At 39.2% G+C, this 57,671-nt stretch carries 58 protein-coding genes, 1 other RNA gene and 1 pseudogene (2 of these 60 running past the window's edge); 30 read left to right on the forward strand and 30 right to left on the reverse strand.

Annotation, left to right across the window (positions count from 1 at the left end):
- Nucleotides 1–664, forward strand: partial view of a DUF3822 family protein gene (locus ACOQO1_RS00945; RefSeq protein WP_420600994.1) — the 3' portion only. The gene continues 176 nt to the left of window position 1, outside the view; the window shows 664 of its 840 coding nt (coding positions 177–840); its start codon lies off the left edge, out of view; its stop codon occupies nucleotides 662–664.
- Nucleotides 664–1,179: pseudogene (locus ACOQO1_RS00950) on the forward strand (RsmD family RNA methyltransferase); the annotation flags it as partial. The gene ACOQO1_RS00945 and the pseudogene ACOQO1_RS00950, both read left to right, overlap by 1 nt.
- A gap of 14 nt (nucleotides 1,180–1,193) precedes the next feature.
- On the opposite strand, the gene rnpB reads toward ACOQO1_RS00950, so the two are convergent.
- Nucleotides 1,194–1,497: RNase P RNA component class A (gene rnpB, locus ACOQO1_RS00955), an RNA gene on the reverse strand.
- A gap of 108 nt (nucleotides 1,498–1,605) precedes the next feature.
- Between rnpB and ACOQO1_RS00960 the strand changes: the two genes are divergently transcribed.
- Both ACOQO1_RS00960 and ACOQO1_RS00965 read left to right on the forward strand, forming a co-directional pair.
- The gene (locus tag ACOQO1_RS00960; protein WP_420600995.1) at nucleotides 1,606–3,345 is read left to right on the forward strand and encodes a DNA polymerase III subunit gamma/tau; all 1,740 of its coding nucleotides are present in this window, start codon (nucleotides 1,606–1,608) and stop codon (nucleotides 3,343–3,345) included.
- A 54-nt stretch (nucleotides 3,346–3,399) separates the two neighbouring features.
- Nucleotides 3,400–3,981, forward strand: a complete 582-nt coding sequence (locus tag ACOQO1_RS00965; RefSeq protein WP_420600996.1) for a tRNA-(ms[2]io[6]A)-hydroxylase — start codon at nucleotides 3,400–3,402, stop codon at nucleotides 3,979–3,981.
- Nucleotides 3,982–3,985: 4 nt separating this feature from the next.
- Here ACOQO1_RS00965 and ACOQO1_RS00970 read toward each other — a convergent pair whose 3' ends face one another.
- From ACOQO1_RS00970 to rpsA, 9 genes are all read right to left on the reverse strand, one after another.
- Entirely contained in the window at nucleotides 3,986–4,867 is an 882-nt protein-coding gene (locus ACOQO1_RS00970; protein WP_420600997.1) for a Ppx/GppA phosphatase family protein, read from the reverse strand.
- Nucleotides 4,868–4,879: 12 nt separating this feature from the next.
- On the reverse strand, nucleotides 4,880–6,961 hold the full coding sequence (gene ppk1, locus ACOQO1_RS00975; RefSeq protein ID WP_420600998.1) for a polyphosphate kinase 1: 2,082 nt from the start codon (nucleotides 6,959–6,961) through the stop codon (nucleotides 4,880–4,882).
- Nucleotides 6,958–7,449 (reverse strand): SixA phosphatase family protein, encoded by a 492-nt coding sequence (locus ACOQO1_RS00980; RefSeq protein ID WP_420600999.1) that lies wholly within the window; start codon nucleotides 7,447–7,449, stop codon nucleotides 6,958–6,960. Before ACOQO1_RS00980 ends, ppk1 begins: the two co-directional genes overlap by 4 nt.
- 25 nt (nucleotides 7,450–7,474) lie before the next feature.
- A complete protein-coding gene (gene pdxH / locus ACOQO1_RS00985; RefSeq protein WP_420601000.1) occupies nucleotides 7,475–8,122 on the reverse strand; it encodes a pyridoxamine 5'-phosphate oxidase in 648 nt (215 codons plus the stop codon).
- Between the two features lie 86 nt (nucleotides 8,123–8,208).
- Nucleotides 8,209–9,114: a ribonuclease Z gene (locus ACOQO1_RS00990; RefSeq protein WP_420601001.1), complete on the reverse strand. Its 906-nt coding sequence runs from the start codon at nucleotides 9,112–9,114 to the stop codon at nucleotides 8,209–8,211.
- 111 nt (nucleotides 9,115–9,225) lie between these two features.
- Nucleotides 9,226–9,558: a ribonuclease Z gene (locus ACOQO1_RS00995; RefSeq protein WP_420601002.1), complete on the reverse strand. Its 333-nt coding sequence runs from the start codon at nucleotides 9,556–9,558 to the stop codon at nucleotides 9,226–9,228.
- A gap of 1 nt (nucleotide 9,559) precedes the next feature.
- Nucleotides 9,560–10,486: an aspartate carbamoyltransferase catalytic subunit gene (locus ACOQO1_RS01000; RefSeq protein WP_420601003.1), complete on the reverse strand. Its 927-nt coding sequence runs from the start codon at nucleotides 10,484–10,486 to the stop codon at nucleotides 9,560–9,562.
- Nucleotides 10,487–10,492: 6 nt separating this feature from the next.
- Nucleotides 10,493–11,032, reverse strand: a complete 540-nt coding sequence (gene pyrR / locus ACOQO1_RS01005; RefSeq protein WP_420601004.1) for a bifunctional pyr operon transcriptional regulator/uracil phosphoribosyltransferase PyrR — start codon at nucleotides 11,030–11,032, stop codon at nucleotides 10,493–10,495.
- Between the two features lie 116 nt (nucleotides 11,033–11,148).
- On the reverse strand, nucleotides 11,149–12,987 hold the full coding sequence (rpsA, locus tag ACOQO1_RS01010; protein WP_420601005.1) for a 30S ribosomal protein S1: 1,839 nt from the start codon (nucleotides 12,985–12,987) through the stop codon (nucleotides 11,149–11,151).
- A gap of 260 nt (nucleotides 12,988–13,247) precedes the next feature.
- Between rpsA and ACOQO1_RS01015 the strand changes: the two genes are divergently transcribed.
- Together ACOQO1_RS01015 and ACOQO1_RS01020 are read left to right on the forward strand one after the other, a co-directional pair.
- Nucleotides 13,248–13,628 carry a LysM peptidoglycan-binding domain-containing protein gene (locus tag ACOQO1_RS01015; RefSeq protein WP_420601006.1) on the forward strand — a complete coding sequence of 127 codons (381 nt, stop codon included), beginning with the start codon at nucleotides 13,248–13,250 and terminating at the stop codon, nucleotides 13,626–13,628.
- A 303-nt stretch (nucleotides 13,629–13,931) separates the two neighbouring features.
- Nucleotides 13,932–14,201 carry a hypothetical protein gene (locus ACOQO1_RS01020; RefSeq protein WP_420601007.1) on the forward strand — a complete coding sequence of 90 codons (270 nt, stop codon included), beginning with the start codon at nucleotides 13,932–13,934 and terminating at the stop codon, nucleotides 14,199–14,201.
- A 42-nt stretch (nucleotides 14,202–14,243) separates the two neighbouring features.
- On the opposite strand, the gene cmk is transcribed toward ACOQO1_RS01020, so the two are convergent.
- Nucleotides 14,244–14,936 carry a (d)CMP kinase gene (cmk, locus tag ACOQO1_RS01025; RefSeq protein ID WP_420601008.1) on the reverse strand — a complete coding sequence of 231 codons (693 nt, stop codon included), beginning with the start codon at nucleotides 14,934–14,936 and terminating at the stop codon, nucleotides 14,244–14,246.
- A gap of 292 nt (nucleotides 14,937–15,228) precedes the next feature.
- On the opposite strand from cmk, the gene ACOQO1_RS01030 reads away from it, so the two are divergent.
- Entirely contained in the window at nucleotides 15,229–15,762 is a 534-nt protein-coding gene (locus ACOQO1_RS01030; protein WP_420601009.1) for a hypothetical protein, read from the forward strand.
- Nucleotides 15,763–15,947: 185 nt separating this feature from the next.
- On the opposite strand, the gene lon is transcribed toward ACOQO1_RS01030, so the two are convergent.
- Nucleotides 15,948–18,398, reverse strand: coding sequence for an endopeptidase La (gene lon, locus ACOQO1_RS01035; protein ID WP_420601010.1), 2,451 nt, complete (start codon nucleotides 18,396–18,398; stop codon nucleotides 15,948–15,950).
- 216 nt (nucleotides 18,399–18,614) lie between these two features.
- On the opposite strand from lon, the gene ACOQO1_RS01040 reads away from it, so the two are divergent.
- From ACOQO1_RS01040 to ACOQO1_RS01055, 4 genes are read left to right on the forward strand one after another with little or no spacing between them, the layout of a single operon-like run.
- On the forward strand, nucleotides 18,615–19,178 hold the full coding sequence (locus ACOQO1_RS01040) for an RNA polymerase sigma factor (protein ID WP_420601011.1): 564 nt from the start codon (nucleotides 18,615–18,617) through the stop codon (nucleotides 19,176–19,178).
- Nucleotides 19,175–19,735: a hypothetical protein gene (locus tag ACOQO1_RS01045; protein ID WP_420601012.1), complete on the forward strand. Its 561-nt coding sequence runs from the start codon at nucleotides 19,175–19,177 to the stop codon at nucleotides 19,733–19,735. Before ACOQO1_RS01040 ends, ACOQO1_RS01045 begins: the two co-directional genes overlap by 4 nt.
- Nucleotides 19,716–20,807, forward strand: a complete 1,092-nt coding sequence (locus ACOQO1_RS01050) for a hypothetical protein (protein WP_420601273.1) — start codon at nucleotides 19,716–19,718, stop codon at nucleotides 20,805–20,807. Before ACOQO1_RS01045 ends, ACOQO1_RS01050 begins: the two co-directional genes overlap by 20 nt.
- A 35-nt stretch (nucleotides 20,808–20,842) precedes the next feature.
- Complete coding sequence (locus tag ACOQO1_RS01055) at nucleotides 20,843–21,568, forward strand: head GIN domain-containing protein (RefSeq protein WP_420601013.1); 726 nt, start codon at nucleotides 20,843–20,845, stop codon at nucleotides 21,566–21,568.
- Between the two features lie 92 nt (nucleotides 21,569–21,660).
- Here the strand turns inward: ACOQO1_RS01055 and ACOQO1_RS01060 are convergent, their stop codons facing one another.
- The 4 genes from ACOQO1_RS01060 to glgB all read right to left on the reverse strand — a co-directional run bounded on the left by ACOQO1_RS01060 (nucleotide 21,661) and on the right by glgB (nucleotide 28,322).
- Complete coding sequence (locus tag ACOQO1_RS01060) at nucleotides 21,661–22,986, reverse strand: MFS transporter (protein ID WP_420601014.1); 1,326 nt, start codon at nucleotides 22,984–22,986, stop codon at nucleotides 21,661–21,663.
- 99 nt (nucleotides 22,987–23,085) lie between these two features.
- Complete coding sequence (locus ACOQO1_RS01065) at nucleotides 23,086–23,895, reverse strand: M48 family metallopeptidase (RefSeq protein WP_420601015.1); 810 nt, start codon at nucleotides 23,893–23,895, stop codon at nucleotides 23,086–23,088.
- A gap of 38 nt (nucleotides 23,896–23,933) precedes the next feature.
- Entirely contained in the window at nucleotides 23,934–26,333 is a 2,400-nt protein-coding gene (locus ACOQO1_RS01070; RefSeq protein WP_420601016.1) for a glycoside hydrolase family 31 protein, read from the reverse strand.
- Nucleotides 26,334–26,426: 93 nt separating this feature from the next.
- Nucleotides 26,427–28,322 (reverse strand): 1,4-alpha-glucan branching protein GlgB, encoded by a 1,896-nt coding sequence (gene glgB / locus ACOQO1_RS01075; protein ID WP_420601017.1) that lies wholly within the window; start codon nucleotides 28,320–28,322, stop codon nucleotides 26,427–26,429.
- 159 nt (nucleotides 28,323–28,481) lie between these two features.
- On the opposite strand from glgB, the gene ACOQO1_RS01080 reads away from it, so the two are divergent.
- From ACOQO1_RS01080 to ACOQO1_RS01110, 7 genes are all read left to right on the forward strand, one after another.
- Nucleotides 28,482–29,060: a collagen-like protein gene (locus tag ACOQO1_RS01080; protein WP_420601018.1), complete on the forward strand. Its 579-nt coding sequence runs from the start codon at nucleotides 28,482–28,484 to the stop codon at nucleotides 29,058–29,060.
- A 122-nt stretch (nucleotides 29,061–29,182) separates the two neighbouring features.
- Nucleotides 29,183–29,680 carry a peptide-methionine (R)-S-oxide reductase MsrB gene (gene msrB, locus ACOQO1_RS01085; protein ID WP_420601019.1) on the forward strand — a complete coding sequence of 166 codons (498 nt, stop codon included), beginning with the start codon at nucleotides 29,183–29,185 and terminating at the stop codon, nucleotides 29,678–29,680.
- 13 nt (nucleotides 29,681–29,693) lie between these two features.
- A complete protein-coding gene (gene msrB, locus ACOQO1_RS01090; protein ID WP_420601020.1) occupies nucleotides 29,694–30,101 on the forward strand; it encodes a peptide-methionine (R)-S-oxide reductase MsrB in 408 nt (135 codons plus the stop codon).
- Nucleotides 30,098–30,637, forward strand: a complete 540-nt coding sequence (locus ACOQO1_RS01095; protein ID WP_420601021.1) for a DUF1572 family protein — start codon at nucleotides 30,098–30,100, stop codon at nucleotides 30,635–30,637. Before msrB (ACOQO1_RS01090) ends, ACOQO1_RS01095 begins: the two co-directional genes overlap by 4 nt.
- Before the next feature lie 71 nt (nucleotides 30,638–30,708).
- On the forward strand, nucleotides 30,709–32,100 hold the full coding sequence (lpdA, locus tag ACOQO1_RS01100; protein ID WP_420601022.1) for a dihydrolipoyl dehydrogenase: 1,392 nt from the start codon (nucleotides 30,709–30,711) through the stop codon (nucleotides 32,098–32,100).
- An 8-nt stretch (nucleotides 32,101–32,108) separates the two neighbouring features.
- Entirely contained in the window at nucleotides 32,109–32,390 is a 282-nt protein-coding gene (locus tag ACOQO1_RS01105) for a DUF3817 domain-containing protein (protein ID WP_420601023.1), read from the forward strand.
- On the forward strand, nucleotides 32,383–33,030 hold the full coding sequence (locus tag ACOQO1_RS01110) for a hypothetical protein (RefSeq protein ID WP_420601024.1): 648 nt from the start codon (nucleotides 32,383–32,385) through the stop codon (nucleotides 33,028–33,030). The genes ACOQO1_RS01105 and ACOQO1_RS01110 overlap by 8 nt, the downstream gene beginning before the upstream one ends.
- A 10-nt stretch (nucleotides 33,031–33,040) precedes the next feature.
- On the opposite strand, the gene aroQ is transcribed toward ACOQO1_RS01110, so the two are convergent.
- From aroQ to ACOQO1_RS01130, 4 genes are all read right to left on the reverse strand, one after another.
- Nucleotides 33,041–33,454 (reverse strand): type II 3-dehydroquinate dehydratase, encoded by a 414-nt coding sequence (gene aroQ, locus ACOQO1_RS01115; protein WP_420601025.1) that lies wholly within the window; start codon nucleotides 33,452–33,454, stop codon nucleotides 33,041–33,043.
- Nucleotides 33,455–33,535: 81 nt separating this feature from the next.
- Nucleotides 33,536–34,045: an outer membrane beta-barrel protein gene (locus tag ACOQO1_RS01120; RefSeq protein WP_420601026.1), complete on the reverse strand. Its 510-nt coding sequence runs from the start codon at nucleotides 34,043–34,045 to the stop codon at nucleotides 33,536–33,538.
- Nucleotides 34,046–34,256: 211 nt separating this feature from the next.
- Entirely contained in the window at nucleotides 34,257–34,772 is a 516-nt protein-coding gene (locus ACOQO1_RS01125) for a hypothetical protein (RefSeq protein WP_420601027.1), read from the reverse strand.
- Between the two features lie 120 nt (nucleotides 34,773–34,892).
- The gene (locus ACOQO1_RS01130) at nucleotides 34,893–35,393 is read right to left on the reverse strand and encodes a DUF3575 domain-containing protein (protein WP_420601028.1); all 501 of its coding nucleotides are present in this window, start codon (nucleotides 35,391–35,393) and stop codon (nucleotides 34,893–34,895) included.
- A gap of 138 nt (nucleotides 35,394–35,531) precedes the next feature.
- Here ACOQO1_RS01130 and xerD point away from each other — a divergent pair, with 138 nt between their 5' ends.
- Complete coding sequence (gene xerD, locus ACOQO1_RS01135; protein ID WP_420601029.1) at nucleotides 35,532–36,428, forward strand: site-specific tyrosine recombinase XerD; 897 nt, start codon at nucleotides 35,532–35,534, stop codon at nucleotides 36,426–36,428.
- 7 nt (nucleotides 36,429–36,435) lie between these two features.
- Here the strand turns inward: xerD and ACOQO1_RS01140 are convergent, their stop codons facing one another.
- Nucleotides 36,436–36,951 (reverse strand): hypothetical protein, encoded by a 516-nt coding sequence (locus ACOQO1_RS01140; protein WP_420601030.1) that lies wholly within the window; start codon nucleotides 36,949–36,951, stop codon nucleotides 36,436–36,438.
- A gap of 89 nt (nucleotides 36,952–37,040) precedes the next feature.
- On the reverse strand, nucleotides 37,041–38,348 hold the full coding sequence (locus ACOQO1_RS01145; protein WP_420601274.1) for an NAD(P)/FAD-dependent oxidoreductase: 1,308 nt from the start codon (nucleotides 38,346–38,348) through the stop codon (nucleotides 37,041–37,043).
- Between the two features lie 100 nt (nucleotides 38,349–38,448).
- Here ACOQO1_RS01145 and ACOQO1_RS01150 point away from each other — a divergent pair, with 100 nt between their 5' ends.
- The 3 genes from ACOQO1_RS01150 to ACOQO1_RS01160 all read left to right on the forward strand — a co-directional run bounded on the left by ACOQO1_RS01150 (nucleotide 38,449) and on the right by ACOQO1_RS01160 (nucleotide 41,090).
- On the forward strand, nucleotides 38,449–39,876 hold the full coding sequence (locus ACOQO1_RS01150) for an amidohydrolase (RefSeq protein ID WP_420601031.1): 1,428 nt from the start codon (nucleotides 38,449–38,451) through the stop codon (nucleotides 39,874–39,876).
- Nucleotides 39,877–39,947: 71 nt separating this feature from the next.
- Complete coding sequence (locus ACOQO1_RS01155; protein WP_420601032.1) at nucleotides 39,948–40,442, forward strand: RNA polymerase sigma factor; 495 nt, start codon at nucleotides 39,948–39,950, stop codon at nucleotides 40,440–40,442.
- 3 nt (nucleotides 40,443–40,445) lie between these two features.
- Entirely contained in the window at nucleotides 40,446–41,090 is a 645-nt protein-coding gene (locus tag ACOQO1_RS01160; protein WP_420601033.1) for a hypothetical protein, read from the forward strand.
- On the opposite strand, the gene ACOQO1_RS01165 is transcribed toward ACOQO1_RS01160, so the two are convergent.
- Together ACOQO1_RS01165 and ACOQO1_RS01170 are read right to left on the reverse strand one after the other, a co-directional pair.
- Nucleotides 41,087–41,899 (reverse strand): lysophospholipid acyltransferase family protein, encoded by an 813-nt coding sequence (locus ACOQO1_RS01165; protein ID WP_420601034.1) that lies wholly within the window; start codon nucleotides 41,897–41,899, stop codon nucleotides 41,087–41,089. The genes ACOQO1_RS01160 and ACOQO1_RS01165 overlap by 4 nt on opposite strands.
- 36 nt (nucleotides 41,900–41,935) lie before the next feature.
- The gene (locus tag ACOQO1_RS01170) at nucleotides 41,936–42,577 is read right to left on the reverse strand and encodes an NUDIX hydrolase (RefSeq protein ID WP_420601035.1); all 642 of its coding nucleotides are present in this window, start codon (nucleotides 42,575–42,577) and stop codon (nucleotides 41,936–41,938) included.
- On the opposite strand from ACOQO1_RS01170, the gene ACOQO1_RS01175 reads away from it, so the two are divergent.
- Complete coding sequence (locus tag ACOQO1_RS01175) at nucleotides 42,576–43,292, forward strand: peptidylprolyl isomerase (protein ID WP_420601036.1); 717 nt, start codon at nucleotides 42,576–42,578, stop codon at nucleotides 43,290–43,292. The genes ACOQO1_RS01170 and ACOQO1_RS01175 overlap by 2 nt on opposite strands.
- Here the strand turns inward: ACOQO1_RS01175 and ACOQO1_RS01180 are convergent, their stop codons facing one another.
- Nucleotides 43,293–43,904 (reverse strand): trimeric intracellular cation channel family protein, encoded by a 612-nt coding sequence (locus ACOQO1_RS01180; RefSeq protein WP_420601275.1) that lies wholly within the window; start codon nucleotides 43,902–43,904, stop codon nucleotides 43,293–43,295. It lies immediately after the preceding gene.
- A 2-nt stretch (nucleotides 43,905–43,906) separates the two neighbouring features.
- On the reverse strand, nucleotides 43,907–44,632 hold the full coding sequence (locus ACOQO1_RS01185) for an RDD family protein (RefSeq protein WP_420601037.1): 726 nt from the start codon (nucleotides 44,630–44,632) through the stop codon (nucleotides 43,907–43,909).
- 34 nt (nucleotides 44,633–44,666) lie between these two features.
- Here ACOQO1_RS01185 and ACOQO1_RS01190 point away from each other — a divergent pair, with 34 nt between their 5' ends.
- From ACOQO1_RS01190 to ACOQO1_RS01215, 6 genes are read left to right on the forward strand one after another with little or no spacing between them, the layout of a single operon-like run.
- On the forward strand, nucleotides 44,667–45,635 hold the full coding sequence (locus ACOQO1_RS01190) for a stage II sporulation protein M (protein WP_420601038.1): 969 nt from the start codon (nucleotides 44,667–44,669) through the stop codon (nucleotides 45,633–45,635).
- On the forward strand, nucleotides 45,616–46,554 hold the full coding sequence (locus ACOQO1_RS01195) for a hypothetical protein (protein WP_420601039.1): 939 nt from the start codon (nucleotides 45,616–45,618) through the stop codon (nucleotides 46,552–46,554). The genes ACOQO1_RS01190 and ACOQO1_RS01195 overlap by 20 nt, the downstream gene beginning before the upstream one ends.
- Entirely contained in the window at nucleotides 46,554–47,270 is a 717-nt protein-coding gene (locus tag ACOQO1_RS01200) for a hypothetical protein (RefSeq protein WP_420601040.1), read from the forward strand. Before ACOQO1_RS01195 ends, ACOQO1_RS01200 begins: the two co-directional genes overlap by 1 nt.
- Nucleotides 47,271–47,275: 5 nt before the next feature.
- Nucleotides 47,276–48,487, forward strand: a complete 1,212-nt coding sequence (locus tag ACOQO1_RS01205) for a DUF4350 domain-containing protein (protein ID WP_420601041.1) — start codon at nucleotides 47,276–47,278, stop codon at nucleotides 48,485–48,487.
- 3 nt (nucleotides 48,488–48,490) lie between these two features.
- Nucleotides 48,491–49,489: an AAA family ATPase gene (locus tag ACOQO1_RS01210; protein ID WP_420601042.1), complete on the forward strand. Its 999-nt coding sequence runs from the start codon at nucleotides 48,491–48,493 to the stop codon at nucleotides 49,487–49,489.
- Between the two features lie 9 nt (nucleotides 49,490–49,498).
- Nucleotides 49,499–50,833 carry a DUF58 domain-containing protein gene (locus ACOQO1_RS01215; RefSeq protein ID WP_420601043.1) on the forward strand — a complete coding sequence of 445 codons (1,335 nt, stop codon included), beginning with the start codon at nucleotides 49,499–49,501 and terminating at the stop codon, nucleotides 50,831–50,833.
- On the opposite strand, the gene ACOQO1_RS01220 is transcribed toward ACOQO1_RS01215, so the two are convergent.
- The 3 genes from ACOQO1_RS01220 to mnmA are packed head-to-tail and all read right to left on the reverse strand — an operon-like array spanning nucleotide 50,811 to nucleotide 53,464.
- Nucleotides 50,811–51,293, reverse strand: a complete 483-nt coding sequence (locus ACOQO1_RS01220) for a hypothetical protein (protein WP_420601044.1) — start codon at nucleotides 51,291–51,293, stop codon at nucleotides 50,811–50,813. The genes ACOQO1_RS01215 and ACOQO1_RS01220 overlap by 23 nt on opposite strands.
- A gap of 34 nt (nucleotides 51,294–51,327) precedes the next feature.
- On the reverse strand, nucleotides 51,328–52,272 hold the full coding sequence (locus ACOQO1_RS01225) for an NAD(P)H-dependent flavin oxidoreductase (protein ID WP_420601045.1): 945 nt from the start codon (nucleotides 52,270–52,272) through the stop codon (nucleotides 51,328–51,330).
- 1 nt (nucleotide 52,273) lies between these two features.
- The gene (mnmA, locus tag ACOQO1_RS01230) at nucleotides 52,274–53,464 is read right to left on the reverse strand and encodes a tRNA 2-thiouridine(34) synthase MnmA (RefSeq protein WP_420601046.1); all 1,191 of its coding nucleotides are present in this window, start codon (nucleotides 53,462–53,464) and stop codon (nucleotides 52,274–52,276) included.
- Nucleotides 53,465–53,863: 399 nt separating this feature from the next.
- Here mnmA and ACOQO1_RS01235 point away from each other — a divergent pair, with 399 nt between their 5' ends.
- Nucleotides 53,864–55,744 carry a fasciclin domain-containing protein gene (locus tag ACOQO1_RS01235; RefSeq protein WP_420601047.1) on the forward strand — a complete coding sequence of 627 codons (1,881 nt, stop codon included), beginning with the start codon at nucleotides 53,864–53,866 and terminating at the stop codon, nucleotides 55,742–55,744.
- A gap of 276 nt (nucleotides 55,745–56,020) precedes the next feature.
- On the opposite strand, the gene yidC is transcribed toward ACOQO1_RS01235, so the two are convergent.
- Nucleotides 56,021–57,671 carry the 3' portion of a membrane protein insertase YidC gene (yidC, locus tag ACOQO1_RS01240; protein WP_420601048.1) on the reverse strand. It continues 233 nt past the right edge of the window, so 1,651 of the gene's 1,884 nt are visible here — the last part of the coding sequence; its start codon lies beyond the right edge, outside the window; it ends in the stop codon at nucleotides 56,021–56,023.

A 57,671-nucleotide genomic window follows, 5' to 3' on the forward strand; every position in this document is an offset into this window, starting at 1 on the left:
ATTGCTTAAAGAGCTTAAGTCGGTTTTAAACAAGGGCAATATAGAGGCCGGCGAATACTCAGAGATAGTTGTTATCCACAAAAACAATATGTTTAGTCTGGTGCCCAAAGCACTTTTTCATAAGGAGGAACTAGCCAATTACTTAAAATTCAATACCAAGATAATGGCCAATGATCTCATTGCTTATGATGAGATTGCACATCATGATATGATCAATGTTTATGTACCTTTCACCAACGTAAACAATTATATCTTTGACCTCTTTGGCGAGTTTGAATTTAAACACAACGGAACAGTTTTAATAGCATCCCTTGTTAACCAGAACAGAGCCTCGATAGAGCCAACCTGTTTCGTACAGCTATCTGAACGTGAAATGGAATTGGTAGTCATTTCAGATAAAAAATTCCGTTTTTACAACCATTTTGAATACAAGACCAAGGAAGATTTTCTGTATTACTTGCTCTTCAGTCTGGAACAACTGCAAATAGATTTGGAAAAGGTACATTTAAAACTATTTGGCCTTGTTGAAGAAGATGACCCAATCTATACATTGTGTTACCAGTACATAAAACATGTTTCAGTTTTTGTGCCCAATAGCGCTTCCCTCCCTACAGAACAAACTGACAACAAAGCAATAGATTTTACCGTGTTAAGCTCTTTGTAATGCGCATCATCTCCGGAAAATATAAGGGTAGACGGCTCTTTGCACCCAAAAAGCTTCCCGTAAGGCCAACAACGGATATGGCCAAGGAAGGACTCTTCAATATCTTGAACAATCGTTTTTATTTTGATGGTTTAAAGGTGATTGACCTTTTTGCCGGTACTGGCAATATAAGTTTTGAGTTTGCCTCAAGGGGAGCAGGAGAAATCATTGCCGTAGACAGCTTTGCTGGTTGCACCCAATACGTTTCCAAAACTTCAAAGGAGCTCGATTTCCCCATAACACCCATTAAATCTGATGTTTTTAAATTTTTGGAACGAACTAAAGAACAGGCCAACATTATTTTTGCTGATCCCCCATACAATTTTGATACTACCCGATTCCTCTCAATTGCAGATTTGGTTTTTGAAAAGGAATTATTACTGGAAGACGGAGTTTTGATTATAGAGCATTCCGATCAAACAGATCTTTCCAATAACTCCTATTTTGTGGAAAATAGAAAGTACGGAGGTAGTGTATTTAGTTTTTTTGAAAAAAAGGCAGGCCATAAGCCGGATTCTGTCTAGCCCTATCATTTATCTAGGCTTTTGGTTGCCAAAAAGCTCCAACCGCCTACCCTCCAATTTGGACGTGCCGCCCTCAAACATTGGTTTACATGACGTTTCACCGCATAGAGTTTACCTGATTTCACTACAGCCTAACTGTACTTGCTTTCTGTTGCACTGGTCCTCGTCTTTCAACGGACGGATGTTATCCGCTATACTGCACTATGGTGTCCGGACTTTCCTCTTCAACTCCAAATAATTTAGAGTTGCAGCGATAAGGTGGCCTGCCAACGGCAAAGGTAAACCAATTGTTAATAAAAAGTAGCTTACAAAGTAAAGCTTAAGCGGCTTTGCGGTTTCCTATTTTTATATTTGTAGTAATGCAAATTAGTTGCTGATTTGGAACCCTTTATAGTATCGGCTAGAAAATATCGCCCCCAAACATTCAAGGATGTTGTTGGTCAGGAGGCTATTACCAATACATTGCTTAATGCCATCGACCATGACCATCTGGCACAGGCTCTTTTGTTTTGTGGCCCAAGAGGCGTTGGTAAAACTACTTGTGCCCGAATCTTGGCAAAAAAAATAAATCAAGATGGCACTGAAAGGGAAGATGAGGATTTTGCATTTAACATCTTTGAGTTGGATGCAGCTTCAAACAATTCTGTAGACGATATAAGAAGCCTTATCGACCAAGTTCGTATTCCACCCCAAGTTGGAAAATACAAAGTATACATCATTGATGAGGTGCATATGCTCTCCCAATCAGCATTCAATGCTTTTTTAAAAACTTTGGAAGAGCCTCCAAAGCATGCTATTTTCATTTTGGCCACGACGGAGAAGCACAAAATAATCCCAACCATCCTTTCGCGTTGTCAAATTTTTGATTTCAAGCGAATTACTGTGAAGGATGCTGCCAATTATTTAAAATACATTGCAGAGCAGCAAGGTATTGAAGCTGAAGAAAGTGCGTTGCATATCATTGCCCAAAAATCGGATGGAGCCATGCGCGATGCGCTCTCCATTTTTGATAGGGTCGTAAGTTTTTCAGGTAAGCAATTGACCAGAAAAGCGGTCACTGAAAATCTAAACGTTCTTGATTACGACACCTATTTTAAGGCTACCGATTTAATTTTGGAAAACAAAATTCCTGATTTATTGATTCTTTTCAACAAAACCCTTTCCCTTGGATTCGATGGTCATCATTTTATCAATGGACTTGCATCCCATTTTAGAGATTTAATGGTATGCCAACATCAAGAAACATTGGCCTTGCTGGAGGTTGGAGAAGACGTAAGAACACAATATCAGGAGCAAGCCAAAAAAGCTGACAAATCTTTCCTGTTGAAAGCCCTTGAATTGGCCAATGATTGTGACTTAAAATATAAAACCAGCAAAAACCAACGCTTGCTTGTTGAACTTACCCTTATGAAATTGGCCTCTATCACTTTTGATGGAGAAAAAAAAAACGCTGATTCCATAATTCCAGCTTCTTTTTTTAGCACTAAAAAGGAAAGTAACGGTACTCCCATAGAAAAACCAGCTGTTGAAGAGCCTAAAAGCCAATACAGTACAGAGCCACAAGAGCCAAAATCGGAGCAAGAAATTCCGCCCGCACCAGAGATTGAACAAGAGATTTCCGAGCCTCCTATCAAAAAAATCCAGCTGAAATCGCCTGAGAACAGAGTATCCGGGCTGTCTTTGTCCAGCATTAAGGCCAAAAAGGAACATGAAAACATAAAAACTCCTGCCGTTTCGCACGAAGAACTTCCCAAAGAACCATTTACCGAGGAAGATATGCAGACCCATTGGAACGATTTGGTACAGCAGCTGGAGAAAAAAGGCCGAAAAATATTGGCGAGCAATTTGCAAACCGATATCCCCAAGCTTAAAGATCAACATACCATTTGGATCGAGCTCCCAAACGGTACCATGAAAAAAGAAGTGGAGAGGGAACAAAGCCTGATGATGGATTATTTAAAGCAACAACTGAACAACTATTCCATCTCACTGTTCATAACCGTGAACGAAGAGGTTGCCAAAAAATTCGCCTTCACGCCTGAGGAAAAATATGAGAAACTCAAAGAAAAGAACCCTGCTATTGAAATTCTTAGAAAAGAATTTGATCTAGATTTTTGATTATTCCATATTCCCTTTTTGGAATACTATCTTTGCATTTTAAAGCTTCAGATTATGCTAGGTCTCAAATTACCAACGGATCCCAGATGGGTCAACATCGTTGAAAAAAACATAGAGGAAATATTAACAGATCATGCCTACTGTGAGCAAAAAGCAGCAAGTACGGCTATATCCTTAATTATAGGATTCCCTGAGAAATCTGAATTGGTAAAGGAAATGATAGCCCTTTCCAGAGAAGAAATGGGCCATTTTAACATGGTACATGAAAAAATCTTGGAACGAGGCTTGAAATTGGGCCGTGAACGTAAGGACGAATATGTTATTGAGTTGATGAAGTTCTTTCCTAAAGGTGGAAGTAGGGAAACGCATTTGGTTCACAGACTGTTATATGCCGCACTTATTGAAGCCAGAAGCTGCGAACGTTTTAGATTACTCTCTGAAGAATTGGATGATTCCGAGTTATCAGAATTTTATAGAAGTTTAATGGTCAGCGAAGCCAACCACTATACCATGTTCCTCAAATTCGCCAGGAAGTATGGCAATAGAGAAGAGGTGGATAAAAAGTGGGAACAATTGCTCGAACATGAAGCCAAATTAATGCAGGATTTGGGTAAAAAAGAGACCATGCACGGATAAAAGCTTATTGATAGTAGAGCGTTTTGATCATCCCATCTGCCAGACCAATTTTGGGAACATGTATTTTTTTAGCACCACTCCACTTAGCCGCAGATAAGAATATTTTTGCGGCAGGTATAATCACATCCGCCCTATCCTGATTCAACCCCAATTCCGAGACTCTGTCATCATAATCCATGCTGTTTAAAAAATGATACTGGGCATTCAACCAAATAAAAGATAGCGGTTGTCCCATTTTTCTACCCGACATTTTGTGCAGTTTGTTGATGTTTCCGCCAGAACCAATAATTTCAACCTTTCCATTGTCCTGAAAACGAGAGGATATCCACTCCTCCACCTGATTCCATACCGACTCATCAACAAGGTTGTTCAAGATTCTAACCGTACCTATTTTGAATGATTTGGATTCCGATAAATCTCCCCGATGAAAAATGGTGAACTCAGTACTTCCACCGCCTACATCCACATACAAATAAGACCTGTCTTTTTTAATAAGGTCCTTCAAATCGGTTGAAGCAATTATTTCTGCTTCTTTTTTACCATCAATGATATCAATTTTTATCCCAGATTCCTTAAAAACAGTTTCAACAACTTCATTTCCATTTTTTGCCTCCCTTAAAGCCGATGTTGCACTGGCCATATACTTTTCCACTCCATAAACCTGCATCAATAAATCAAAAGATTGCATAGCCTTGATTAATCGCTGCAAACTTTCATTAGAGATTTGACCCTTTATAAAAGCATCTTCTCCCAAACGTACGGGAACCCTGATCAGTTCACTCTTTTTGAAAATTGTAGGTTTATCTTCTTGCTCTATTACGTTATTGACCAATAGTCTAATGGCATTAGATCCAATATCAATGGCTGCAAATTTTCGTATTTTCAAACTAAAAACGGTTTAGGATTCCAACTTTTGTTGGTAGTAATCATAAAGTTTGAATTGGGAGCGCAGTTCAGGTTCGTCCTCGTTACGCTCTCTATAGGCATTGTCCTGCTTCTCCGAAAAAACTCGTGCTTTTTGGTTATCTCTCCAAGAAATATCGAAAGTATCCAATAATTCCTGTTTAATATCCCCATCATAAATGGGGCAACCCACTTCTACTCTAAAGTCAAGGTTTCTGGTCATCCAATCTGCAGATGAGATATAGATTTTAGGGTCACCTCCATTACCAAAAATGAACAATCTAGGATGTTCCAAAAATTTGTCCACTACGCTTATGGCCTCAATATTTTCGCTCATTCCCTCAACTCCGGGCACAAGGCAACATATACCCCTTATAATAAGCTGGATTTTAACTCCGGCATTACTTGCCTCATACAACTTATCCACCATTTTATAAGAAGTGAAGCTGTTCATCTTAATTTTGATGTATGCCTCTTTGCCCATCAAAGCATTGGCAATTTCATTGTCAATCAGCTTGATAAAGGTTGATTTGGTATAATGCGGAGATACCACAAGGTGTTTGTACTTATTGATTTTATAATTGGTTTCAAAAAAGTCAAAGACCCTCCCCATTTCCTTTAAAATTCCCTCGTGAGCGGTAAACAAGGTATAATCCGTATAGATTTTTGCCGTGGATTCATTAAAATTACCCGTACTTACAAACCCATATCTTTTGATTCCTTCCGCCTCTTCGCGTTCTACCAAGCAAATCTTGCTGTGTACCTTGAGTCCGGGAACTCCAAAAATCAAATTAATTCCTTCTGCCTGTAACTGATTGGCATATTCAATATTGGCCTGTTCATCAAAACGTGCTTGCAATTCTATTTGTACAGTTACCTTCTTTCCATTTTTAACAGCGTTGATCAAGGCTCTTGCAATTTGGCTATCGTTGGCAAGGCGGTATACGGTAATTTTTATCGCTCTGACCTTTGGGTCCAGAGCAGCTTCGCGCAAAAACTTGGTCACATAGCTAAACGTATGGTAAGGAGTGTAAATAAGATAATCCTTTTGGGCAATCATCTCCAAAAGGCTCCCCTTCATACTCAATCCCTTAACAGGAAGGGCCTCAATCTTTTTGTACATTAAATCCTGTCTTCCCAAACTTGGAAAGCCCATGTAATCGCGCCTGTTATGATACCTGCCACCTGGAATAACGCTATCGGTATCCACAATGTTCATTTTCTCCTTCAGGAATTGAAGTGTATCCTTATCAATACTTTTGTCATAGACAAAGCGTACCGGGTCACTTATTTTTCTGTGCTCAACACTTGAAGATATTTTCTCAATAAAACTCTTGGTCAAATCATTATCAATATCCAGTTCGGCATCCCTTGTAATTTTAATCATATGTGCCGAAATGGACTCAAATTCGAACATGGTAAAAATGCTGTCCAAACAAAATCGGATAAGATCATCCAAAATAATGATGTAATTCTTGTCACCCTCCTTGGGCAGTACCACAAAACGGTCAATCCCTTTAGGGATCTCTATTAACGCATATCTATTTTCTCCATTGGTAGTAGAATGCTCATCGTTCTTCATCACCATTTTAACAGCTAGATACGCAGCTGTGTCTTTTAACAGCGGAAACTCTGTAAGGTCGTTCAAGATGATGGTCATCAACTCTTGGTTCACCTTTTTGAAAAAATATTCCCTTATGAATTCAGCTTGACTTTCACTGACTTCATTTTCATCAATTAAAAAGATGTTTTCCTCCTTCAGTTCTTCTTCAATACTGTTTAAGATTTCTAGACTCCTGGCCTGCTGGGCTATTACAATTTTTGTAATTTCTTCCAGTAAATCCTTGGCCTTCTCTCCCCCTAATACACTTTTCCCTTTTTTTCCAGCATCAACAATACGTTTTACAGTTGCATATCTCACCTTAAAAAATTCATCAAGGTTATTGCTGAAAATCCCTAAAAACCGGAGTCTATCAATTAACGGTACCTTTTTATCTGCACTTTCCTGAAGTACCCTTGCATTAAAATGCAACCAACTGATTTCCCTGTTTACGTATTCGTTTTTGACTTTAATCATTTATTCTTCAAATGTTTAGGAAAAATTATCTGTTCCGTGCTTCCCTTTGAGATTTTAGACCATACTTCCACATTAAACTTAATCTGCACCAGACCCGAGGTAGGAACATTGTCAATATACTGATCTCCCCAAGTATTTGCAAGCGATGTGAAGGCATAATTGTGTCCAAAAACTAGAACGGAATCAATTTCATCTCCCAAACCCATAATAAAATTTTCTACGTTGTGTCCCGAAAAATCGTAAAGCTCTTCCCTTACTTGAAATTTATTAAAGTCAAAACCTAAATTTCTCAAAAAAATCATGCTGGTATGTAAGGCCCTGTTTGCTGGACTGGAATAGGCGAAATCCACCTGAAATTTATTCTCATTGGCTTTTTTGGTCACTAAATGGGCATCATTGATTCCTCTTTCTTTTAAAGGCCTATCCTTATCCGAAACATCATAATCCCATGAAGATTTTCCATGCCTTACCAAGGTTACCGTTTTCATAATATCTGTAGTTTTTAAGCACCTCCTATGGTTGAAGGCGCTCTATTTTCCAATTGTAATCCTTCTGGAGAGTATACCGGATTCTATCATGAAGTCGATTGGGTCTACCCTGCCAAAACTCCAAAGAAATAGGACGTACCAAATAACCACCCCAATGCTCTGGTCTTTCAATTTCTTTTCCTTCCAGTTCTTTTTCCAGTGCTATCAGCTTTGCTTCCAACAATTCCCTAGATTCAATGACCTCGCTCTGATCAGAAACTATGGCTCCCAGCTGACTTCCCAAAGGCCGAGACTCAAAATAGCCATCTGAAAGATTTTCAGCAATTTTCTCCGCATTGCCTTTTATGATTACCTGACGCTCTAAGGTGTGCCAAAAAAAGGACAAGCATACCGAAGGATTCTTTTCCAACGCCTTTCCTTTTTCACTTAAGTAATTGGTGTAGAAGATGAACCCTTCGTGGGTATATTTTTTCATCAGAACAACCCTGTTTTTGGGAAATCCATCCAAACCAATGGTAGAAATGGTCATGGCATTGGGTTCATCCAGACCATCCGTGGCCTCCACTTCATAGAACCATTTTTGAAATTGTTCCAGCGGGTTTTCCTTAATGGTACCCTCCGTCAGAGCACTTTTTTCATATGATTTGCGATAATTGCTCAGGTCCTTTTGCATAGTTCTACAGTCTAATCTCCTTCAAATTTCAGCAAAAGAATGGAGATTAAAAAGACTGTAGGCTTTTTGTTTTGGTCTCTTTGGAATTATATCTCAAAAGATTTTCCGTCTTCGGCCAATTCCACGCTGGGGAAGACCTGCAGTGCCTCCTCCCTAAAAAGGTCTATGGATTTGTACCGTGTGGAATAATGTCCTAAAATAAGGTTGCCTACATCAGCTTTTTGGGCAATCAATGCTGCCTGTTTGGCTGTGGAGTGCTTTGTTTTTTTACCCAGATTGGATTCTGTTTCCAAAAAGGTGGATTCGTGATAAAGGGTATCCACATTTTTGATGAGCGGTAAAATGCTTTCATTATATAACGTATCACTGCAAAAAGCATAGCTTTTAGGTGCCGGCGGATCAATTGTTAAGTCGGCGTTTAGAACAGTTGCACCATTTTTCAGGATTCCATCTGCACCGTTTTTGATATTGTTGTATTGACTTCTATCAATTTTATGTTCAGCAACTGCTTCAATATCCAATTTCCTTGGTAACGGCTTTTCTTTGAACAGGAAACCATTTGTGTACACTCTGTGTTGCAAAGGAATAGTATGCACACTTACTTGTTCATCCTCAAATATCAATTCAGATTCCTTGGATTCCAATTCATGGAAAATCAATGGGAAATTGGTCCATGAATCTCCCAATTTTAAAAACAATGTTATGGCCTCTTTTATTCCTTTGGGGCCATAAACATGCATTTCGGTTTCCCTTCCTAAAAGTCTGAAGGTAGAAATGAGTCCGGGCAATCCAAAAAAATGGTCTCCATGCAAATGCGAAATGAATATATGCTTGATTCTGGAAAACTTAATCTTGTTCTTTCTTAGCTGCACTTGGGTACCCTCTCCACAGTCTATTAAAAAAAGATGATTGCGAATCTCCAAAACCTGTGAAGTAGGATTTGTAAATGTTCTAGGGGTGGCGGAGTAACATCCGAGAATTGTTAGCTTCATCTAAAATTATTGGTTGACTGTTGTTGGTTGATGGTTCTGAAAAGAAAACCTGATGTAACTACAAAACCAATTCTTTCTCCATTTAACATTCAACACTTCTCAATTTAAAATTTATATTCCCAGATCCCGCTCTATTTCCTCCATTTCAATAATATCCTTTGCTTCTCGAATGGTAGGCACCACACTGATTCCATCAGGTATTTCATCATAAGAAACCTTGTTGGTAACCAGAACAAAAGATTTATTGGAAGCTTTGTGTGCATTGGAAATCTGTAAAAACTCCAATACATCACCAGCAGTAAGTTTGCTGAATGAAAACAGGTTCACAATAATATTGTCATGTTTTAATTTGGGATATGCTTTGTTTAAATTTTCCAAGAAGGTAGCAAGTGAAATTTTTTCTTGGAAAACAATGGTTGTTGTTCCTTCTTTGTCGAAAATCATTTTACTTAATTTTTGATGCCAATAAATAAATTACCGCCATGCGGATTGCAACTCCGTTCTCAACTTGTTCCAAGATTATGGATTGATTGGAGTCTGCTACATCACTTGTAATCTCCACCCCCCTATTTATAGGTCCAGGGTGCATGATTACAATCTGTTTGTCCAAACTGTTCAATAATTGTTTGTTTACACCAAATTGCTGGGTGTATTCACGTGTTGTTGGAAAGTAACTGATGTCCATACGTTCGTTCTGCACACGGAGCATATTGGCCACGTCGCACCATTCCAACGCCTTTTTAAGGTTAGTTTCCACTTGAACCCCCAAAGATTCAATATGTTTGGGAATCAATGTTTTGGGGCCACATACTTTTACATTGGCACCCTGCAGTTTTAAGGCAAAAATATTGGATAAGGCAACCCTGGAATGCAGGATATCGCCTACAATCACTACATTTTTACCTCCTACATCACCCAATTTTTCACGGATGGAGTACGAATCCAACAAAGCTTGTGTGGGATGTTCGTGTGCCCCATCTCCAGCATTTATTATTGAGGCATTAACGTGTTTTGAAAGAAAAATGCCCGCTCCGGGATTTGGATGTCGCATCACCACCATATCCACTTTCATGGAAAGGATATTGTTCACTGTGTCAATTAGTGTTTCTCCTTTTTTAACGGATGATTGCGAGGCCGAAAAATTAATCACATCCGCAGAAAGCCTTTTCTCTGCAAGCTCAAAAGAGAGTTTGGTACGGGTGCTGTTTTCAAAAAAGATATTCGCTATGGTAATATCCCTTAGGGAAGGAACCTTTTTTATAGAACGATTGATTACTTCCTTAAAATGATCCGCAGTTTCAAAAATGAGCCCTATATCTTTTTTGTTCAGATACTTTATTCCCAGTAAGTGGTTTACACTTAATTCGCTCATTATATTTTATTTGCTTACTAAATACACAATATCCTTACCATCATTCTCTTCCCACATCACCTTCACTTTTTCTTCGTTAATGGCATCCACCTGCCTGCCCCGGTAATTGGGTTGAATGGGTAAATGTCTACTAAACCTTCTATCTATCAGGGTCAACAACTCAATATCCGATGGTCTGCCAAACGATTGAATAGCTGTTAGTGCAGCACGAATACTTCTTCCTGTATATAGCACATCATCAACGAACACTACATTTTTATCATCAACAAGAAAGTCTATTTTAGTGGTATTGGCCTCTAAGGTTTTTTCTCCCCTTCTAAAATCGTCCCTATAAAAGGTGATATCCAAAAAGCCCAGTTTTATGTCCTTTACCTTGTATTCTTCCCTTAGAATCTTCGTTAACCGTTCTGCCAAAAAAACACCTCTGGGCTGAATTCCCACTAAAACGGTATTGCTAAAATCAAGATGGTTCTCTAAAAGTTGGCAAGCCAACCGGTGCAGTATGATGTTTATTTCTTTAGAGGAGAGTAATACTTTTTGACTCATTTGCTATGCGACCGACTCAGTTGTATGCAAAAGTACACAATTCTTTAAAAAGGTTAATGCAATAAAAAAGCCCCGACTGTTACCAGTGGGGCTTTCTTTTTGTTTATGAAACCTGATTACTTCTTCTTGGAATCAGCTTCCATTTTATCCTTCAATGCTTGCAATTGAGAGTTGGCATCACCAAGAGTGGTTTTAGCTTCGTCTGCCGAAGCCGCAGCTTTTCTCTTAGCCGTGTTTACATTGCGTTCTTCTTGCTCTCTAAAGATTGCGGTGTGGCTGGCCACAACACGCTTGAAGTCTTTGTTGAACTCAATGATCTTGAATTCTACTTCTTCACCTTTAGTCAGTTTCTTACCATCTTCTTTCTCCATATGACGTGAAGGAACAAATCCTACAATATCATCGTTGAAATTAACGGTAGCTCCCTTGTCAACAACTTCTGCAATGGCAGCTTTGTGAACTGTACCTTCGGCAAACTCCTCAGAGTATTTATCCCAAGGATTCTCAGTAGTCTGCTTGTGTCCAAGGCTCAACTTACGTCCTTCAACATCCAATTCCAATACTTCAACCTCCAAGGTATCGCCTACGGCTACAAACTCAGATGGGTGCTTGATTTTCTTAGTCCATGAAAGGTCAGAGATGTAAATCAATCCATCAATTCCTTCTTCCATTTCTACAAACACACCAAAGTTGGTGAAGTTTCTAACAATTCCTTTATGTCTAGAACCTACAGGGTATTTAGAAGTAATATCTGTCCATGGATCTGGCGTCAATTGCTTGATACCCAAAGACATTTTACGATCTTCTCTATCCAAGGTCAATACTACAGCTTCTACTTCATCACCTACGTTTACAAAGTCTTGTGCAGATCTTAAGTGCGTAGACCATGACATTTCAGAAACGTGGATTAATCCTTCTACACCTTCGGCAACTTCAATAAAGGCTCCGTAATCAGCAATAACAACTACTTTACCTTTTACTTTATCACCAATCTTGATCTCATCGCCCAAAGCATCCCAAGGATGTTTCTCCAATTGCTTAAGACCTAATTGAATTCTTGACTTGTTATCATCAAAGTCAAGGATAACAACGTTCAATTTCTGATCTAGCTCAACAACTTCGTTCGGGTGGTTGATTCTGCTCCAAGAAAGGTCTGTAATGTGAATCAATCCGTCAACACCACCAAGGTCAATGAACACACCGTATGAAGTAACGTTCTTCACGATACCTTCCAATACCTGGCCTTTCTCCAACTGACCGATAATCTCCTTCTTCTGCTCTTCAATATCAGCTTCGATAAGGGCCTTGTGGGAAACAACTACGTTCTTAAACTCGTGGTTGATCTTAACCACTTTGAACTCCATGGTCTTACCAACATACTGATCGTAGTCACGGATAGGTTTTACATCAATTTGTGAACCTGGCAAGAACGCTTCTATACCAAATACATCTACGATCATACCACCTTTGGTTCTGCATTTCACAAAACCTTGAACAATCTCTTCTTTGTCATGGGCAGCATTAACTCTGTCCCAAGCCATGATTGTTCTTGCTTTTCTATGTGACAATACCAATTGACCAGTTTTGTCTTCACGGATATCGATAAGTACCTCAACTTTATCACCAACCTTAAGGTCAGGATTGTAACGGAACTCGTTCAAAGAGATAACCCCTTCAGATTTTGCATTGATGTCGATGATAGCCTCACGGTCTGTCATGTGAACCACTGTACCTTCAACTACTTCTTCGTCGGCAGTATCCACAAAATTTTCCTCAACAAGCTTCTCAAACTCGTTTAGTTTGCTGTCTTCAACTTTTTCAATACCCTCTTCGTACTTATCCCAGTCAAAATTTTCCAAAAACTCTTGGGGATCTTGTTGGGTCTGTACTTCTTCTTTAACTTCTACTGTTGCGGTAGTTTCTTCTACCTCAACGTTTGCTTTTTCTTCAGCCATCTGCTGATTTAAATTTGTATTCCACAGTTTTACAAGAGTTAAACAATTCCCGTGGAAGTTGTTATTGATGTTTTTCTTTCCCTTTTCCTCTTGTTGCTTTGTCAAAAAGGAGTGCAAAAATACAATTAATTCCTTGTTTTACAAACCCTTATTTGGTTCTTGCTGCGCTGTTTTAAGAATTAATCAAAAATTAAGGTAAAATGTGACTTTTATGCATATCTTGTTTCTTACTATTAACCATTAAATACATTTAGATTATTATGAGCGCAAAGGCAAAATACCAAGCAGTTTTAGATTTAGGGCAGCAATTGGCCATTAAAAATGGTGATGTTTCTGAAGAAGGTGGAGTTTTAAAAATAAAAGGTGAAGCAAATACTCCGTACGAAAAAAACGTTATTTGGGACAAAATCAAGGAAATTGGAGGACAGAGTCCTAGTGATATTAAAGCAAATATTACGGTTTCTGATGATTCTGTTTACCACAGACATACGGTAAAAAGTGGTGAATCTCTAAGCAAAATAGCCAAGCACTACTACGGAGATGCCATGAAGTACAACAAAATCTTTGATGCGAACACCAATATCTTAAAGAATCCGGATGTAATTCATCCTAATCAAGTTTTGGTGATTCCGAACTTGTAAAAGTAACTTTAATGCAATACAAACGGTTGGGCGTAATTTTATGCTCGGCCGTTTTTTATTGTGTCAAGGTTTGGACACGAGTTTTACCAATTCCACAGATGCCCTACCCTTTCCGTCTGCCTTTCAGACACCTTTCCCTAAAAGGGAAAGGAACTTATAAAACAGTCTATTTCTTAATCCGTCAATTCAAAATATGCATTCGTCAATTTAGAGTGAGTTTTAAAGGAAAATTGCGGAACTTCACTTATCGTTGGATATTAACCACATCCTTTTAGTTGACACAATCAATAATTATCAATCATTATGACAAAAGAAAGAAAATTAGAAATCAAGCAAGAAGCTGAAAGAAGATTAAATGAGTGGTTAACACATTCATCATTCAATGAAATGTCTGTACATGGGAGTAAAATAAGGTTCAATATGTCTTTAGGATTATATGGAGGGTATCCATTTGAGGAACCTAATTGGATGAAAGGTAAGTCTTTTAATGATTTTGTCACTGAAAAGGAATTCGATTCAGATGAATATGACAACATAATAGATGACCTTTTTAAAACAGCTATAGATAGATAAAAGGAATCGTACCTAAAATTAAATAGCTAAAACAAGGGAGGACTAATTTCTTTTCTCTATAACTCTTAAAGCAAAATCATGGATTCTTTCAAACTGCTCTTCCAATCCCATATCACTATTGTCAAATACAATGGCGTCTTCAGCTTTTTTTAATGGGGAAACTTCACGTGTAGAGTCAATAAAATCCCGTTTTTGGACATTCTCCAAAATTTCTTCAAAGGAAACGTCCTCTCCCCTATCCAACAATTCTTTGTAACGACGGGTTGCACGGGCATTGGCAGAGGCGGTCATGAATATTTTTAATTCAGCATCAGGAAAAACTACAGTTCCAATATCCCTTCCATCCATCACCAAACCCTTTTCCTTACCCATCTGCTGTTGCATTTCAACCAATTTGTGGCGTACTTCTGGAATGGTCGCCACTTTGCTCACTTCCCGGGAAACCTTCATGGTTCTTATCTCCCCTTCCACGTTTTTACCGTTCAAATACATTTCGGAAAACCCCAATTCCTTATTGGGAACAAACTTTAGGTTGATGTTCGGTAAGTTTTTAATTAAACCGGGAATATTATCATTATCCCCAACGTAATTATTTTCAATGGCGTACAAGGTCACCGCCCTGTACATGGCTCCCGTATCCACATAAATATAATTGAGCGCTTTGGCAAGTTGCTTTGCAATGGTGCTCTTTCCCGTAGAAGAATAGCCATCTATGGCAATGGTGATTTTTTCCATGGGTTAAAAATAAGGAGAAGTGAACAAAAGATTTCTAAAAACACCCCTAAAGTCCCACTTCGACTTCGCTCAGTGTAAGCTCTCAAGGATACAATTGATTCGTCATTACGAGTTGGAAAGTATCAATTCAAAAGACACTTACATCAATTTTGACTGGATTTTTCATACAAAACCCTGTAACTTCACTTTTCGCTGGATATAAATCATTAAAACGGATTCATATCCTTTTAGTTGTGCGCAAGCTGAAAAAAAACGAATGATAAGAGCTTTATTGACATCATTGATTTGCGGAATGGCAATTTTTTTAGTCCCAAATTTTGAGCAAGGAATGTATATTTCCCCTCTAATTTTTGGATTTACAATTGCCATTGTAAATCATAAAAAATTAAAAATAAATCTCATCGGAGGCATAGCCTTATTTGTAGCTTTTTCTTATGTGTTTTATTTCCTCTCAATCTATTTGACTTTCGGACTTGCTGAGATTTACTCGCTGGTTGAAGATAAAATGCAATTACCTGTTTATGATTTGACAACGGGAATTTTATTGTTTGTTAGCGGAATTATTACGGCAACAATACTTTACTTAATTTATTCTTTGTTTCTAAAAGAGCAAAATAGAAAACTTGGAGTATTGCTGATTTTAATAATTTCAACATTAATACCACTTACCGTGTTTTTGGCATCGGATGACAATAAGTATACTCGGAACGAAGACTTTGCCGTTTATCAAATCTCATGGCTCACTTTTATAAGCTTAGCTTTTGGGATTGCCATAAACCAAATGGAAATTAAAACCAGAAAAACAAAAACACAAAACGGAAATTGACAAAAAGAAACGAAAAAAGCCAGCGCACAACACTGTATAACCAAAATCACGGCGGATTCGACTACGTCCGAATCCACTCGGAATTGCTAAAGTCAGTGCCAAACGGAAAATTAACGCATATAAACCCGTAACTGACGGTTATACGAGACCGATAAGTGCAAATCCCAAAAACCTCGCTTATATTTTTAAAGGTTTTTGGCGTTTTTCACCTTTCTATCGGTCACCGCAATATCTATTACCTCACTCATATCGGTCACGTAATGAAAAGTAAGTCCTTTTAAATAATCTTGCTTGATTTCCTCAATATCCTTTCTGTTATCCTCGCACAAGATAATTTCTTTGATTCTAGCTCTTTTGGCCGCTAAAATCTTTTCTTTGATTCCGCCCACGGGCAATACTTTACCCCTAAGGGTAATCTCACCGGTCATTGCCAAGCTTTTCTTCACCTTACGTTGCGTAAATAACGACACCAAGGAAGTCAACATAGTTATACCAGCACTTGGGCCATCTTTGGGAGTGGCCCCCTCAGGAACATGAATATGCACATTATACTTATCAAAGACATCCGGATTAATTCCAAACGTATCCGCATTGGATTTAATGTATTCCATTGCAATTGTTGCCGATTCCTTCATCACCTTACCAAGATTTCCGGTAATGTTCAATGCACCTTTTCCTTTGGAAAGTATGGATTCTATAAAGAGAATATCACCACCTACGCTGGTCCAAGCCAAGCCTGTAACTACACCAGCAACATCATTGTTCTCATATTTATCCCGCTCTAAACGCGCGGGACCAAGAATCTTCTCAACATCTTCATTGGTGACTTTGATATTGTACTCCTCCTCTATGGCAATAGATTTTGCAGCATAACGTACCATTTTGGCCAGTTGCTTCTCCAAACTCCGCACCCCAGATTCACGGGTATAGCCTTCCACGATTTTTTCCAACTGAGGTTTTCCAATCTTCAAATCTTTATTGGAAAGTCCATGCTCTTTTAATTGTTTGGGCAATAGATGTTTTTTTGCGATTTCCACCTTTTCCTCAATGGTATAACCGGTCACATTGATGATTTCCATCCGATCCCGCAAAGCAGGTTGAATGGTTCCTAGGTTATTGGCGGTAGCAATAAACATGACTTTGGAAAGATCATATCCCATTTCCAAGAAATTGTCGTAAAACTCACTGTTCTGCTCTGGATCCAAAACTTCCAGCATAGCCGATGAAGGGTCTCCCTGATGACTGCTAGCAAGCTTATCAATTTCATCCAAAATAAATACAGGGTTGGAGGTACCTGCCTTTTTAATGCTCTGGATGATCCTTCCGGGCATAGCCCCAATATAGGTTTTACGGTGTCCCCTAATCTCGGCCTCATCACGCAATCCCCCTAAGGACATACGCACATATTCCCTTCCCAAAGCTTCAGCCACTGATTTACCCAAAGAGGTCTTACCAACTCCAGGGGGGCCATATAGGCATAGAATGGGTGATTTCATATCATTACGGAGCTTTAACACCGCCAAATACTCGATAATCCTTCGTTTTACATCTTCCAGACCATAATGATCCCGGTCCAAAATCTGTTGGGCGCGTTTTAGGTCAAACTTGTCTTTGGAGAATTCGTCCCAAGGTAAATCCAAAAATAAATCCAAATAATTGCGCTGAATGGAATACTCAGCAACTTGCGGATTCATACGTTGCATTTTGGACAGTTCCTTTTCAAAATGCTCCTTGACCTTTTTGCTCCATTTTTTTTCTTTGGCCTTTAGACGCATTTCATCCACCTCTTCCTCATAAGAAACCCCACCCAATTCTTCTTGAATGGTTTTCATCTGCTGGTGCAAAAAGTATTCCCTTTGCTGCTGGTCCATGTCATTACGGACCTTGGACTGGATATCATTCTTCAGCTCCAATTTTTGAAGTTCTTGATTCATGTACTTCAAGGTGGTCAATGCCCGTTCCTGTAAGTTTGGAATCTCGAGAAGCTTTTGTTTTTCCGCAACACTTAAATTAAGGTTGGAAGAAACAAAATTGATTAGGAATGAATTGCTCTGAATATTTTTTATGGCAAAAGTGGCCTCACTAGGAATGTTTGGATTATCCTTAATAATCTTAAAGGCCAGTTCTTTGATAGAGTCTATGATTGCTTCAAATTCCTTGCTTGTTTCATCAGGGCGTTCCTCTTTTGCTTCCCTTACCGTTGCGGTGAAATAGGGTTTTTCAGTCACCATTTCGGCAATCTCAAAACGCTTTTTTCCTTGAATTATGACCGTGGTGTTCCCGTCCGGCATTTGCAGAACCCGTAAAATTCTGGCCACGGTACCCAATGTATTGATATCCTCCACTCCAGGGTTTTCGGTTTCCTCATCCTTTTGCGAAACAACCCCAATGGTCTTAGTGCCATTATTGGCATCTTTTATCAGGTTTATAGATTTATCCCTTCCCGCGGTAATTGGAATGACCACGCCAGGGAAAAGTACTGTATTACGTAAAGGTAGAACCGGTAAAGTCTCCGGCAAATCCTCCCTATTCATTTCTTCCTCATCTTCCGGAGTAAGTAAGGGTATCAATTCCGCATCCTCATCTAGGCCCTGCATGGAAATATTGTCAAAACTTGAAATTTTTATCTCTCCCATATCTTATCTTTCGGTCATTTTGTCACTAATGACCCATATCGTCAGTTTATTCTAAAACCCAACACCTTTGTAACTCCTTAAAACTAAGTAATACCAAGGTATTTAGGTTCTTTTTCAACTCTATAAAGGCAATTCTTGTGCCATTAAAAATTAAAATTTCAGAAAAAGTGTAACAATTGATAAATTCATCAATCTATAAGACAAACCATTCATTTTTTGAGCCACCAAAATGAACATACTGAAGCACTGCTTCAATCGTGCCTAAAAGGAAAACAAAGTGCACAATTGGAAATTTACAATCGCTACTATAAAGCTATGTACAACACCGCTTTTAGGATTGTAAAGGACTCGGCCGAAGCTGAAGATGTAATGCAGGAATCGTTTTTGAACGCGTTTACGAAACTGCACACATTTAAAGGGGATGTCGCCTTTGGGGCCTGGTTAAAGCGAATTGTGATCAACAACAGTATTTATCATTACAAAAAACAGCAAAAAACAAGAGCTGTGGATTTGGATGAAGTAATGTACAAGGTCGAAGATAATGATGAAGTTGCTTTGAATCACGATGGTTATACTGAACTGAAGGCTCAAAAAGTGATGGAAACCATGAAAAGTTTAAAAGACAATTACAGAGTTTCTTTGACCTTACATTTAGTTGAAGGGTACGATTACGAAGAAATAAGCGATATCATGAATATTAGCTACGCAAATTGTAGAACAACAATTTCCAGAGCTAAGGAAAGTCTAAGAAAAAAATTGACTGTAAATGCAGGAATATGAAGAAAGATAATTTAAATCAGCTGTTTGAAAGACTTCAAGGTGATTTTGACTTTGAAGAACCAAGGGATGGGCACCAGAATCGGTTTTTGGAAAAACTGAACCAAGCCAACGGAGTGGTGACACTTCAAAAGAAAAAAACAAACTGGTGGAAACCTTTGTCCATTGCAGCTTCCATAGCCATAGTGTGTTTGCTTGGTCTACAGGTGTTCAACACCAAACCAAGCATTAAGGAACAAGTGATTGAAATTTCACCAGAAGTTTCCCAAACCGAATTCTATTTTGCCAGCCTTATTGAAGAGCAGGTACAATTGCTAAAGGATGAAAAGTCTCCGGAAACAGCTAAACTGGTGGATGACACCTTATTGCAACTGGACAAACTGGAAGCCAATTATCAAAATCTGGAGCAAGAACTTGTAAATGGAGGGGACAGTAAAATTATCTTGAATGCAATGATTACCAATTTCCAAACCAGAATAGATCTACTGCAAGAGGTATTGACCAACATAGAAAATATTAAGAATTTAAAATCACACAATGATGAAAACTTTACTATATAAATATGTCTTTTTGACACTCGCCCTACTTCCGTTGGCCATAGTTGCCAATACGGGCAAAATGGGTGGCAAGTACACCAAGGAAAAGACCATTAAAAAAGAGTTCAACGTAAACTCCGATGCCCTCTTTAAAGTAAAAAATAGTTATGGTAACCTCAACATTACTTCTTGGAATGAAAACAGGGTGGTCATTGAAGTGCATATAAAGACCAATGGCAACAATGAAGAAAGAGTTAAGGACAGATTGGACGAAATAGATGTCAATTTTGAGAATAGTGCAAACATGGTTTCTGCCAGAACTCTTTTTGGAGATCGTGATAGAAACTGGGGCTGGAAATGGGGAAAACGAAACAATGTAAGTGTTCAGGTAAATTATACCATTAAAATTCCGGTGAAGAACAGTGTGCATTTGAGCAATGACTACGGAAATATTTATTTGGACCGTGTGGATGGGCATGCTAAAATAAATTGTGATTATGGAAAAATTGACGTTGGTGAATTAAGGGGAAGAAACAATGAACTCAAATTTGATTACACCTCTCGTTCCAGCTTTGATTTTATAAACAGTGGTGAAATTATAGCTGACTATTCTGGATTTACGGTCGAAAAAGCTGGAAACCTTAATATCAAGGCAGATTATACCAACGCAGTGGTAAAAGAAATGGACAACTTGGATTACTCCAGTGATTATGGCTCTATTGAAGTCAATAATGTGAACAATGTAAATGGTAACGGCGATTACATTGGGGTCAAATTAGGAACAGTGCACGGCAACGTCAGCATCACTTCGGATTACGGATCATTAAAAATTAGTGAAATGGCCTCTGATGCCGGAGACATCAATATTAAAACCGATTACACTGGGGTAAAAATAGGGTATGATTCAGACTACCATTTTGATTTTGAAATTTCCACGGAATACGCGGGTGTTAGTGGAAAGGAACCTTTTGAAATCAATATCAGCAAGGAAAAGTCCGGTGAAAAATATTATAAAGGATATTACGGTACAGAAAACTCTGGAAATACGGTATACATTACCAGTGATTATGGGGGAATAACTTTTTATCAGAACTAAGAGTCAAATCAAAAAACAACACTAAAAACACAATCATGAAAAAATTAATCACATTAGGTTTAGCGCTATCCATGGTAGCCATTACAAATGCACAATGGGGCAGAAGAATCAAAGGAAACGGAAACGTTGTGACCATAGAAAGATCGGTAGGAAATTATGATGCCGTAGCATTGGCCGGTTGGTTTGATGTGGAACTAGTTGATGGTAATGAAGGTGAAATCACCCTAAAAGGAGAGTCCAATTTGCTGGAATACATTAAAACCGAAGTAAAAAATGGAAAATTGGTCATAAAGGTTGAAAAAGGAGTAAATCTTAGACCTTCCAACTGGAATTCGGGAATTTATGTTACCGTACCTGTAGAGCAAATTAACAGTGTGGCTTTATCAGGTTCTGGGGATATTGTGGGCAAGACCACATTAAAATCGGACAATTTTGATGCAAGAATGTCCGGTTCTGGGGATATTTCCCTTTCTGTGGATGCCCAAAATGTAAAAGCCGCCCTTTCAGGTTCAGGAGATATCAACCTAGAAGGAAAAACCACAGATCTTGATATTCAGGTTTCTGGTTCTGGCGATGTAAAAGCTTATGAACTGGAGGCTGAGTTTGTTTCCGCTCAAGTTTCTGGTTCTGCCGATATTAGGGTTACCGCCAATCAGGCTATTGATGCCCGAGTTTCAGGCTCTGGAGATATCCATTATCGGGGAAATCCCAAAAAAATCAACACTAAATCTTCTGGTTCAGGAGACATATCCAAAGGATAGCAAGGAGTTTATTACCAATCAAAAATCAATTTTCCGAGCAATCGGAACCATCAATCAAAAACAGAAAGCCCGAACCTTAAGGTTCGGGCTTTTTATTTTGAGGTTTTATTAACTCTCAACAACAGTAGTGCACCAATCAAAAAGAACAACCCAAGAAAGATAGTACTGTTTCGCATACTTCCTGTGAGTTGGGCTACAGCACCATATAAAAAAGTACCGATTACTATTCCAATTTTTTCAGCTACATCGTAAAAACTAAAAAAAGATGTGGTATCCGTAGTTTCAGGAAGAAATTTGGAATATGTTGAACGGGATAACGCCTGGATTCCGCCCATAACCACACCCACTAGTCCGGCAGCAATATAGAAATCCATTGGGGTTTGCAAAAAGTAAGCATAAATGCACAAGAGAATCCATATCACATTGATAACAATCAGGGTTTTAATATTTCCATAATTTTTTGAGGCTCTTGCCGTGATAGTGGCTCCAAAGATTGCCACAATTTGTATAACCAAAATACTGATTATAAGTCCGGTAGTACGTTCACTGTCCGTTCCCCAATTAATTTCCTCCTCCCCAAAATAGGTTGCAATGAGCATAATGGTCTGTACAGCCATACTGTATACAAAAAAGGCGCCCAAATAACGTTTAAGGCGAGTTTCTGTCCCCAATTGCGCCCAAACACTTTTCAATTCCCTAAATCCATTGAGGACAACATTGGTACGTTCTCCTTCTCGCTTATACCCTTTAGGCAAATGCAAAAAAGTATACTGACTAAATATAATCCACCAAATGCCCACAGAAATGAAGGAATATTTCATGGCCTTGATTTCCGCTACTTCACCCCCACTGTCGGTAATACCAAAAACAGCGGGCTGCATGACCATGGCAAGGTTAAAAACCAATAAAATCACACTACCTATATATCCCATCGAAAAGCCCTTGGCACTAATGCCATCTTGTTGTTCGGGGTATGCGATATCTGGTAAATACGAATTGTTGATGGCAAAACTTACCCAAAATCCAACTAAACCAAAGAAATAGCAGACCAATCCAAAATAGATGTTCTCCAAGGAAAACCAGTATAGTCCAATGCAGGACAGTGCCCCCAAATAGCAAAAAAACTTGAGGAAAATCTTTTTGTTCCCCAAATAGTCCGCAATTCCTGAAACCAATGGGGTTACAATAGCGATAAAAACAAAAGCAAGTGAAGTTACATAACTGATCAAGGGTGCCCTAGCAATCTCACCTCCAAATATGGTTACTTTTTCTATCTCGGCCACCCTAAACAGTGCCCCATAGAAAATTGGAAAAATAGCAGAGGAAATCACCAAACTGTACACAGAGTTGGCCCAATCGTAAAAAGCCCAAGCATTCAACAATTTTTTACTTCCTTTTAATGCGAGTACTTTTTCCATGGTTTTATAAAATAAAAATGCCATTTAAAGCCAAGGGAGAAAATCTACTGGATTTTCCGCTTCACTCTAAATGGCACTACTGTTTGGTTTATCAATTGGTTATTTAAATGTTGTTACTCCGTATTTTGCTGCTTCTCGTTTTGCATCCGGAGCCCAGTTTGTTAAATTATTAATCCTTGTATCGTTTGAGGGGTGTGTACTCATAAATTCTGGTGGTGCCTGACCTCCTGATTTAGCTTTCATTCTCCTCCAAAGATTGGCCGCCTCATCAGGATTATATCCGGCTATGGCCATAATCTGTAACCCTATCCTGTCAGCTTCAGATTCATGGCCTCTACTAAATGGAAGCATTACCCCTAAGGTTGAACCCAATCCATATGCCTGATTAAAGGTATTTCTCTTTTGAGGGTCCTTAATGGCAACATTACCAGCAACTGCTCCTATCTGCTGTAACATACCTGCACTCATGCGCTGTGCACCATGATCGGCAAGGGCATGCGCCACTTCGTGCCCCATAACAACGGCCACTCCTGTTTCAGTTTGGGTAATAGGTAAAATGCCTGTATAGAAAACAATTTTACCCCCGGGCATACACCAGGCGTTTACGGTTTCATCATTTACCAAATTGTACTCCCACTTATAATCCTTAAGATATCCTGGGTATCCGTTGGCATCCAACCACCGTTCCGCAGCGGTGGCTATACGTTGCCCCACTTTGGTTATCATCTGTGCGTCTGATGTCCCCTCTATAACCTTATTCTCTGTTAAAAACTGGTCATATTGGGCAAATGCCATTGGGAAAATCTGACTGTTTGGGTAAAAGTTAAGTGTACTTTTCCCAGTAAACGGATTTGTTTTGCATGCAGCAACCGATAAAAAAATTGCCGCTGTAATAATCAACCTTTTCATATTGTTAATAGTGTTTAGTCCAAGTAAAATACAAAAAATTATTTTCCAGTAATGTGAAGCTCCGTAAAATCCTTACTTACCTCAATGCTGTTACTTCCATTTAATTTTATGGTCTTCGGATCAACAATCTCGTTATTCACTTCAACCGTTCCAATTTCAAAAGGTAAACCATGGAATATCAATTTAAACGAGTCGTAGGTCGTAATGAAATTACCATCCTTGAATTGTTGTACGATCAACTCGTTTTCTTTTCCGCGAAGCCTAAAGCGTCTAAGACTGTATCGTCCTTTTTTGTAATCATAACCATCCAATTGATCTTCATAAATGGTTGAATTTTCTATTCCCTCCTTATAGTAAACTTCAATAACCAGTTCCTTAATCTCTTTCTCACCTACATATTGCTGGACTGGATATTTTGGAATCATGGCCCCTTCTTTTACAAATAGCGGTATAGCTTCAATTTCAGCCGAAACCCATTTCTCCACTCCTCCAGTTACTACATCATCATTCCAATAATTATACCATTTCCCTTTAGGAAAGTACATTCGCCTTCCCTGGGCATTAGGTTCTTGAACCGGGCATACCAAAATCTGATCTCCAAAAAGGAATTCATCCGTCCTGAAGTGTGTTTGGGCGTCCTCCTGATCATAAAAGACCAAAGATTGAATCATGGGCGCCCCTTTTTGGACGTATTTATAGAACATGGTATACAAATAGGGCAGTAATTGATATCGCAATTCGATATATTTTCTAACAATATCCGTTATTTCATCACCAAAAGACCAGGGTTCCTGTTCTCCATGATCTCCACTGGAATGCACCCTACAAAATGGATGGAAAATTGCCAACTGTATCCATCTGGCAAACAACTCTCCGTTGGGTTGTTCGGCAAATCCACCAATATCCGACCCAACAAATGAATAACCACTCATACTCATCCGCTGCATCTGTACATTGGCAATCCATAAATGTTCCCAAGTTGCCACATTATCTCCCGTCCAAGTAGCACAATAGCGTTGTGTACCTGCGTATGCTGCCCTGGTAAGCACAAAAGGCCTTCTGGGAAACATAAACTTCTTTACTCCTTCATAAGTAGCGCGAACCATCTGCATGCCATACACATTGTGGGCCTTTCTATGGCTACAGGGATGACCATCATAATCATGTCTTACATCCAGATTTGCCGTTTTGGTAGGGACTTCCATGATTGCGGGTTCGTTCATATCGTTCCAAACACCTTTTACCCCAATTTCCGCAATCATTTCCTTATATAGGCCTGCCCACCACTCGCGCACCTTGGGATCTGTAAAATCTGGAAACTTACATTCTCCCGGCCATACTTTCCCTTTAAAGTGGGGGCCATCAGCTCGGCGACAAAAGAATCCTTTTTCCATGGCTTCTTGGTACACCCAATAATCGCGGTCTATTTTTATTCCCGGATCGATCATGGTAATGGTCTTGAACCCGTCTTCTTCCAAATCCTTCACCATTTTTTTTGGGTCTGGAAAGTGGTTTTCATCCCAAGTAAAACAACGAAAACCATCCATATAATCTATATCCAAGTAAATGGCATCACACGGGATTTTCAACTTTCTGAAAGAAGATGCTACTTCCTTTACCTTTTTTTCTGGGTAATAGCTCCATTTAGATTGATGAAAACCCAAAGCCCACAAAGGTGGGAGCTCTGGAACTCCGGTCAAATTGGTATAGGCTTCTACAACTTGACTCATTTTAGGACCATAGAAGAAATAATAGTTCAACTCACCTCCATCTGCCCAAAAACTGGTCACATTTCTTCTCTCATTGGCAAAATCAAAATACGTACTGAATGAATTGTCAAAGAAAATACCATAGGCAATGTTCTGTTTAAGGCCAACATAGAAGGGAATAGCTTTATACAATGGTTCTTGATCCTTTCCATAGGCATAGGAATCCGTAACCCAATTATTTACCCGCTTACCTTTTAGGTTGGTATGGGAAGCCTTATCTCCCATTCCATAGTAACTCTCACCTGTATGGCAAACCTTGCTCATTTTAACTACGTTCCCACCGTAATCATAGTTTTCCTCCCAATGAAACCCTAATTCATCTTCCAGAATTACTACATTATCCAAATCAAATACCTGAACCTTTAGGTTAGATTTATTGACCTGAATCTTAATTTTTGAGGTGATAATGACATATTCAGAGACTTCTTCTTTTACATCGAGTTCATTATAGCCCAGACTCACATCATCACTAATGGCATATGAAAAATCTGGCTCAAATGCATGCTCTGTGGCATATCTGAAACGAATTGCACTGTCCCTCAGTACAGTTAGCTCTAAAATGACGCCATTCTGTGTTGTAAAATAGAGCTTATCGTTTTCCTGCTTAAAATCTACTATATGGTTTGGGGTCTGATTGCCCCGTTTTTCTATTTCTGTATTGGTAATCATATTGGTTGATTAAGACTAACAAAAGAAAGACTTTAGGGTGAGAAATTAAAAAGATGTTACCAACATCTTCACTACAACGTTGTAGCTAATCTTTTACTTATAAATCACCACGCCAAGTGGTGGCAATGTCATAACTACCGACTGCTTATGGCCGTTCCAAGCTGTTGTAGAAGGTTTTAGCGTTTTCTTTCCCAATCCACTACCAGAGTATTTTGCATCATCACTGTTAAAAATCAGCTTAAGTTGAGTGGTTTTGGGAACACCTACTCTATAATTCTCCCTTGGTACCGGAGTAAAATTGCACGCTATGATCAAATCATCCTTCGAATCCAATCCTTTTCTCATATAGGTGACCACTGTATTTTCTTGATCATTATATTCAATCCATTGAAAGCCTTCTGGTTCGAACTGCTTTTGGTATAAGGCCGGATTGTTTTTATAGACTTTATTCAAATCTTTGATTACCTCCTGGATTCCGGAATGAAAATCGTACTGCGTTAAATTCCAATCCAGACTTTCTTCAAAATTCCACTCAGAAGATTGCCCAAACTCCCCACCCATAAAAAGCAAGTTCCCTCCCGGATGCGTAAACATATATCCAAACAGTAGCCTCAAATTGGCAAAACGCTGCCATTCATCACCGGGCATTCTATACAATAAAGAGCGTTTTCCGTAAACTACCTCATCATGTGAAAACGGCAACATAAAGTTCTCTGTAAAGGCATAAGTCAAGCTAAAAGTGATATTGTTCAAGTCATATGATCTATGAATAGGTTCTTTTTTAAAGAATTCCAAAGTATCATGCATCCATCCCATCATCCATTTCATGCCAAAACCAAGACCTCCTAAATCCACAGGTTTAGTAACCCCGGAAAAGGCCGTGGATTCTTCGGCAATGGTCTGTACTCCTTTAAAACTGGCATACACTTCTTGGTTCATTTCCCGTAAAAAGGAAATAGCTTCCAGGTTCTCATTATTCCCATACATATTGGGTTCCCATTCGCCTTCTTCACGCGAATAATCCAAATATAACATGGATGCAACGGCATCAACCCTAAGCCCATCCACATGAAATTGATCCAACCAGAAAATTGCATTACTGATCAGAAATGCTCTAACCTCATTTCTTCCGTAGTTAAAGATCAAGCTTTTCCAATCCGGATGGTATCCTCGTCTTCTATCCGGATGCTCATATAAATGGGAACCATCAAAAAAACCAAGTCCATGGGCGTCTTCAGGAAAATGGGACGGCACCCAGTCCAAAATCACTCCAATGCCTTTTTGGTGGAACTTATCCACCAACAGTTTAAAATCCTCTGGCTTTCCAAAACGCGAAGTAGGTGCAAAATAACCCGTTAGTTGATACCCCCAAGATGGGTCATAAGGATATTCCATTACGGGCATAAATTCTACATGGGTGAATCCCATTTCTTCAACATAGCTGACCAATTCATCGGCCATTTCCACATAGGAAAGGGATTCCCATCCATTTTTTTTCTTCCAAGACCCCAAATGTACTTCGTAAACCGAATAGGGTTTGTCCAATCCGTTCTTCTGTTCACGGGTATCCATCCACTTTTTGTCATTCCAAGAATGTGGAGCATCCCAAACCATTGAAGCAGTTTTAGGAGGTTGCTCACAATATCTTCCAAAAGGGTCCGCTTTTTCGGTCCAAACATCATTGTTATGGGAATGGATCTTGTATTTATATTTGGTTCCCTTGTCAACACCAGGGATGAAACCTTCCCAAATACCACTTTCATCCCATCTGACATTTAATTCATGGTTTTCACCATTCCAGAAGTTAAAATCCCCAATTACCGAAACCGATTTGGCCGATGGTGCCCAAACCGCAAAATAGGTGCCCTTTACCCCATCCACATTGGTTAAATGAGCGCCTAACTTATCATAAAGCCTAAAATGCTTTCCCGCCTTAAAAAGATTGATATCAAATTCCGTAAAAAAGCTATGGGCTACTACCTTGGACATAAAAGCTGGTTTAACTGATGCAATATTACACATCTTTGTTCAAGAATCCGATTTGAAGGTCCAGTTTACAAAATAAAACGCGGTCTTTACAAAAATGGAATGCTTTTTGATTTTGACTGGGAAACAAAAGAAATGAGCACAAATCAAAAATCAAAAATCATGAATAAATTCAGTACAATTATCGGCATTTTCATCGTCTTGTTCACCGTATCCTGTGAAGGTCCAGAAGGTCCTCCGGGGTTTGACGGTAGAGATGGACTTGATGGACTGGACGGACAAGATGGAATCCAAGGGCAGGTGGTAGAAGTAGATGGGGTCAATTTTGACTATGATGTAAGTGGTAATATTTATAACGCCCTGATTACATTTAGCGATGTTACCGACTTTGAAATATTTGAATCCGATGCTGTTTTGGTATATAGATTTGATGGAACAATAGATTTACAAGACGGAAGCACAGCAGATGCATGGAGCCAGATTCCACAAAGTTTTTTTCTGCAGGAAGGCACCATACAATATGTAATGGCCCACACCTTTGTAGATGTGGAGTTATTTATTGACGGAAACTTTGACCTTTCAGCTTTAAGCACCGATTTCACGGACAATCAGTCCTTCAGGATTGTAATTTTGCCCAGTGAATTTGCAGAGTCTTCAAAAATGGATAAATCCAAACTTTCCAATGTAATGTCAGCGTTGGGAATTGAAGAGAGCCAAGTTCAGAAAATTGAAGGAAACTAATACTATAAAAAGTATTATCTTAAAAACCTGCCAGTGTTTGGCAGGTTTTTTTATTCCCTTGCGGAAAAAATGTTTTTTGAAAGGATATTTGTAAAACAACGTCTACTTAAAAAAAGAAAGAAATGGGAAAAAATTTGTTTTTGGTGGCTTTGTTGATTCTCTCTGGATGTAAGGGCATATCGCAGGAAGAGAAAAAAGAAACCAAGGAAAAAGAAGAAGTTGCTTATGCCGTTACAAAAACAGATGCGGAATGGAGGGCAGAGTTAACCGATATGGAGTATTATGTACTGAGAAAAGCAGCGACTGAAAATGCATTTACTAGTGAACTCCTGGATAATAAAGAAAAAGGCACCTATGTTTGCGCCGCCTGTGCCACTCCATTGTTTAGAAGTGAATATAAATTTGATTCTGGAACCGGGTGGCCAAGTTTTGATCGTGAGATAGAAGGTAATGTTGCTTATGATGTGGACTATAAGATAGGCTATGCAAGAACCGAGGAGCACTGTGCAACTTGCGGGGGGCATTTAGGACATGTTTTTAATGATGGCCCAAGAAACACAACCGGAAAAAGACATTGTATCAATGGAGTTGCATTGGACTTTATTCCAGATTCCAACTAATTGAACTGAATTCATGGAAGACAAATACAGCATCAAAAAAACCGAGGCGGAATGGAAGGAAGAGCTCTCTCCTGAAGAATATTATGTGCTACGGCAAAAAGGAACCGAGAGACCACATACCGGACAATATAACCTGCATTTTGAAAATGGCGATTACCATTGTAAGGCCTGTAACTCAAAACTCTTTACAAGTGAACATAAATTTGAAAGCGGTTGTGGCTGGCCCTCGTTTGACCAGGCCGTTGAGGGTGCCATTGAATATATCCGAGATACCTCACATGGCATGATCCGTACCGAAACCGTCTGTGCCAATTGTGGCAGCCATTTGGGACATGTGTTTAATGATGGGCCAAGGGAAACCACCGGTCAACGGTATTGTATCAACTCGGTAAGTATTGGTTTTGATCCAGAAAAAGAATGAATTTTCCAGAAAACTACCTCAAAAGTGTCCTCTTCGAGTTCCATCGGTACAAAACAATGGGAGACAAAACTTTTGCCCAACTATCCGAAGAAGAAATCCAGTGGAAATTTAAAGAGACCGACAATTCCGTTTCCATTATCGTGAAGCACATCGTGGGCAATATGTTGAGCAGATGGACCAATTTTTTGACAGAGGATGGTGAAAAACCATGGCGTAACCGCGAAACGGAGTTTGAAGGCGAATACCAATCCAAGGCAGAAATGCTCACTGCATGGGAAAAGGGTTGGAAGTGCCTTTTTGATGCCCTGGAAAGTATTGATTCTTCAAATTTTCATGTTAAAATCAAAATACGAAACGAAGAACATACTATTGTTGAAGCTGTTAACCGACAATTGGCGCATTACGCCAGTCATGTGGGGCAAATTGTCTTTGTTGGACGGATGATCAAAGGAGAGGATTGGGTTTCCCTATCCATCCCTATAGGAGGTTCGGCCGATTTCAACAAAAAGATGTTCGGCAGTTCCAATTCTGCATGATCAAATCTTGGTAATTGGCCATCTAATTACGTACTTTTGCACTTCATTTTTAACAACTAAATTAAAAACTAATGAGCAACTTCGATGTAATTGTTTTGGGTAGTGGTCCCGGTGGATATGTAACAGCGATCAGAGCTGCACAACTTGGATTCAAAACAGCAATTGTAGAAAAGGAAAGTTTAGGAGGTGTATGTCTTAATTGGGGCTGTATTCCAACTAAAGCCCTTTTAAAATCCGCTCAGGTTTTTGAATATCTAAAACATGCCGAAGATTACGGATTAAGTGCCAAAAAAGTGGAGCACGACTTTGATGCTGTTGTCAAAAGAAGTCGTGGTGTAGCCGATGGAATGAGCAAAGGCATTCAGTTTTTGATGAAAAAGAACAAAATCGAAGTTTTAAACGGTTTTGGAAAAATACAACCAGGTAAGAAAGTTGTGGTAAAAGGTGAGCATGGAGATCCGGCCGAATACACCGCAGACCATATTATTATTGCCACAGGGGCAAGAAGCAGGGAATTACCGAGCTTGCCACAGGATGGTAAAAAGGTAATTGGCTATCGTGAGGCTATGTCATTGGAAAAGCAACCAAAGAAAATGATCGTTGTGGGGAGCGGTGCAATCGGGATTGAATTTGCTTATTTCTACAATTCTATGGGAACCGAAGTCACCGTTGTGGAATATCTACCCAATATTGTGCCCGTTGAAGATGAAGATGTATCCAAACAATTGGAAAGAAGTTTCAAAAAAGCCGGTGTAAAAATCAAGACCTCTGCAGAAGTAACCCATGTGGATACTTCTGGCGATGGTGTAAAAGCTACGGTTAAGACTTCCAAAGGTGAAGAAGTACTGGAAGCTGACATTGTTCTTTCTGCTGTGGGCATCAAGACCAATATTGAAAATATTGGATTGGAAGATGTTGGTATCGCTGTGGACAGGGATAAAATAATGGTCAATGATTACTATCAAACCAATATCCCGGGATACTATGCCATTGGAGATGTCACTCCTGGTCAGGCTCTGGCTCATGTTGCATCTGCGGAAGGCATCCTTTGTGTTGAAAAAATAGCTGGAATGCATGTTGAGGCTTTAGATTATGGCAATATTCCTGGGTGTACCTATTGCGTACCCGAAGTAGCCTCTGTTGGACTCACAGAAAAACAGGCCAAAGAACAAGGCTACGATATAAAAGTGGGCAAATTCCCATTCTCTGCTAGTGGAAAAGCCAAAGCTTCTGGAACCCCAGATGGTTTTGTGAAGGTAATTTTTGATGCCAAATATGGCGAATGGTTGGGCTGTCACATGATCGGTGTCGGTGTAACTGACATGATCGCGGAAGCAGTGGTAGCCAGAAAATTGGAAACTACCGGACACGAAGTTCTAAAAGCCGTTCACCCTCACCCTACTATGAGTGAGGCTGTCATGGAGGCTGTAGCCGATGCTTATGATGAAGTAATTCACTTATAATTTATATTGTGCTTAAACTGTTCAGGGCTACGGCAATTTTGGAAGGAATATCCTATCTGTTATTATTTGGGTTTACCATGCCATTAAAATATTGGGCCAATATTTTAGAACCCAATAAGGTTGTGGGATATGCACATGGTGCCCTTTTTATTGCCTACGTGATTATCGCAGTGATTTTTTGCTGGAAGCATAAATGGAGCATCAAAAGGTTTGCCGTGCTGTTTATAGCATCGCTATTGCCCTTTGGTACTTTTTATGCTGATAAAAAATACCTCAAAAACATTGCGTAATTTTCTTGCATCTCTTTTAGTTCTTCTCATTATTTCTTGTTCAGCTGCAAGTAGAAGCACCAAACTTGACAGCTCTACACCTATTGAAGCAATCCCGTACGTGGAGTGTTCCTTGACTCCCAAGGTCGTTGATTCCAAAACTGAAATCAACGCCTTGAAAAACCTTTGGGGTCTTTCATTCGCTCAAGCCTATCATAGAATCCATATCAACTATGATTCTTTATCCATCCGCCCTGTTCGGTTACGTAATCAAGAACATATCAAATCCAAAGTAAAAGAAGTGTTTCCCAAAATTGAAATGGTTCATTCGGAAAAACTTGAAAACATGAACTACCTCCAGCAGATGTTTCCTTCAAGCGATATTAAGTGGTATTCTAGAAAAAGTTCCAATGTTCAAAAGTTAACAGAAAAAGGAAAGGGAAATAAACAGCTTTATATAGAAGTAGTTACCTACCGAACAAAAGATAGAATAAAACCAAGGTGGGAAAATAAGGTGAGCATATTTGTATTTGATTTGGAACTATACAAACTTCAATATCTCAACGAGTACCATTTTGAATGTGATCCAAGAGATTCTATTGCCTTAAAAAAAGTCATTGATTATGGTCTAAACCTACTAAAGGCTGTCTCATCAAATTAGACTGTTCGGATTACAAAAAACTTTGAATCGCCAAATCATAGCTTTGGAGTCCAAAGCCTAAAATCACCCCTTTAGCACCAGAAGAGATGTAAGAAACGTGTCTAAAATCTTCTCTTTTGAAAGTGTTGGAAATATGAACTTCAATCACCGGGGTCTCAATACCTTTGACCGCGTCTCCAATCCCAACCGAGGTATGGGTATATGCAGCCGCATTCAAAACAATTCCATCATAGGAGAAACCAACCTCTTGAATCTTGTCAATGAGTTCTCCTTCAATATTGGATTGAAAGTACTCCAATTCAACTTCTGGGAATTTTTGCTGTAATTGCGCAAAATAGTCTTCAAAAGTGGTACTACCATATACTTCAGGTTCGCGTTTACCCAGTAAATTTAAATTGGGGCCGTTGATGATCATCAATTTCATGAGCTAAAAGTACCAATAATTTTTAGGCATAAAAAAAGCGGAAGTGATTTACTTCCGCCTTACTATTATTTGTAGACCTGCTTAGTTAAATCTGTAACCTACACCAGCGGTCAATGTATTAATATCAACAACATCTCCAAAATTTCCTCCTCTTGAAACTTGTATGCCGTAACGAGCTTCTACGAACCAATTATCATCAATTTGATACCCACCACCAAAGGCTATATCAAGGCCAAACTCACCATCAGGCAAATCTTCCAACAAGTAGTTGATTTGTGGCCCTGCTTGGATATTAAATTTATCTGAAACCTTATACTTTACCATTACCGGAACATATAACGAAGTAAGATCATCTACTACGCTGAACAATACGGAAGGTTCTATGTCAATCATCTCTGAAGCTTCAAAATTATAGCCTCCACCTACATAAAATCCCAACTCACTGTCACTTACGTTTCCAAAAAAATTGGCTCCCGTATCAACACTAATGGACACATTATTAAATCCGGCTTTAGCTGCGAATCCTTCCTGACCGTAAGTTGATACAATGATGCTAGCAAAAAATACTGTTGAAATAAATAATTTTTTCACGATAAATAATTTTTGATTAAGGGTACAAATATAATACCGGAGCAGCTTATAAAATACGGAAAGGTAAAATAATTCTACAATAGAAATAAGAAAAATAAATATTCAATTAGCTGAAAAATCTTTAAATCTTATTGGAGGTTATGTGCTTAATTGAATAAAATTTCACTTAAGCAATTTATAAACTACACCTGTCCTTTTCTCCACATTATCCTTAGAACAAAAACAAAATCCCCACGGTCGCAACGGAAAAGGAAATATTGTCCTCCACAACCATATAGGAAACGTTAAGTTCTGTATTTCCTGTAATATTATATCCCACTATAGGTCTATAGTAAAGGCCACCTTCCATACCATCACTTACGCCAACGGCATAGCCAGCATCTGCTCCAAACTTAAAATGATATGTTGGGTATATACGTACTGAAGCTGCAACTGGCAAAAACTGAAAATCCTCAAACTCTGTTTGCACGGTCACTGGGCCATCGGAGGAAGAGTTTGTATCTCCAAAAGCATTGATAAACCCAGTAGCAAGGCCCACATCCAATAATTCGGAAACTCCCCAGTGATAATTGACATCCAATCCAATACTAAAACTGGAAACATCGGCGGCATCACCAACGGGCATACCTGCGTTTAAACCTGCCTTAAAACTACTTCTATCTACTTGTGCATGGGTTGTAAAAGCTACAAAGAGCAAAAGAATACTTGTTGTAATGATTTTTTTCATGTTTGTTTAAATTGGTCAGAAGTAAAACGCACTTTCTTTTAAAATAGTGTTAAAAAAATAAACCCATAAAAAAAGGAGGCCAATACCTCCTTCTTTTATTGTACATTTTTTGTCTATTTTTTAGAAAGCAAAACCTAGCGAAAATCCAAGGCGCATCCCCAACCCATCAAATCCATAATTGAAGGCAGAGTCGTCAGATTTTACATTAAAAAAAGCTGGGCCACCATATAAGTCAAGTGTTATGGGATCCCAATTCCATTGATAACCTCCTACCCCACCTGCCACGAGCACCGTAGTTTTAAAATCATTGGCAGAAGAAGATGAATAATTGGCCACTGGGGCTAAAAACCAACCCTCTGGAGCATTTTTATCGGCTTGAACATAAAACCTGTATTGCGCTCCTATGCCAAATCCCGTGTACTTTAAATTTCCAGAGGTAAAGCTGGTATAACCCAAATCCACCTGAAAAGATTGTTTTTGGTTTATGACCCTTTCATAACCAATTTCCATGGTTCCAAAAAGAAGTGCCAATGGGTTGGCCTTAATCACATTTTCCTGAGCCTTGACAGTAAATCCCGTTACAAAGAGGACAATTGCCATTAAATACATTTTTCTTATCATAATTTAATGTTTGATTTATCCTAAAAGTATCATTATAAAGGCCTTCAATGTTCTTCATTTGATCAATGCGCCATATCAATTGACGAATAGTCATAATTGGGCAAACTGAACAAAATTATTTGTGGTTATCTTTAAACAATGAATTGGAATCAGGCTTTAACGGACTATCAACATTATCTAAAAATTGAGCGGGGCCTTTCTGAAAATACCATTACCAATTATGGTCTGGACCTTCAAAAGCTTAAGGACTATCTTGATGAACATTCCATTGGAGAATCACCTCTGGAGATAACCCAAGAAACCATTCAAAAGTTTGTATATGATGTGGCAAAAATGGTCAATCCAAGATCTCAGGCTCGTATTATTTCTGGTTTGAAAGGGTTCTTTACTTATCTCATTTTTGAAGATTATAGAACAGATAATCCACTGGATTTGATTGAAACCCCAAAAACGGCAAGAAAACTTCCGGATACACTGTCAACAGATGAAATCAACAACCTTATTGCCGCAATTGATCTTTCAAAACCCGAGGGCGAGCGCAACAGGGCCATTTTGGAAACTTTGTATGGATGTGGGCTGCGAGTATCAGAACTAGTAAACCTTAAGCTTTCCGATCTTTATTTTGAGGAGGATTTTATAAAAGTAACCGGTAAGGGAAATAAACAGCGTTTTGTCCCTATAAGTGGATTGAACAAAAAGTACATCAATATTTACAGGAGCGAAATTAGGATACATTTGAACGTACAAAGGGAGCATGAAGATTTTCTATTTCTAAACCGAAGGGGCAAGCAGCTCACAAGAGCAATGATCTTTACCATAATAAAACGGTTGGCCGAAAAAATTGAGCTGAACAAAAACATCAGTCCGCATACATTTAGACATTCGTTTGCAACACATTTGTTGGAAAATGGCGCGGATTTAAGAGCTATTCAACAAATGCTGGGACACGAGAGCATTACCACAACAGAAGTTTATATGCATGTAAACCGAAAACATCTTACCGATGTTTTAATGACATATCATCCAAGAAAATAAAAAGTTGTTAGAATTTCAACCGGGTGCCCACTTCCAATCTGGTTTTTGCACCTTCCAATCCAACCTTGTCAAACTTGGGATCTCCCAGGGGCGTAAACAATTTCGCCTGCAAAAGTAAACTTGGTTTTACATCGTAACCCACTCCAATGAAGGCCTCCCTTCTTGGTATGGGGTTTGGATATCCTTTGCCTAGATTTAGCAAATCAAATCCTGTTTGATGGCCTCCCAGCAAAAAGGACTTTTTGGTAAAATACTGTTTCATGAAGGTTGAAATCGTAAATCTATCGGCAAAATAGGTGCGATAGTGGTCCCCTCCCACAATGAACTCGGTTCTATTACCTAATGGAAAATGAACGTTGAACCATGCATAATTGGAAATTGGATCAAAACTGGGGTAGTCAAAACCATCAATATAAACTGGAGTTTCTTGGGGCAATGAAGGACTGTTTGAAATCTGCGCTAAACTTTTATCAGAAAGTATCGCCAAAAAAAACAAAATCGATATGGATACACGTTTTGACATGTTTATTTTTCATATCAATTTACCACATCCATTATTTAGTAGGTCAAGTTTTGGCTAAACTTTAACCAGAAACACAACTAGACAGGTTGTTATTCCACAGGAATTTCTGCCCGCGTTGTTTTATGTTTCCTTTTATAAGGACGGATAATAAGTCTGGCTTCGCGGTCAAATCTGATGTAGTTGTATACCCAGTTGATAAACACCACCACTCTGTTTCTAAATCCAATAAGAAAATAAAGATGAACAAACATCCAAACATACCAGGCAAATATTCCTTGAAACTTAAATCTGGGCAAATCACAAACGGCTTTATTTCTTCCAACAGTAGCCATGCTACCCTTGTCCCTATACTCAAAAGGCTTTAAGGGTTTCTTTTCCAGTAAACGCACCAGATTCTCTCCTAAGTTTTGTCCTTGTTGTATGGCAGGTTGAGCCATCATTGGGTGTCCATGGGGAAAATCTTCAGTCTCCATTTGTGCCACATCACCTATGGCAAAGATTTCCTCATATCCTTCAACCTGACTATATTGATTTACCCTCAACCGATTGCCTCTACAAAGCAGCTCTTTTGCATCCAATCCATCCAGTTTAACCGCTTGGACCCCTGCTGCCCATACCAAAGTGGCCGATTCAAAGGAAATATCCCCATTAGTGGCAACATGTTTTCCATCATAATCCGTTACCCTGACTTCTTTCCAAACGTTTACCCCTAATTTTTCCAAAAAGCGCTCCGCTTTACTTGAAGCAATCTCACTCATTGCAGGAAGAATACGGTCACTTCCTTGCACTAGATTGATTTGCGCCCTTCTTGTATCCAAATCGGGATAATCTTTAGGTAGTATTCCTTTTTTGATTTCGGCCAAAGCTCCTGCTAGTTCTACTCCCGTAGGTCCACCGCCTACAATAACAAAATTCATAAGAGAATCACGCTCGTGAAGATCATCAGTAAGCAGGGCCTGTTCAAAATTTTCCAAGATAAGGCTACGCAGGTTCAGGGATTGTGGAATAGTTTTCATCACCATTCCCATTTCCTCAATATTTTTATTTCCGAAAAAATTGGTTTCAGAACCCGTGGCAACCACCAAATAATCATATTGAATCGACCCAATATTGGTCAACAACATTCGCATTTTGGCATCAATTTGTTGCACCTCGGCCAACCTAAAATAAAAATTGGGATATCCTTGCAGTACTTTACGTATAGGATATGCTATGGAATCAGGTTCCAATCCACCAGTTGACACCTGATATAACAAAGGTTGAAACGTATGATAGTTGTGCTTATCCAGCAAAACCACCTGAACTTCTTTTTTACTTAGTTTTTTTGCAAGGGCAATGCCCCCAAAACCTCCTCCAATGATAACAATTCTTGGCAGGCTCGACTGTGGAATATTCATACTGGACATGCTTGCAAATTTACGGATTCCCTATGGGCAAAAATAGCTGTGGGATAGGTTTTTTAGTATCTTTAAAACCGACTAACAAAACTACAACTCAATGAAAAGATTACTGCTGTTCTGCACTGGGGCAATTTTACTTGCCTCCACCTCTTCTGCACAAGAAAATAGAGATGACATCCTAAAAAAATTAAACGATCAAGCTTCCAAATATGGAAATATCGCACAACAGATTTGGAATCTGGCCGAAATGGGATATTTGGAAGATAAGAGTTCGGCTCTTTTACAAAAAACACTTTCCGATGAGGGCTTTTCCATAAACAAAGGCGTTGCTGGAATTCCCACTGCCTTTGTTGCAGAATATGGGTCTGGATATCCCGTTATTGCCATTTTGGGGGAATACGATGCCCTACCGGGATTATCCCAAGAAGCAGTGGCTGAAAAAAAATCAGCTGGTAAGGCAGCTGGACACGCTTGTGGGCATCATCTTTTTGGAACTGCCTCCACCGCAGCTGCAATTGCCGTAAAAAATTGGATGAAGAAAAACAAAACCAAGGGAACCATTCGTTTTTATGGCTGCCCAGCGGAAGAAGGCGGTTCTGGAAAAGTTTATATGGTTCGTGAAGGTTTGTTCAACGATGTGGATATTGCACTTCACTGGCATCCCGGATCACAAAATGCTGCCAGTGCTGGTGCCGCTCTGGCCAACAAGTCGGCCAAATTCCGGTTTTATGGCACCTCTGCCCATGCCGCGGGAGCACCAGAACGCGGTCGCTCAGCATTGGATGGCGTTGAAGCCATGAACAATATGGTAAATATGATGCGGGAACACATTCCGCAAGAGGCCAGGATACATTATGTAATCACAGATGGAGGAAAAGCACCCAACGTAGTTCCAAATTTTGCCGAGGTGTATTACTATGCCCGACACAATAAAAGGGATGTGGTCATTGATATTTTTGACCGTATTGTGAAAGCTGCAGAGGGAGCTGCTTTAGGAACTGGAACAACCATGGATTATGAAATGATCGGCGGAACCCATGAATTATTACCAAACCTTACCCTACAAAAATTAATGCACGACAATCTATCCAAAGTAGGAGGAATAACTTATACCGATGAGGAAAGGGCATTTGCAGAAAAGATTTCCAAAAGTTTGAGCTATGAAACCTTGGATGTAAAAAGAGCATCAAATGTCCAACCCTATAAAGAAGAAGCAAGGGCATATGGATCTACGGATGTTGGTGATGTAAGCTTTGCCGTTCCAACCGTAGGCATGGGGGCAGCCACTTGGGTTCCTGGCACACCTGCACATAGCTGGCAGGCGGTTGCTGCTGGAGGCACTTCCATTGGCAATAAGGGTATGATGGTGGCAGCAAAAACATTGTCACTCACGGCCATAGATCTTTTTGAAAACCCAAATACCATTGAAAAAGCCAAAGCGGAACTAGAGGAAAGAAGGGGAAAAGACTTTAAATACATCCCCTTGCTAGGAGATAGACCTCCGGCCCTTGACTACAGGAAATAATCACAAAAAATGGATCTTTCTGTAACAAAATAAGTTTTGAGGGTACATATATAGCAAACTTACCAACCTGAGTGAATAAAGAACTGGAACATCGTTTTGTAACGGAGCTTGAGAACAATCAAAATATTGTTCATAAAGTGTGTAGCCTCTATACCAATGATAGGGATTCCCACAATGACCTGTTCCAAGAAATCACAATTCAATTATGGAAAGCATATCCGAAATTTAGGGGTGATGCCAAATTCAGTACTTGGATGTATCGTGTGGCCTTGAACACTGCTATAACCCTATATCGGAAATCAAAAAAACGGATACAGACCCAAGATTATGATTCGGTAATTTTTAAAATTAAGACCGACGAATATGATGATACCCAGGAAAGACAATTGAAATTGATGTACAATGCCGTTAAACAGTTGGGAGATATTGATAAAGCTTTGGTTTTCCTATATCTAGAAGACAAAGATTATTCAGAAATATCCGAAACACTGGGTATAACGGAGGTAAATGCAAGGGTAAAGATGAATAGAATAAAAAATAAATTAAGAACCATATTAAATCCTTAGATCATGGTGGATGAACTGGAACTCTTAAAAAAAGACTGGCAGAAAAAGGATGCGCACCTTCCTAAACTGTCTTACGATGAAATTTATAAGATGATTTGGAAAAAATCATCTTCCATAGTAAAATGGATATTTTATATCAGTTTAATTGAGTTTGTCTTTTGGGCAGGAATAAATATCATATTCAGCGACCCGGAATCTATGCAGGAACTCAAGGCAATGCACATCTATAATATCATGATGGTACTGGGCTTTGTCAATTATGGAGTAATCCTATATTTTATTTATAAGTTTTATACCAATTATAGGAAAATATCCTTCACAGATTCCTCCAAAAAATTGATGAAAACCATACTCGATGTCAAAAAGACGGTAACCCATTATGTATGGTTCAATCTTATCATTTTTACCATTACCATGGTTATAAGCATTTATGGTGTCCTTATCTATAGCCCGGAAGGAAAACAAATTGTTGAAACTGCATTACAGGATAGCGACAAAGTAACATTTTGGGCAATGGTCACAGTTGTTTCCATAATTTTCACGGCAATATTACTCTTGCTGATATGGCTTTTTTACAAACTGCTCTATGGGATTCTTCTAAAAAGGCTCAAAGCAAATTATAATGAGTTAAAAAAATTGGAAGTCTAGTCACCCTTATAGCTATAACGCCTTTTTTGATGTTCGGCTTCATAGGCTGCCAATTCTTCTTTTGAAATTACCTTTAGGAACGAAGGGTGTTGTTCAATGGCATATTCCAACTTTTCTATAATGGCATCAATAGATTCATTTTCATAATCAATTTCCAATGGCGGCTTAATTTGCATGGACTGCAATATTCCCTTCTTTTTCACTCGCAATCCCTTTTTATCAAAAGAACGTCTAAAACCATCAATGACAACGGGAACAACCACAGGTTTGTATCTCTTAATGATATGGGCAGTCCCTTTTCTCAACGGTTTCCAAGGAGTTGTGGTTCCCTGCGGAAACGTAATTACCCATCCATCATCCAAAGCCATGGCTATGTTGCTGATATCGCTGAACTTTACCTGTCTGTTTACATCCTTCCCGTCTGCCCTCCAAGTTCTTTCAATACTAATGGAGCCCGCATAAGCCAATATTTTTGCCAATAAACTTTGCTTCATGGTCTCCTTGGCAGCAACGTAGTAAATGTTCAGTTTGGGATTCCATAAATAGCCCAAGTTTTTAATATTATCGTCCCTCCCTTTTAAACTGGCATTAAACACATGGAACATGGCCACTACATCCGCAAAATAGGTTTGGTGGTTGCTCACAAAAAGAACATTGGTTTCAGGAAGGTCTCGAATAATCTGTGATCCTTCAATCTCCAAAGTATTGAATCCTTTATAACGCTGATGAGTAATTGACCCCGCTATACGAATCAACCAGCGCTTTAAAAACAAAATATGTCCAAAAGGATTTTCTTTAAACAGCCCCATATAGTTTCAGTTGTGGGCTAATTTACAAAATAGCGGTCAAAGCACTTGTTCCAAAAGTTCCTTGATTTCACTCATCATCATTGCCGTTGCGCCCCAAACCACATAATCGTTTAATTTATAAGCGGGTACATTAATGTTTTGCGCATAAGAAGTCGTCAAATTTTCCTGTATTAAATTTGAATTGTCCAAAAAATCCTTCAAATACACCTCAACCAAAGCTTCCACTTCACTTTCTTGAATGGTAAAAGGTCGGGGATTATTATAAATTCCAATAAAAGGCTTCACCATAAAATTGCTGGGCGGAATATACACTTCGCTCAACTCTTTTAATACTTCCACAGCATCGGGAGACACTCCAACTTCTTCGTGGGTTTCCCGTAAAGCAGTGTCCAACAGACCCTTATCCTGCGACTCCACCTTTCCACCAGGAAACCCTATCTGATTGGAATGTACTCCATTATATGTCTTTCTAAGAATCAACAACAACCGGGTCTCAAAATCCAAATCAGGATAGAACAGCGCCATTACCCCTGCCTTTTTGGGATTCATTTTACGAATTTCATTGGATTTTAGCCATTGCACTCGCATGGCCGGTGACATTTTATGGTGCGAATCCTCACCGGGAAGTGGGAGATTTTTTATTTTTAAAACCTGTTGATAAAATTCCTTAAAATCCATGTTGATTAAACAAGCTGCTTTTACTACAAGTATACTATTATTTTTTCTGGTCTCCTGTGGAGAATCTCCCAAAAAAAACAATTCCAAAGCTGAAGAAACAGTAGTAAAAACAGATTCAATCCCTGAAGAAGAGGAAGAAGTCGTTGAGGAAGAAAAAGAAGAAGCTTTTGTGCTCAATGAAGAAAATGCCATCGATTTCTTTTTCAGTTATGCCAAAGAAGAAAAAGCAAATAAGGTAAAGCTCACCACCAGCATGGGTAGTTTTACCATTCAACTCTACGACAACGTACCCTACCACAGGGCCAATTTTATCTATCTGACCAGAAAAGGGTATTTTGATAATACCCAGTTTCATAGAGTGGTAAAGGATTTTATCATTCAAGGTGGAAATTCTGATGATCGGGAAACTTCAAAGAAACGCAGGCTCATTGGTCGTTATTTACTTCCTCCTGATGCAAAAAAAGGGCACAAACACCATAGGGGAACCATTTCCATGCCCAGTAGTGAACGGAACAATCCGCACAAATTGGCTTCGCCATACGAGTTTTTTATTGTGGTCACCAAACCTGGTTCTTATCATTTGGACGGTTCTTACACACCATTTGGAAAAGTGATCCAAGGTATGGATGTAGTGGATGCGATCAATAATGTACCAGTAGGTGACGGGGACTGGCCCTGGCAAAATATATACATTCTAAAAGCAGAAGTCCTCTGATCAGGCTTCCTTTTTGTAGATGTTCGGAAGCCGGATATCGAACTTAACGGCCAAAATTCTTAAAGTAATCACCAAGATTATGGCAGCCATGTAGGCATACCCTTCGGGTATGGGGAGCAGTACAAATAGAAAATAACTGAAACCTCCCACTATACAGGCCGTGGCATAAATTTCTTTTCTGAATATGACTGGAATCTCATTGCAAAGAATATCGCGGGTCACCCCCCCAAAACTTGCGGTCATGGTTCCCAATGCCACGCACATTACCGGAGAGAGTCCAGCTTGAATCCCTTTCTCCACTCCTACCATAGTATACAGTCCAATTCCAATAGTATCGAACAAAAACAAGGATTTCCTGAGATATTTGAGCTGATTTACAAACAATATTCCAAAAACCACCGTAATAAAAATGGTAGTAACATAGGTTAGGTCACGCATCCATACCACCGGAGTGTTACCGATAAGCAGGTCGCGTAAAGTACCTCCTCCAATTGCGGTCACAAAGGCAATGATCAATACTCCAAACAAATCCAACCGCTTTTCCATGGCAACCAGTACCCCAGAAAGGGCAAAAGCCACCGTCCCCAAAATATCTATGGTTTGATAAAACATCATTACATTTTTTGGGTGTAGTAGTTATAGTCCTTTAAAACGGTATCTAAAAACTGGACATCGTACAACTTGGATTTCGTATTCAGAATACTCTCAACTTTTACCCTCAAGGCAGTCATGGTTTTAAAGTCATTGCTTTTTCTTGCAATTAAAAAAGTATCTTTTATCAATCGCACATCTTTATCCGTCAACAGGGTAACATTGGTAAATTGAGGCACATATTCTTCATTGACCTCTTCCAGAATGGTATGGGAAACTTTGGTTTTGTTCTTAGTGCTTATGACCACAGTTCCAGCAGCTGCATCACCTACCCGCTGTCTTTTCTCCGTGAAAAGTATGGACAATATTCCAATGGATCCTAAAAATATCCAAATATCCACCAAACGCAACATCCACCGCACCAGATAATTGCTCCAATGCACCGGCGTGCCATCCAACCTGACCACGCGCATTTTTAAGAGCATTTTCCCGACAGTTCTTCCATTAAAAATACTGTGCATCAACAGGGAATAAAACATGGCCGGTAAAAAAACAAGGGCCGCAAGTCCGCGTTGGGTCCAAGTGTCCTCATAAATGTAACCAAAGGCATCTACAATAATATTGACCAGAAAAGCATACATATACAATATGAGTCCATCAATAAAAAATGCCACAATTCTTTCCCCAATACCTACAATTTTATAATCTAGATTAACATTTTGCGTTGTATTGATTTGGAGGTTACCCATATAACAGTAATTTTAGCTTAACGAATCTCTTTTTATGCGCGAGGCCGCCTTTGTGAAACAAAATAAGGAAAAATGGATTGCTTTTGAAAAAGCACTTTCCCTAAGCTCCAATACAGACCCTGATATTTTGGTTGATGGTTACATTCAACTCACAAATGATCTAGCATACGCACAAACGTATTACGATCAAAGCAAAACTTTATTGTATCTGAACTCCTTGGCTTCCCAAGCGCATCAAAAAATCTATAAGAACAAAAAAGAATCTGGAAACCGAATCATTAATTTCTGGGTTCATGAATTTCCACTTTTTTTTGCGCAACACCAACGTACCCTTGGAGTGGCCTTTCTTATTTTTTTGGTGGCTTCTGCCATTGGGTGTATCTCAGCACTTAACGATTCCTCTTTTGTACGCCTTATTTTAGGAGATGCCTATGTAAACGAAACCTTGAACAACATTGCAAATGGAGAACCTACGGCCATCTATAAAAGCGGAAGCGAGATAGGTACGTTTTTGGGAATCACGATCAATAATATCCGTGTGGCCTTTTTAGCATTTGCTTTTGGAGTCATCACTAGCATAGGAACCGCATATATTCTTTTCAGCAATGGGGTAATGCTGGGTGCATTTATTACCTTTTTTTATACCAAAGGCGTATTTTTTGAAGCCAACAGACAGATTTGGTTGCATGGAACCATCGAGATTTCAGTGATTATTGTTGCGGGCTGTGCTGGTCTTATAATGGGGAACAGCATTTTATTTCCAAAGACATTTTCCAGAAGGGTTTCATTTATGAAAGGGGCTAAAGATGGTCTTAAAGTGGTAGTAAGTACCATTCCATTTTTTATTATTGCTGGTTTTATTGAAGGATTCATTACCCGTTATTCCAATATGCCCAACTGGTTGGCATTTGCCATTATTGGAGGGTCTTTAGTATTAATTGTGTTTTATTACATTATATACCCCATCTTAGTAAACCGATCATATGAGAGACAAATACATTGAGCTTAGGATAAATCGCGATTTTGGCGATATTCTAACTACCTACTTTGATTTTCTAAAACAGAACATAAAAAAGTTCACCAACGTTTTTTTGAGCTATAATGGTGTCTTTCTGGTTGGTCTGCTAATCACCAGCTATTTGTTGGTCTCTGGGTTTATTGGGCTTATTGCCGCTGAAGGCAGTTGGTCCGGAACGGGATTGCAGCAAAACAACGAAGATACATATTGGATTTACATTGTAGCGGGAGGTATTCTGTTTTTTATCATCTTTATTTTGGTTGCTGGACTCAATTTTAGCCTCAGCTCTTCGTATTTGGTAAAATATGATGAACGAAAAGGAATGGGATTTGATAAAAAAGAAGTTTGGGAGCATACAAAAGCTAGGTTTGGCAATACGCTGATCTTTATATTATTATTGATTCCAATTTATCTGGTATTCATGATCGTTGCGGTTATCTGCGCCATTATTCCACTATTGGGGATTTTTGCACAGTACATCATCCAGTTTTTTATGACCGCTTGGATTGGAGTCTCCTTTTTTAGTATGATGAGCCAAAACAAAGGGGTAACCGATGCGTTTGGAGAGGGGTGGAATCTGGTCAGCAAGAATTTTTGGAGATCAGTAGGCGTAAATTTTATTCTTGGGCTGCTCAACGGACTCCTCTTCTTCATTATCATGTTAATTCCTAGTATAATTATTGGAATTTATACGTTCCATGTGGTGCAAAACGGAGTAGATGTAGGAAGTTCTATAGTATCTACCGTAGTATATACTATAGGACTTTGCTTGCTGTTAATTTTAATGGTTTATGCCCAGTGCCTTTCACAGTTTGTCAATGGGATTCTCTTTTATGCACTACATGAGAAAACCTATAATGTCAACACAAGAAGTAAAATTGAGCAAATAGGACAATCCAACTAGTGGCAAAACATAACATCATCTTATTTCTTCTTTTGTGCTTTAATGTGGTATTTGCTCAAAATGATACCATAACAGTGGCCGTTGACCAAGAATCTGTACTCCATGAGCGAAGTATGGATGGGGATTTGAGTAAAAAATACACTGGGGAGGATTTCAACTACGATGTAAAAACCGGGGAGTCCCAAAATTTATTGGCGAGATTCATTAAATGGCTATTGGAAGGGATTGGCAACGCCGTTGGTATAGATATTTCACCAGAAACATTATTGATTTTGGAATATCTTATATATGGTTTAATGGGCCTTTTGGTCATTTTTATTCTGATAAGAGTGTTCGTCAATGAAAAATTCAATGCCATCTTCACCAAAAAGGCCAAACCCCTTGCAGACATTAATCTGTCCGAGCAACATATTGAGAGCGTGGATTTGGATTCATTGATGGACACTGCGCTTAAAAACAAGGATTATAGACTTGCTGTACGGTATCAATTCCTAAAAATACTTAAGCAGTTGTCCCAAAAAGAAATTATTGAATGGCACTTTGAAAAAACGAATTCGGACTACGAAAAGGAGATTGGGGAAGTCAAATTACAAACCGAATTTCAGAAAGCTTCATACCTCTATGAATATATTTGGTACGGGGAACAGTATATTGATGAAATGGGTTATACCAAAACAGCCTCTCGCTTTGCAATGTTAAACAGTTTAATTCGGTAACAACCATGGACAAGCGATCTAAAGTAGTTATTGCGATTTTCTCCCTTGTGGTGCTTGGTATCATCATTACCGAAATTGTACGTCCAAAACCTATTAATTGGAGGCAATCTTACACTGCTGTGGACAAAATTCCGTTTGGTTGCTATGTGTTGTACAACGAACTATCCTCCTTGTTTGACCATAGTGAGGTCAAAACCGTTGAAAAAAGTGTCTATGATATTTTGATAGCCAATGATGCTGACATAGGTTCCAATTATATTTTTATCAACGATTATGTAGACCTGGACCAACAGGAAACCAACCAAATGTTGGATTATGTAGATTCAGGAAACACTATTTTTATTGCTTCAACGGGTTTTGGCAGACACTTATCAGATACCTTGAACATTGAAATTGCATCTGATTATAGTGTTCAAGAAGGAAGCAGCACATTGAACTTGACCCATAAAAAATTTGATGATAGGGAATTTGAACTGACCAGGGGCAACTTTAATTCCCACTTTACAAGTATAGATTCAACAAACACCACCATTTTAGGGCATATTACGTACACCAAAGACAATTTTATTGATGATAAGCCCGCTGAAAAACTCACAAGACCCAATTTTATCAAGACTAAGTTTGGAGATGGCCATTTCATTCTAAATACTACCCCCATAGCCTATTCCAATTTTTATATGCTGAAGGGGAATCAAGATTATGTAGCTCGCACATTTTCTTATTTGGAGGATAAGGACATCCTTTATTGGGACAACTATAAAAAAGCCGGAAGAATCGTTATAAACTCACCCATGCGGTTTGTTTTAAACCAAGAAGCGCTCAGGTGGGTCTATTACCTCACCATGTTGGGACTCTTACTTTTTGTTCTTTTTAAAGCCAAACGCGAGCAGCGAATCATTCCTGTAATAGAACCTTTAAAAAATTCCTCGGTGGAATTTGCGCAGGCCGTTGGGTCCCTTTACCATCAGAATAAAGATTTCACGGATTTGGTCCATAAAAAAATGAACTATTTCTTGGCCTATATCAGAAATCGGTACCATGTAGATACCAGTCAGCTAAATGAAAGAACCTATCAAGTTTTGGCGGCCAAAGCAGGTAAAGGAATAAAAGAAACGAAAGAGCTGATGGAGTACATCGTTCATCTAAAAAATAAGAATACTCATACCGAGCAAGAAAGTATTGAGCTCAATAAGAAAATAACCGCATTTAAGCAGTAACAAATGGAAGAAAAAGAACCACAAGAGGACGCATTACAGTTTAACCAGAGGGTTGACCTAACCAAACTACAAGAAGCCGTTTCCCAAATAAAATCGGAGTTGGGAAAGGTGATTATAGGTCAGCAGGATATGGTAGAACTATTGATCATTTCAATTTTGGCCAATGGACATTCATTGATAGAAGGAGTTCCAGGAGTTGCCAAAACGGTGACCGCCAAATTGCTGGCAAAAACAATGAATGTGGATTTTAGTCGTATCCAGTTCACCCCAGACCTTATGCCAAGTGATATTTTGGGTACTTCAATATTCAATGTAAAGACTTCAGAATTTGAATTCAAAAAGGGCCCCTTGTTTTCAAACATTATTTTGATTGATGAAATCAATCGTGCACCTGCCAAAACTCAGGCTGCCTTGTTTGAAGCTATGGCAGAACGACAAATTACAATGGATGGTACCGAATACGACATGGAACCTCCTTTTTTGGTTTTTGCAACCCAAAATCCTGTTGAGCAAGAGGGTACATACCGACTTCCAGAGGCACAATTGGACCGTTTTCTCTTTAAGATTAATGTGCAGTACCCAAGTTTGGAGGAAGAAATCCAAATTTTGGAAAGCAAGCACGAACAGAAAAACACTGAAGCGGAGGACTTAATCAATGCTGTTTTGTCCGCCAAACAAATTGCGGAATACCAAAAGACCATTAAGGAGATTATTGTTGAGCAAAACTTGCTAAAGTATATCGCCGCCATAGTGGACAATACCCGTAGCAATGCCAATCTTTATCTTGGAGCATCACCAAGAGCTTCCATTGCCATAATGGATGCCTCCAAGGCATTGGCCGCCATAAATGGACGGGATTTTATCACCCCGGATGATATTAAAAAGGTGGCCGGACCCATATTGGGTCACAGAATCATCTTGACTCCGGAACGGGAAATGGAGGGATTAACAGCAAATCAGGTTGTAAAACAGATTGTGGAAAGCATTGAAATACCCAGATAAAATCAACTCTTGAAAAGATTATTCAAACAGACCTATTTGCAAAAGCGCTTTTTTATTGCGCTCATCACAATTATTGTGGCTTTTTTGATATCGTACATATTCAATGATATCTACGGAGCGGTAAAAGTGTTGTTCTATGTTTTTATACTCTTTTTTATTGTTGATTTCTTACTACTGTTCGCTTCCAAAGGTAGTTTGGTAGGTCGTAGAATTCTACCGGATAAACTTTCCAATGGAGATGAAAACCCTATCCAGTTGGAAATTATAAATACCTATTTGTTCCAAGCTGATATCAAAATAATTGATGAGATACCTTTTCAATTTCAGAAAAGGGACTTTGGGCTTAAAAGCAAGATTGCAAGTGGCGGCGCTAAAAAATATAATTATCAACTTAGGCCAACCGAGCGTGGGGTATATTCATTTGGGAGCTTAAATGCATTTGCGGCCTCTCCAATTGGATTTATTTCCAGAAAATACACATTTGACCAAGCGCAAGAAGTACCCGTATATCCTTCTTTTTTGCAACTTCAGAAATACGATTTGATTGCCTTTACCAATCGACTTCATGAGTACGGTCTCAAAAAAATAAGACGGATAGGCCACACCATGGAGTTTGAACAGATCAAGGAGTATGTTCAGGGAGACGACATTCGAAACATCAACTGGAAAGCTACGGCAAAGAAAAACCAGTTGATGGTTAATCAGTATCAGGATGAAAAATCACAACCTGTCTATTCGGTCATTGACAAAGGAAGGGTAATGAAAATGCCTTTTAATGAATTAAGTCTTCTGGATTATGCCATTAATGCTACCTTGGTTATCAGCAATATTGCCATAAAGAAGCATGATAAGGCCGGAATGTTCTCCTTTAGCGATAAAATTGAGAATCGTGTAGTAGCGGAGCGTCGAAGTTCCCAAATGAACCTCATTTTGGAAACTTTATATAATCTGGAAACCAATTTTATTGAAAGCGATTATAGTAGACTTTATATAGACATTAAACGAAATCTGAATCAGCGAAGCCTACTTTTGTTGTATACCAATTTTGAAACACTGGATGCTCTGCATCGGCAACTCCCTTACCTACAAGCCATTGCAAAGCAACATTTGTTGGTGGTCATCTTTTTTGAGAATACCGAACTCAACAAGTTTGCCCATAAAAATGCAGAGACGGTTCATCAAATCTTTGAGCAGACCATTGCGGAAAAGTTTATTTATGAGAAAAAACTCATTGTGAATGAGCTTCGTAAACATGGCATCCAAACCATTTTGACCAAACCTGAAAGTTTGACCATCAATACCATCAACAAATATTTAGAGATTAAAGCCCGGGGGTTACTTTAAACTTCGAGGAAAACCCAAAAGTTGATAAAGCCGGAAGTTCGGTACTAATTGCCAATGTATTTTTTGGTGCTGTATTCATCCGGAAGTCGTCCCAGTTTAAGTTTTGGGTCTTAAGACTCCCCATAGGTCTTCTTTTGTTCCGTTTTTTAGAAAAAAGTTCAATGGTAACACCAACTGTGACCCCGCCCAAAATAGTCGCCAATAAATCATCGTTATCCCATTGGTTACCTTCTTGACCTGCATCTATGGTTTCTTTACCAATACCCACCAAAGCACTGCCAATTACAGCCCCTGCAAACGTCCATGCACGGTTACCATCAGAAATTTGCTTTGCAACTCCAGCTCCCGCCAAACCAAACAGGCTACCTCCTAAAAAATGAAGGGCCTTATCACGCTCAATTTGGCCATGCAACTGTGCTCCGATCATAAAGATCAGTAGTGTTGGAATAAGTGTTCTCATGCTCCAAAGTAAAAAAAATAGGTTGTGCTAATAACTACAGTCGATTAAGTGTGTTCTTTGTTCGATGAAACTCCTCCATTAAGTCGTTTACAATATCCTCTGCAGATTTTATTTCATGAATCAATCCGGAAACCTGCCCAATTTCCAATTCACCTTCATCCAAATCGCCTTCAAACATGCCTCGTTTTGCCCTTGCTCTTCCCAGTAGACTTTTCAAATCCTCAACTGACGCCCCATTGGCATATGCATTTTGCAAATCTTGATAGAATTTGTTTTTGAGCAATCTCACAGGTGCCAATTCTTTTAAAGTCAAATGTGTATCTCCTTCCTTGGCCAATACGATCTGTTCTTTGAATAAATCATGGGATGATCCCTCAACACTTGCAGCAAATCTACTACCAACCTGAACACCGTCAGCTCCCAAAACCATGGCAGCTAACATGGCATTTCCTGTTCCAATACCACCTGCCGCAATTAAGGGAATACTGATTTTTTCCTTTACCGAGGGAATCAAAACCATGGTGGTGGTCTCATCCCTCCCATTATGTCCACCAGCTTCAAAGCCTTCAGCTACAATAGCATCCACCCCTGCATCTTGGGCTTTAAGTGCAAATTTCACGCTACTGACGACATGGACCACAGTAATTCCATTTTCTTTCAAAAATTCTGTCCATGTCCTTGGGTTTCCCGCGGAGGTAAATACAATCTTTATCCCGCTGCGGACAATAATGTCCATCAACTCCTCAATATTTGGATAGAGCATGGGCACGTTCACCCCAAAAGGTTTGTCGGTGGCTTTTTTACATTTATCAATATGTTCTTGGAGAACCTCGGGGTACATACTACCGGCTCCCAGTAAACCAAGTCCACCTGCGTTGGAAACTGCAGAAGCCAAATGCCACCCGCTTGTCCAAATCATTCCGCCTTGGACAATGGGATATTTTATACCGAAAAGTTGTGTAATTCTGTTTTGGCTCATATCACGAAATTACTCCTGAGCCTATTAGTTCATCACCTTGGTACCAAGCCACAAACTGACCTTCCGTAATTGCCGATTGTTTTTCCTTAAAATCCACATAGAGGCCATTATCTGTTTTGTACAAAACTGCGGATTGCAATGGTTGTCGATATCGGATTCGCGCCATGACTTCCATCGTTTCGTCTACTTTTAAAGCAAGGTCCGTTCGAATCCAATGTAACTCATCTTCTTTTACAAACAAGGTATTACGAAGCAAACCCGGATGCGATTTTCCTTGGCCGGTATAGATGATATTTTTCTCTACATCGGTCTCAATCACAAACAATGGTTCTTTGGTTCCTCCTACATTCAATCCTTTGCGTTGCCCTATGGTGAAATAATGAGCACCCTGATGTTCACCCACGACCTTGCCATCTTCAAGTTTGTATTCCGGTTTTTCAGCTTGAAAAGCTAATTCCGCTGTCTTGGATTCAAATTGTGGAACAGGTACAGCAAACTGTGAAGCATCATTGGGAACTTCAACAATCACTCCTTTCTTAGGTTTTAGCTTTTGTTGCAAGAATTCCGGAAGATGCACCTTTCCAATGAAACACAATCCTTGGGAATCCTTTTTATCTGCCGTGATAAGATCATTTTCCGCAGCAATTTGTCTTACTTCAGATTTTTGAAGGTCTCCTATCGGAAATAAGGTTTTTGCCAGTTGTTCTTGTGAAAGCTGGCACAGAAAATAGGATTGGTCTTTATTAGGGTCTTTTCCAGCCAAAAGTTGATACGTTTCCGAACCGTCGTCATTTACAATAGTTCCTTTTCTACAATAATGCCCCGTAGCAACATAGTCAGCTCCCAGTTGAAGTGCAATTTTTAGAAACACATCAAATTTTATTTCCCTATTGCACAAAACATCAGGATTTGGGGTCCTACCTCTTTCATATTCATTGAACATGTAATCTACAATCCGTTCCTTGTATTCAGCACTTAAATCGACTGTCTGAAAAGGGATTCCAAGTTTTTCTGCTACTATTAACGCATCATTGCTGTCCTCTACCCAAGGGCATTCTTCAGATATGATCACCGAATCATCATGCCAGTTCTTCATGAACAGACCAATGACCTCATAACCTTGCTCCTTTAACAGATAAGCTGTGACACTTGAATCAACACCTCCTGAAAGTCCAACTACTACCTTTTTCATCTTTCACATTCAATATGCAAAAATACAAAATGGGTCTGTTACTACCACTTCTCACTAAGGCAAGAAAATTTTGCTCAAAAAGATAGACGTAACCAAAATGGAACTCAATCATATTTATAACTCCAAATTTCATAAAGGTTTTGAGTTTTGTGATATTTTGTTATACAAATAATAAATTTTATTAAACAATATAATATTATCTCTTAGCTCAATGATTTAAGAGTTTTGATGTATAAAATGTTGCTCATTAACATATTCATGTAACACATACAGGTACACTCCCATACAGAAAGTATATTTTGTTAAAGTTTTCATAAAAATACTTAAACAAAAGCAACCTTAATTGTTTAACTATATCTTTAAATCATTAAACAAAATTTATAATCTAAAAACAATCTCATGAAAGCACTAGTTAAATTGTCCCAAATTTCTTTTTTGTGCCTACTTCTGATCTTAACATCATGCTCCAACGATGATGACAACGGTATGGAAACACCTCCTGAAAGTGATAATATTGTAGAAACCGCTTTGGCCACTGCAGATTTAAGCAGCTTGGTAAGTGCCTTGCAAAAAGCCGATGAAAGTGCCGACAACGATTTAGTTAGTGCTTTAGGCGGAGATGGGCCTTTCACGGTCTTTGCACCTACCAATGCTGCCTTTGCAGATTTACTGGCCCAACTGGACGGTTTTGATTCCCTGGACGATTTTAACACCCAAGAACTTCAAAATCTGCTGGCGACAATTCTAACCCATCACGTAATTCCTGGGGTTGGAGCACTATCTTCAGATCTAACTGATGGGCAAACTTTAACAACTCTTCAAGGCACTACCTTGGGAGTTTCTACCCAAGGCGGTGTTTTTATTGGAGATGCGACCGATTCGGATGCTGAAGTAACCACTGCCAACGTGGAAACCTCAAATGGGGTAGTCCATATCATTAATAAGGTGTTGCTGCCACAGACAATACTCGATCAACTCGCGGATATCATTTTAGTGCCGATAACAGATTTGGCCATTGGAAACGAGAATCTTCAAAACTTGGTTGCCGCCCTTACCGCCGCCAATGGAGATTTGCCAACGGTATTGAGAGGCGCCGGTCCCTTTACCGTTTTAGCACCAACAGATGAAGCATTTACAACTTTTCTTAATGGAGCCGAACTAGGAGATATTCCTGTTGATGTATTAACAAATGTATTGCTGAACCATGTCATTGATGGTGCCTTGTACAAATCGGATTTGGACGGACTAGGTTCTGGATATACCAAAACACTGGCAACAGGAGCGGGAGAACAGAACATGAGTATTTTCTTTGACACCATGGATGGAGTTAAGTTCAATGGAGTATCATCCGTTGCAACTCCAGATGTAAAAGCATTAAATGGAGTAGTCCATGTTGTGGATGCAGTAATCGACCTGCCCAACATTGTTGATCATGCTGTTGCAAATCCAGGACTTACTTCCTTGGTTGGTGCTCTTACTGAAGGAGGAAATACAACATTTACGGATTTACTCTCCGATGAGGAGGAAATCTTTACGGTATTTGCTCCAGTTAATACTGCTTTTGATGCATTTACAAATCCAAATGGAAATGACATAAATTCTGTGCTATCCAATCATGTTATAGTGGGTACTGCTGCTTTCTCTTCCGGATTGATGAACTCTTACGTTAATACAGCGGCTGAATTTGATATGGATGAGCCCTTAAGCCTATACATCAATACTGATGACGGAGTTAAATTGAATGGTATGAGCAATGTGGCCATTGCCGATATTGTAGCCACCAATGGTGTGATTCATGCAGTGGATGCGGTAATAGATTTGCCAACCGTGGTAACTTTTGCTACCGCAGACCCAAATTTTTCAACTTTGGTCCAAGCCCTAACTGAACTTACCCCTAGTACTGATTTTGTCTCTGTATTGTCTGCCCAAGATGGAAATGGCGATGACCCTTTCACGGTCTTTGCGCCAACCAATGCAGCATTTGATGCGCTGGCAGCCATTCCAGCGGAAGCAGATTTGATTCCAATACTACAGCATCATGTAATTGCCGGGGCAAATATTCGCTCTGGAGACCTTACTCCCAATGGAGATACGGTTACACCTGCCACACTGGAAGGAGATACCTTTACCATTACATTGCCTGGTACAAATGAGAACATTGCCAACGTAACTGACGGAGCTGGTAATATGGGAATTGGAATAGATGCCGTAGATGTGCAAGCCATTAATGGTGTAATCCATGTTTTGGACGCTGTTATGGTCCCAGATGTGAATAATTAGGCCTTTAAACGACCTTCGTTTGTAGGTCAAATATTACAAAGGGGCTGCCATAATTATAATTATGGCAGCCCCTTTATCTATAGGGCGTTACCGTTTATCGATGACACATCAAAAGAAGTCTCTTTACCATACAAAAAAGCCCCCTTTACAACTATTAATTTTTTGAGCGGTTATTATGTGGCATCTTTGAAGTCCCAAATCTTTCCAAACTATACCTATCAATGGTGAAAGCTCCCCCACAATCATGGGGGAGTTTTTATTTTTCAAGAAGTCGATTTAGCGCTTTCCGGCTTTCTTTTGAGCTTCAGCCTGTTCCATCATTTCCCTCATCTTCTTCTGGAACTTGTTCTCCTTTTTAGGTTTCTTTTTATTCTCCTGAATCTGCGCATGAATCTTATCCTCATCCAAAATGTAATTCTTGATAGCCAACATAATAAAGATGGTAATCAAATTGGAGATAAAATAGTACAGACTCAATCCACTTGCATAGTTATTGAAGAAAATCAACATGATAAGCGGAGACAGGTACATGATAAACTTCATATTCGGCATACCTGGTTGTTGCTGCATCTGCATACTTTGACCAGTGGTCATTGTCATATAGAAAAAGATGGCGACCGAAGCCAATATTGGGAACAGGCTTACATGGTTTCCATAGAAGCTTGATATAACCGGAATGTTAGTACTCCATTCAAAGATTGAATCGTAAGACGCCAAATCCTCTGCCCAAAGAAAGGATTTCTGCCTTAACGCAAACGAAGTTGGGAAAAACATAAATAGTGCATAGAAAATAGGCAACTGCAGCAATGCCGGAATACATCCGCTCATAGGACTCACCCCTGCCTTGTTGTACAGTTTCATGGTCTCTTGCTGCTTTTTCATGGCATTGTCCTTGTATTTCTCATTGAGTTCAGTAATCTCTGGCTTCAATACCTTCATCTTAGCCTGGGACAGGTATGATTTATAAGTAACCGGAGATAATGCCAACCGAACCAAAATGGTCATAACAATAATAGCAATACCAAAAGGCAAGAATGAACTTAAAAAGTCATAGAAAGGCGTAAAGACAAATCGATTGATCCATCCAAAAATTCCCCATCCAAAGGGAATGGACTCTACCAACCCCAAATCCTTATAATCGTCCAATATCTTAACATCTGTAGGACCATAATACCAATGCATATTTTGCGAAAGCTCACCTCCTTGCAACTCCAAAGGCGCTTTTGTAGCATATTCCTTGGTAAACAGGGTTTCCTTGCTTTCTTCCTCAACCAAGTTTTTAGAACTTAAAGCTGCACTCTTAAAATGTTTGTCAGTTGCCAAAATTGAACTAAAAAAGTGCTGACGATAAGACAACCATTTGATATCTTCTTCAGTTTCCTCATCCAATTCACTGGCTTCTGAAAGCTTACTGATCTTATCGTCTTCATGATTGTAGGTCAACCGAGTGTAGCGATTTTCATATTTTACACTCTTACCATGCCTGATACCTTTTAAATTCCATTCCAGGTCAATTGGCCTACTTGAATTAATCACCCCGTTTAAACCCTGCGACCTGATTGTGAAATCCACCAAATAATCATTGGGTTTCATTTCGTATCGGTATTCCAAAAAGCGATTGTTATCAACCTTTGCTTTCATAGAAAGCACCTGATTATCGCCACTTTTGGTAAGAGAGGGTTCAAAGAATAAATCTTTGGTGCTCAACACACGATTATCGTTGGTAGAAAAATTAATTCCAAAATCAGCATTGGCATCTTTTACCAAATACACAGGCACAGAATCATAGGTGACAAAATTTTTCATTTTTGCCTCTACAATCTGCCCTCCTTTATTGGCCACTTCCAAATAAAGGACTTCATTCTCCAATACAGAAGTTCCTTCGGATGCAGCGGTAAATCCAAAAGCTCCAACCGAACTTTTATAA

This window comes from Flagellimonas sp. (genome assembly GCF_965222555.1).
In the GTDB taxonomy this organism is placed as follows: Bacteria; Bacteroidota; Bacteroidia; order Flavobacteriales; family Flavobacteriaceae; genus Flagellimonas.

Bases quoted from the DNA above. Each gene is read 5' to 3' on its own strand.
- pyrR (WP_420601004.1), bottom strand. From the start codon at position 11,032: ATGAGTCAAAAAGTATTACTCTCCTCTAAAGAAATAAACATCATACTG.
- ACOQO1_RS01185 (WP_420601037.1), bottom strand. From the start codon at position 44,632: ATGGGTAACCTCCAAATCAATACAACGCAAAATGTTAATCTAGATTAT.
- msrB (WP_420601019.1), top strand. From the start codon at position 29,183: ATGGGAAAAAATTTGTTTTTGGTGGCTTTGTTGATTCTCTCTGGATGT.
- ACOQO1_RS01145 (WP_420601274.1), bottom strand. From the start codon at position 38,348: ATGAATATTCCACAGTCGAGCCTGCCAAGAATTGTTATCATTGGAGGA.
- ACOQO1_RS01055 (WP_420601013.1), top strand. From the start codon at position 20,843: ATGAAAAAATTAATCACATTAGGTTTAGCGCTATCCATGGTAGCCATT.
- ACOQO1_RS01195 (WP_420601039.1), top strand. From the start codon at position 45,616: ATGAGAGACAAATACATTGAGCTTAGGATAAATCGCGATTTTGGCGAT.
- ACOQO1_RS01205 (WP_420601041.1), top strand. From the start codon at position 47,276: ATGGACAAGCGATCTAAAGTAGTTATTGCGATTTTCTCCCTTGTGGTG.
- lpdA (WP_420601022.1), top strand. From the start codon at position 30,709: ATGAGCAACTTCGATGTAATTGTTTTGGGTAGTGGTCCCGGTGGATAT.
- ACOQO1_RS00995 (WP_420601002.1), bottom strand. From the start codon at position 9,558: ATGATTTTCGACAAAGAAGGAACAACAACCATTGTTTTCCAAGAAAAA.
- xerD (WP_420601029.1), top strand. From the start codon at position 35,532: ATGAATTGGAATCAGGCTTTAACGGACTATCAACATTATCTAAAAATT.
- ACOQO1_RS01165 (WP_420601034.1), bottom strand. From the start codon at position 41,899: ATGGGGCTGTTTAAAGAAAATCCTTTTGGACATATTTTGTTTTTAAAG.
- ACOQO1_RS01150 (WP_420601031.1), top strand. From the start codon at position 38,449: ATGAAAAGATTACTGCTGTTCTGCACTGGGGCAATTTTACTTGCCTCC.
- ACOQO1_RS01020 (WP_420601007.1), top strand. From the start codon at position 13,932: ATGACAAAAGAAAGAAAATTAGAAATCAAGCAAGAAGCTGAAAGAAGA.
- rpsA (WP_420601005.1), bottom strand. From the start codon at position 12,987: ATGGCTGAAGAAAAAGCAAACGTTGAGGTAGAAGAAACTACCGCAACA.
- ACOQO1_RS01160 (WP_420601033.1), top strand. From the start codon at position 40,446: ATGGTGGATGAACTGGAACTCTTAAAAAAAGACTGGCAGAAAAAGGAT.
- ACOQO1_RS01190 (WP_420601038.1), top strand. From the start codon at position 44,667: ATGCGCGAGGCCGCCTTTGTGAAACAAAATAAGGAAAAATGGATTGCT.
- ACOQO1_RS01225 (WP_420601045.1), bottom strand. From the start codon at position 52,272: ATGAGCCAAAACAGAATTACACAACTTTTCGGTATAAAATATCCCATT.
- ACOQO1_RS01065 (WP_420601015.1), bottom strand. From the start codon at position 23,895: ATGAAAAGGTTGATTATTACAGCGGCAATTTTTTTATCGGTTGCTGCA.
- glgB (WP_420601017.1), bottom strand. From the start codon at position 28,322: ATGTCCAAGGTAGTAGCCCATAGCTTTTTTACGGAATTTGATATCAAT.
- ACOQO1_RS01060 (WP_420601014.1), bottom strand. From the start codon at position 22,986: ATGGAAAAAGTACTCGCATTAAAAGGAAGTAAAAAATTGTTGAATGCT.
- ACOQO1_RS00980 (WP_420600999.1), bottom strand. From the start codon at position 7,449: ATGAAAACGGTAACCTTGGTAAGGCATGGAAAATCTTCATGGGATTAT.
- mnmA (WP_420601046.1), bottom strand. From the start codon at position 53,464: ATGAAAAAGGTAGTAGTTGGACTTTCAGGAGGTGTTGATTCAAGTGTC.
- ACOQO1_RS01210 (WP_420601042.1), top strand. From the start codon at position 48,491: ATGGAAGAAAAAGAACCACAAGAGGACGCATTACAGTTTAACCAGAGG.
- ACOQO1_RS01050 (WP_420601273.1), top strand. From the start codon at position 19,716: ATGAAAACTTTACTATATAAATATGTCTTTTTGACACTCGCCCTACTT.
- ACOQO1_RS01125 (WP_420601027.1), bottom strand. From the start codon at position 34,772: ATGAAAAAAATCATTACAACAAGTATTCTTTTGCTCTTTGTAGCTTTT.
- ACOQO1_RS01220 (WP_420601044.1), bottom strand. From the start codon at position 51,293: ATGAGAACACTTATTCCAACACTACTGATCTTTATGATCGGAGCACAG.
- ACOQO1_RS01000 (WP_420601003.1), bottom strand. From the start codon at position 10,486: ATGAGCGAATTAAGTGTAAACCACTTACTGGGAATAAAGTATCTGAAC.
- ACOQO1_RS01015 (WP_420601006.1), top strand. From the start codon at position 13,248: ATGAGCGCAAAGGCAAAATACCAAGCAGTTTTAGATTTAGGGCAGCAA.
- ACOQO1_RS00990 (WP_420601001.1), bottom strand. From the start codon at position 9,114: ATGAAGCTAACAATTCTCGGATGTTACTCCGCCACCCCTAGAACATTT.
- ACOQO1_RS01140 (WP_420601030.1), bottom strand. From the start codon at position 36,951: ATGTCAAAACGTGTATCCATATCGATTTTGTTTTTTTTGGCGATACTT.
- aroQ (WP_420601025.1), bottom strand. From the start codon at position 33,454: ATGAAATTGATGATCATCAACGGCCCCAATTTAAATTTACTGGGTAAA.
- ACOQO1_RS01045 (WP_420601012.1), top strand. From the start codon at position 19,175: ATGAAGAAAGATAATTTAAATCAGCTGTTTGAAAGACTTCAAGGTGAT.
- ACOQO1_RS01095 (WP_420601021.1), top strand. From the start codon at position 30,098: ATGAATTTTCCAGAAAACTACCTCAAAAGTGTCCTCTTCGAGTTCCAT.
- cmk (WP_420601008.1), bottom strand. From the start codon at position 14,936: ATGGAAAAAATCACCATTGCCATAGATGGCTATTCTTCTACGGGAAAG.
- lon (WP_420601010.1), bottom strand. From the start codon at position 18,398: ATGGGAGAGATAAAAATTTCAAGTTTTGACAATATTTCCATGCAGGGC.
- ACOQO1_RS01170 (WP_420601035.1), bottom strand. From the start codon at position 42,577: ATGGATTTTAAGGAATTTTATCAACAGGTTTTAAAAATAAAAAATCTC.
- pdxH (WP_420601000.1), bottom strand. From the start codon at position 8,122: ATGCAAAAGGACCTGAGCAATTATCGCAAATCATATGAAAAAAGTGCT.
- ACOQO1_RS01030 (WP_420601009.1), top strand. From the start codon at position 15,229: ATGGCAATTTTTTTAGTCCCAAATTTTGAGCAAGGAATGTATATTTCC.
- ACOQO1_RS01130 (WP_420601028.1), bottom strand. From the start codon at position 35,393: ATGATAAGAAAAATGTATTTAATGGCAATTGTCCTCTTTGTAACGGGA.
- msrB (WP_420601020.1), top strand. From the start codon at position 29,694: ATGGAAGACAAATACAGCATCAAAAAAACCGAGGCGGAATGGAAGGAA.
- ACOQO1_RS01070 (WP_420601016.1), bottom strand. From the start codon at position 26,333: ATGATTACCAATACAGAAATAGAAAAACGGGGCAATCAGACCCCAAAC.
- ACOQO1_RS01080 (WP_420601018.1), top strand. From the start codon at position 28,482: ATGAATAAATTCAGTACAATTATCGGCATTTTCATCGTCTTGTTCACC.
- ACOQO1_RS01180 (WP_420601275.1), bottom strand. From the start codon at position 43,904: ATGTTTTATCAAACCATAGATATTTTGGGGACGGTGGCTTTTGCCCTT.
- ppk1 (WP_420600998.1), bottom strand. From the start codon at position 6,961: ATGATTAAAGTCAAAAACGAATACGTAAACAGGGAAATCAGTTGGTTG.
- ACOQO1_RS00965 (WP_420600996.1), top strand. From the start codon at position 3,400: ATGCTAGGTCTCAAATTACCAACGGATCCCAGATGGGTCAACATCGTT.
- ACOQO1_RS01175 (WP_420601036.1), top strand. From the start codon at position 42,576: ATGTTGATTAAACAAGCTGCTTTTACTACAAGTATACTATTATTTTTT.
- ACOQO1_RS01235 (WP_420601047.1), top strand. From the start codon at position 53,864: ATGAAAGCACTAGTTAAATTGTCCCAAATTTCTTTTTTGTGCCTACTT.